General features: G+C 60.1%; 33 protein-coding genes and 2 pseudogenes (2 of these 35 cut by a window edge). 24 read left to right on the forward strand and 11 right to left on the reverse strand.

Features of this window, described 5'->3' with window-relative positions:
- The 7 genes from FFI89_RS07020 to FFI89_RS07050 all read left to right on the forward strand — a co-directional run.
- Positions 1-16404, forward strand: the 3' portion of a protein-coding gene (locus tag FFI89_RS07020) for an LEPR-XLL domain-containing protein (RefSeq protein WP_168212810.1). The gene continues 11373 nt to the left of window position 1, outside the view; 16404 of the gene's 27777 nt are visible here — the last part of the coding sequence; its start codon lies beyond the left edge, outside the window; its stop codon occupies positions 16402-16404.
- 29 nt (positions 16405-16433) lie between these two features.
- The gene (locus FFI89_RS07025; RefSeq protein WP_138834150.1) at positions 16434-17294 is read left to right on the forward strand and encodes a SapC family protein; all 861 of its coding nucleotides are present in this window, start codon (positions 16434-16436) and stop codon (positions 17292-17294) included.
- A gap of 129 nt (positions 17295-17423) precedes the next feature.
- Positions 17424-19286: an HlyD family efflux transporter periplasmic adaptor subunit gene (locus tag FFI89_RS07030; RefSeq protein WP_138834152.1), complete on the forward strand. Its 1863-nt coding sequence runs from the start codon at positions 17424-17426 to the stop codon at positions 19284-19286.
- Positions 19283-21436: a PqqD family peptide modification chaperone gene (locus FFI89_RS07035; protein WP_168212811.1), complete on the forward strand. Its 2154-nt coding sequence runs from the start codon at positions 19283-19285 to the stop codon at positions 21434-21436. Before FFI89_RS07030 ends, FFI89_RS07035 begins: the two co-directional genes overlap by 4 nt.
- A 7-nt stretch (positions 21437-21443) precedes the next feature.
- Complete coding sequence (locus tag FFI89_RS07040) at positions 21444-23444, forward strand: preprotein translocase subunit SecA (RefSeq protein ID WP_138834156.1); 2001 nt, start codon at positions 21444-21446, stop codon at positions 23442-23444.
- A gap of 230 nt (positions 23445-23674) precedes the next feature.
- Entirely contained in the window at positions 23675-24388 is a 714-nt protein-coding gene (locus FFI89_RS07045; RefSeq protein ID WP_246669484.1) for an efflux RND transporter periplasmic adaptor subunit, read from the forward strand.
- Positions 24389-25204: 816 nt separating this feature from the next.
- The gene (locus FFI89_RS07050; protein ID WP_168213210.1) at positions 25205-30829 is read left to right on the forward strand and encodes an autotransporter domain-containing protein; all 5625 of its coding nucleotides are present in this window, start codon (positions 25205-25207) and stop codon (positions 30827-30829) included.
- A gap of 70 nt (positions 30830-30899) precedes the next feature.
- On the opposite strand, the gene FFI89_RS07055 is transcribed toward FFI89_RS07050, so the two are convergent.
- The 4 genes from FFI89_RS07055 to FFI89_RS07070 all read right to left on the reverse strand — a co-directional run bounded on the left by FFI89_RS07055 (position 30900) and on the right by FFI89_RS07070 (position 33899).
- Positions 30900-31103: a hypothetical protein gene (locus tag FFI89_RS07055; protein WP_138834161.1), complete on the reverse strand. Its 204-nt coding sequence runs from the start codon at positions 31101-31103 to the stop codon at positions 30900-30902.
- Between the two features lie 783 nt (positions 31104-31886).
- On the reverse strand, positions 31887-32591 hold the full coding sequence (locus FFI89_RS35320) for a hypothetical protein (RefSeq protein WP_371722472.1): 705 nt from the start codon (positions 32589-32591) through the stop codon (positions 31887-31889).
- Positions 32588-33106 (reverse strand): ERF family protein, encoded by a 519-nt coding sequence (locus tag FFI89_RS35325; RefSeq protein ID WP_371722473.1) that lies wholly within the window; start codon positions 33104-33106, stop codon positions 32588-32590. Before FFI89_RS35325 ends, FFI89_RS35320 begins: the two co-directional genes overlap by 4 nt.
- Entirely contained in the window at positions 33093-33899 is an 807-nt protein-coding gene (locus tag FFI89_RS07070; RefSeq protein WP_138834163.1) for a YqaJ viral recombinase family protein, read from the reverse strand. Before FFI89_RS07070 ends, FFI89_RS35325 begins: the two co-directional genes overlap by 14 nt.
- Positions 33900-34108: 209 nt before the next feature.
- Between FFI89_RS07070 and FFI89_RS07075 the strand changes: the two genes are divergently transcribed.
- Positions 34109-34294: a transcriptional regulator gene (locus FFI89_RS07075; RefSeq protein WP_371722474.1), complete on the forward strand. Its 186-nt coding sequence runs from the start codon at positions 34109-34111 to the stop codon at positions 34292-34294.
- Between the two features lie 262 nt (positions 34295-34556).
- On the opposite strand, the gene FFI89_RS07080 is transcribed toward FFI89_RS07075, so the two are convergent.
- Entirely contained in the window at positions 34557-34802 is a 246-nt protein-coding gene (locus FFI89_RS07080) for a hypothetical protein (RefSeq protein ID WP_138834167.1), read from the reverse strand.
- A gap of 577 nt (positions 34803-35379) precedes the next feature.
- On the reverse strand, positions 35380-35667 hold the full coding sequence (locus FFI89_RS07085; protein ID WP_246669381.1) for a DUF5658 family protein: 288 nt from the start codon (positions 35665-35667) through the stop codon (positions 35380-35382).
- Between the two features lie 354 nt (positions 35668-36021).
- Between FFI89_RS07085 and FFI89_RS07090 the strand changes: the two genes are divergently transcribed.
- Together FFI89_RS07090 and FFI89_RS07095 are read left to right on the forward strand one after the other, a co-directional pair.
- On the forward strand, positions 36022-37254 hold the full coding sequence (locus tag FFI89_RS07090; RefSeq protein ID WP_138834168.1) for a glycosyltransferase family 87 protein: 1233 nt from the start codon (positions 36022-36024) through the stop codon (positions 37252-37254).
- Positions 37255-37599: 345 nt separating this feature from the next.
- Complete coding sequence (locus FFI89_RS07095; RefSeq protein ID WP_168212814.1) at positions 37600-38817, forward strand: glycosyltransferase family 87 protein; 1218 nt, start codon at positions 37600-37602, stop codon at positions 38815-38817.
- Here the strand turns inward: FFI89_RS07095 and FFI89_RS07100 are convergent.
- The 3 genes and pseudogenes from FFI89_RS07100 to FFI89_RS07105 all read right to left on the reverse strand — a co-directional run bounded on the left by FFI89_RS07100 (position 38772) and on the right by FFI89_RS07105 (position 41447).
- Positions 38772-40013 carry a glycosyltransferase family 87 protein gene (locus tag FFI89_RS07100; protein ID WP_138834172.1) on the reverse strand — a complete coding sequence of 414 codons (1242 nt, stop codon included), beginning with the start codon at positions 40011-40013 and terminating at the stop codon, positions 38772-38774. The genes FFI89_RS07095 and FFI89_RS07100 overlap by 46 nt on opposite strands.
- Before the next feature lie 281 nt (positions 40014-40294).
- Positions 40295-40369: pseudogene (locus FFI89_RS34815) on the reverse strand (hypothetical protein); the annotation flags it as partial.
- Between the two features lie 10 nt (positions 40370-40379).
- Entirely contained in the window at positions 40380-41447 is a 1068-nt protein-coding gene (locus tag FFI89_RS07105) for an IS3 family transposase (protein WP_246669382.1), read from the reverse strand.
- A gap of 216 nt (positions 41448-41663) precedes the next feature.
- Here FFI89_RS07105 and FFI89_RS07110 point away from each other — a divergent pair, with 216 nt between their 5' ends.
- Positions 41664-43166 carry a hypothetical protein gene (locus FFI89_RS07110; protein WP_246669383.1) on the forward strand — a complete coding sequence of 501 codons (1503 nt, stop codon included), beginning with the start codon at positions 41664-41666 and terminating at the stop codon, positions 43164-43166.
- A gap of 289 nt (positions 43167-43455) precedes the next feature.
- Here the strand turns inward: FFI89_RS07110 and FFI89_RS07115 are convergent.
- Positions 43456-44398 (reverse strand): IS630 family transposase gene (locus FFI89_RS07115; RefSeq protein WP_138829534.1). Its coding sequence is split into 2 segments (ribosomal slippage): positions 43456-44061 and positions 44063-44398, totalling 942 coding nucleotides; the frame shifts between segments, so codons are not numbered across the junction.
- A gap of 353 nt (positions 44399-44751) precedes the next feature.
- Here FFI89_RS07115 and FFI89_RS07120 point away from each other — a divergent pair.
- From FFI89_RS07120 to FFI89_RS07185, 13 genes are all read left to right on the forward strand, one after another.
- Complete coding sequence (locus FFI89_RS07120; RefSeq protein WP_138834174.1) at positions 44752-44964, forward strand: hypothetical protein; 213 nt, start codon at positions 44752-44754, stop codon at positions 44962-44964.
- Positions 44965-45249: 285 nt separating this feature from the next.
- Positions 45250-45462, forward strand: coding sequence for a Flp family type IVb pilin (locus FFI89_RS07125; RefSeq protein ID WP_138834176.1), 213 nt, complete (start codon positions 45250-45252; stop codon positions 45460-45462).
- 227 nt (positions 45463-45689) lie between these two features.
- A complete protein-coding gene (locus tag FFI89_RS07130) occupies positions 45690-46196 on the forward strand; it encodes a prepilin peptidase (RefSeq protein WP_138834178.1) in 507 nt (168 codons plus the stop codon).
- A 1-nt stretch (position 46197) separates the two neighbouring features.
- Entirely contained in the window at positions 46198-47154 is a 957-nt protein-coding gene (gene cpaB, locus FFI89_RS07135; RefSeq protein WP_138834180.1) for a Flp pilus assembly protein CpaB, read from the forward strand.
- Positions 47154-48347 carry an AAA family ATPase gene (locus FFI89_RS07140; RefSeq protein WP_138834182.1) on the forward strand — a complete coding sequence of 398 codons (1194 nt, stop codon included), beginning with the start codon at positions 47154-47156 and terminating at the stop codon, positions 48345-48347. The genes cpaB and FFI89_RS07140 overlap by 1 nt, the downstream gene beginning before the upstream one ends.
- Positions 48348-48553: 206 nt before the next feature.
- Entirely contained in the window at positions 48554-49804 is a 1251-nt protein-coding gene (locus FFI89_RS07145) for a CpaF family protein (protein WP_371722500.1), read from the forward strand.
- The gene (locus FFI89_RS07150) at positions 49801-50733 is read left to right on the forward strand and encodes a type II secretion system F family protein (RefSeq protein ID WP_138834185.1); all 933 of its coding nucleotides are present in this window, start codon (positions 49801-49803) and stop codon (positions 50731-50733) included. Before FFI89_RS07145 ends, FFI89_RS07150 begins: the two co-directional genes overlap by 4 nt.
- Positions 50730-51632: a type II secretion system F family protein gene (locus tag FFI89_RS07155; RefSeq protein WP_138834187.1), complete on the forward strand. Its 903-nt coding sequence runs from the start codon at positions 50730-50732 to the stop codon at positions 51630-51632. Before FFI89_RS07150 ends, FFI89_RS07155 begins: the two co-directional genes overlap by 4 nt.
- 16 nt (positions 51633-51648) lie before the next feature.
- Entirely contained in the window at positions 51649-52110 is a 462-nt protein-coding gene (locus FFI89_RS07160) for a hypothetical protein (RefSeq protein ID WP_138834189.1), read from the forward strand.
- A 9-nt stretch (positions 52111-52119) separates the two neighbouring features.
- Positions 52120-53463: a pilus assembly protein TadG-related protein gene (locus tag FFI89_RS07165; protein ID WP_138834191.1), complete on the forward strand. Its 1344-nt coding sequence runs from the start codon at positions 52120-52122 to the stop codon at positions 53461-53463.
- Positions 53463-53870: a TadE/TadG family type IV pilus assembly protein gene (locus FFI89_RS07170; protein WP_246669384.1), complete on the forward strand. Its 408-nt coding sequence runs from the start codon at positions 53463-53465 to the stop codon at positions 53868-53870. The genes FFI89_RS07165 and FFI89_RS07170 overlap by 1 nt, the downstream gene beginning before the upstream one ends.
- Before the next feature lie 448 nt (positions 53871-54318).
- A complete protein-coding gene (locus FFI89_RS07175) occupies positions 54319-55896 on the forward strand; it encodes a type II and III secretion system protein family protein (protein ID WP_138834195.1) in 1578 nt (525 codons plus the stop codon).
- 638 nt (positions 55897-56534) lie between these two features.
- Complete coding sequence (locus tag FFI89_RS07185) at positions 56535-57083, forward strand: tetratricopeptide repeat protein (RefSeq protein WP_138834196.1); 549 nt, start codon at positions 56535-56537, stop codon at positions 57081-57083.
- A gap of 257 nt (positions 57084-57340) precedes the next feature.
- Here the strand turns inward: FFI89_RS07185 and FFI89_RS07190 are convergent.
- Positions 57341-57671 (reverse strand): annotated as a pseudogene (locus tag FFI89_RS07190) (IS66 family transposase) (it continues 1190 nt past the right edge of the window).

Raw genomic sequence — 57671 nt, forward strand, 5'->3', positions numbered from 1 at the left:
TACATGCAGGCGGGCCTCGCGCAGGCCAAGTTTGACGTGTCGATTACGACCAATTCCGTCACGAATGCCACCGCCAGCGGCGCCAACGGCACCGGCGGGTTGGTCGGCGTCGGCGGTTCCTCCGCTACCAGCGACGCGACGAACAAGAGTGAAGCCTGGGTGGAAGCTGGCACGCGCATAATTGCCGGCGGCAACTTCAACTTGACGGCTAATCTGTTCACCGGCGCGTCGGCCGCGGCGCGGTCCACGACTGGCGGCGCCGTCGGTGTCGCCATCACGCACACCCATTCCACCGTGGACAACACCACTACCGCAAAGCTGAAAAACGGCGCGGACGTTCTGGCGGGCAACACGGCGATTGTCACAGCGACGACAGGCACGGCGCAGTCGACCAATTCCGGTTCGACCGGCATCGGCATCGGCGGCGATGGAAACGCCTACGCGACCTCGAACTCGACCGATAATACGACTGTCGACTTCGGCACCGCCGCGGCCCTGACCGCGCGCGCGATCGAGGCCGCGGCAACGGTCCCGTGGATGGACGTGGAGGCCCGGGCGCGCGGCGACGGCGGCGGTCTTGTTGCGGTGGGCACTGGTTCGTCGACCGTGAACCTCAACGCCCAGAACAACGTCAATCTGCACGCTAACGCCGCGCTCACGGGCTATGAAGGTGTCGATCTCATTGCGCGCTACTACAATCCCGACCCGGCGTCGGCGCCCGACCATCAGGCCGTTACTTCGATTTCCGATGCTTTCGGTCGTGCCACCGGCCTGTTCGGCTATGTCGACGGCTCGGCCGGCAATACCACGACGCTGGCATCGACCATTCTTGGCGAGCTTCACTCGCTGGTCACGGCCGGCCCGCGCGATCCCAACGATCCAGCGCTCCAGGACGTATCAGGCTATAATCACTTGGCGCTCTATTCGGATACGAAGAACGGCAAAGTCAACTTTGTCGACAATGGCCACGTGTCGCGCCGTTCGCTCGCCGCCGGCGGCAGCAGCGAAAGTCCCAACGTCAATACCGCCACCCTGAAGATCGACTTCAGTTCCGATGTGGTGATCTTCTCGGGCCGTTCGCCCGAGCTCGTCGTCAGCGCCGGCGGCACTATTGAGAAGGCGGTCAATATCGGCGTCAACGGCGTGTTCGAGCCTGGGTTTGGAACCAGCGCCGTGTCGGGCGGCGTGATCTCGGTGGACAATATCGTCAACGACGATCCGGGCGAGGTCTACTTCGACTCGCCGACCATCGCCGGCGGCAACGGCTTGCCGGGCGCTGGCAGCGGCACCTGGGAATTCCGCGATTCGTACCAGCAGGTGCTCATCACCAACAAATCGGGTTTCGACCTCAAGATTCACAATATCGACGTACTCAATCGCGGTCCCAGCCATCCGATCGTGAATTTGATCCCCAATGCGCCAACGCTGAGCTTCAACCTCAAGCGCACGGTTGCACCCACGCGCATCGAAATCGAGGACTTTGGCGCGGCCAACGACGTTCTGCTCGACGGATTGATCGAGAACCCGATCGGCACCACCATCATTCGGAATGCCAACGGCAACGTGCGTGCGACCAAGGCGCGCGACCTCACCAGCCTTGATCCGAACGCCTCGCTGGTGCGCACTAACATCGTCGACATCGAGTCGGCCAACGCCAGCGTCGGTGCAGCAGGTCGAATCAACATCGACCAGGTCGAGGCTGCGAATCTGCCGGGTGCGACCAGCTTCCTTACCGCGCGCGTCGCGAGCGACGGCTCAATCTTCCTCGGCCGGAATCAGTTCTTCGGCGGGGAACTGGTGCAATATCACACCAGCGGTACGGCAATCGGCGGGTTGACGGATGGTCAATATTACGTCGTCATCACCTCGCCGGGTGATCTTTCGATCAAGCTCGCGGCGCTTTCCAATCCGACACAGGCGCTTACGCTGGACCCGAGCGCCTCGGGATTGACTACCGGTCACTCGCTCACGCCTGCGCAACGCTTCACCATCAAGGCGGCGGGCGATGCGTATCTCGACGTGCTCGGACGACTGCGCAACGCCGCGATCACCGACTACCACGTCCATATTGACGCCGTGGTCACAGGCGGGACCGCCGACATCATCATGCAGCCCAGCGTCGAGGAAACCGGCGTCGCGAACAGCGGCGGCGTCGAGGTGCGTTACGCCGCGCATCCAGATCCGAACGGCGAGTTGCACAATACGTTCTTCAACCAGCCTGACGGCTCGCCCGTGCCGTTGAACATAGGTGCGTTCGCCACACTCGCCCCCAACAACACAATCAACAGCACCTTCGACGTTCGCGCGCTCGATTCGAACGGTAAGCCGTGGCTGCCCGGTATCGACTCGAAAAGCAACATCATCCTCACGGCGGCACAGCCAACCGCTGGCAGCGGCAAGATCATCAACATCAAGGCGATCACCGAGATCGAGGGCACCGGCTTCCTGGCCGGACCTGCCGACAACCATCATGTCGACATGCTGACCAACGGCTGGATCGACGAGGCCGAGAAGACCGGCGACCTGCGGGTCGGCCGCATCATGTCCACTGCGAACGACGTCACGCTGCACTCGCCGCGCAGCATCATCGACGCCCGCAATGACGGCATAGGCTTCGAAGCAGACGTCACCGGCGTTAACATCACCATGACCGCTGGCGACAATGGCATCACCGGCGACCCGTTGCAGGACAAGTCCGGCACCGGCGGAATCGGAACGCCCGACAATTTCCTCGAGATCAACGTTGACGAACTCTACGGAACGGGCGCGAGCCTTGGCGTCCTCACCGCCAACGACATCGCGGTGGCAAGCAAGTTTAATACGCAGGGCATCTTCATCACCGAAGTGGTGCGCGGCCTCGAGTCGTTGAGCTTGTTGGGCTCGGCTGGTCCAAACCACACCGACAGTTTCGGCCACGAGATCGACGATCTCGAAGTCGGCATGGTCCAGACCAAGGGTAACGTCTCCCTGGCGACTGACCCGGGCTCGATTGTTGACGCGCGCAATGGTGGCGTCGGTGGCGACACCGCCAACATCATCGGGAACACGATCAACCTGTTTGCCGAAGGCGGCAATATCGGCGACGCCAGCGGCGGCAACGATCTGGAGATTGATTCACAGGCTTATGGGTACGGCACCATCGGCGCCCGTGCGACCGGCAGCATCGATCTCGCCGAGGCGCTGCCGACCACGGCTGTGGGTGTGTTCAACAGCCGTGACGCGCAGGTGGTATTGCTGCAGTCGCTCGGCATTGCCGGCGGCGATGGTGTCGGCGGTGACATCCGCTTTACCGTGCGCGAAAGCGGCGCGGTGCCGCTGTTCGGTCCGGACGGCGTCACGGTTACGGCGTTTGGCGAAGACTTGAACCTGCTCGGCGGCGGTTCGGTGCTGTTCCTTGAAAATGCGCCGGAACCCGTGGTCCATGGCCTGATCAACGCGGCCAACGGCTCAATCCTGCTTCGCGTGGCCGATGACGTGAACACGGACCCGAATTCGCAGATCCTCGCCTACAGGAACATCGACATCTACGGCGACTTCCGCCGGGTCAACGAACTGTCCAGCGGCATTGCGGTCACCGACGTCGGCGACGCGGGCTTCGGTACCGTCATGCACCTGCATGGCGTCATCGCGCACGGGCCCACGGCAAGCGGTTTCCTCACGCGTGTCTTCGGCAACGGCGATGCCGACCAGATATTCTTCGACCAGACTTGGCTCGGCGGCCAAAGCGGCAGCCCCAGCGCCAGCGGTGCGATCCCCGGCGGTACGGCGCAGGTCATTCCAACCGGTAGTCTCGGTCCTGTCCGCCTGATGTCTGACTATTCCGGCGGCGCTACGCGGGCCTTCGGCAGCAACCTGCCGACACCGACCGCGCCAGCCGTCACTGCGGCCGTGAAATTCACGGCGGATGTCAACGGCGACACGATTTCGCGTACCGATGGCGGAGACTTTATCGCGGACGGATTTGCGATTGGCGACGTCATTGCGGTCGATTCAGGTGTTGCCGGCGATCCCAACAGCGGCACCTTTACGGTGACGGGCGTCACCGCCACCGTGCTGACCTTGAGTTCGGCGAAAGTCGTCATGACGACGACGAGCGCGACTTCTGTGAAGATCAAGAACACCACCAAGAACCCGTTTGCGCCCACGGGCGATGGCGAGGACTTCTTCGTCGTCAATCAACTGCAGTCGATGACGTACGTGCAGACCAGCGCAGCGACATCCTCGAGCGATACGCTCACCCTCGACGGCCAGTCCGGGACCGACACCTACGTCGTTAACACGACCGGTACGCAGGGAGACGTGCGCAACTACGTCATCAACGTGCTCGACACAGGCGGGCCGAACGACGGCGTCAACAACCTCTCGGTCTACGGTCAGGACAACAGCAGTCCGGACTTCAATGGCGCCGGCGCCAAGTTCGATGACATCTTCCTGTTGCGTCGTACCACAGGCATCGCCAACGAGACGGGCAACCGTCCGGGGCTGTATGCCGACGATTCGGCGTTTGTCGCCGTGCTCGACTTTGATCCGACCCTGAGCACTTCGGCGCTGGCGCAGGCGCAGGCCTCCGATCCGAACAACAGCGCGTCGCTGCGATCGCAGTCGGTGCAGCGCATCAATTACGACAGCTCGATCAACGGCCGGCTGATGGTATTCGGCCAGGGTGGTAACGATTACTTCGCGGTCGACGACAATGCGGCCATCACCACGCTGGACGGCGGCGCGGGCAACGATACATTCCAGATCGGCCAGGTCTACGGGTTGCAACGTGACGGCAGTGCGCACCAGCAGGCGCCGCTTGGCAACACGTTCGGCGGCTCGGTGGTCACGCCGTTCGATCAATTCCCGCAATTGTCCAATTCACTTACGCCACAAAGTATTTACGGCACGGTAGCCACCACGCGTGGCTGGCTGAGCGCAGGTGCGACTTCGCCACTGGTCGCCGAGGGCGGCAGCGGCGACGACACGTTCTCGGTCTACAGCAACCAGGCCGTGCTGCGGCTCGAAGGCGACGACGGAAACGATTTGTTTACAGTACGCGCGTTCGCTCTGGCCCAAACCGACCCGGTGACCGGCGATATCGTCTGGCTCGACCCGGTTCAGGAGATCGCCCAGCCCAAATTGACAAAGGGCTTCTCGACCGCGGCCGAGACCGCCATCCGCACCGGCGCCGGCAACAACCAGGTCGAGTACAACATCAACGCACCGGTGTCGGTGGATGGCGGCTCGGGCTTCGACAAGCTGGTAGTGCTCGGCACCGAATTCGCCGACCACATCGTCGTGACCGACAAGGGTGTGTTCGGCGCCGGATTGACCGTCACCTACAAGAATATCGAGGTGCTCGAGATCGATGCCCTCGAAGGCGACGATACCATTGACGTGCTGAGCACAGCGCCCGGCATGGCCGTACGTGTGATCGGCGGATTGGGCAATGACGCGATCAACGTCGCGGGCGATGTGGCCGGCGATGTGGTGTCGCGCGACATCAATGGCACCAGCAGCACGATCAACCATCGCATCACGACCGATGACCCCAGCTACAAGACGCTGGTCGCCGATGGCATCTCGCTCAGCGTCGCGCGGCCGACGCAAGGGCAGGTCATCATCGATGAGAACCTGCCTGGCGACCAAAGCCCGGGCTTCACCGACGTGACCGAGGCCCCGGTTCCGCTCGACGACATCTATGGCATTTACCTGGCGCACGCGCCCGCGGCGGGCACGTTCGTTTACGTCACCGTATCGGCCGCGATGAATCCGGAAGAGGAGCACATCCTCAATACCGGCGTGCTGAAATCGGGCGACATCCTGGACACACTGGGCCTCGGCGACAGCATCCTGCTGGCAACCGGCAATGTCGGCCCCGGCCTGCTGCCGGCCGCAGCCTATGATCGCACCGTGATCCTCAATGGCACGCCGGTCTTCGTGCCGGCACGCGCCGTTGTCGTGGTATTTGACAGCAACAACTGGGACAAGGGTATCGTCAAGGATGCTCTCCACCCGTTCGCGGGTGAGCAGTACATCCACGTTGCAGCTGTCGACGACGCGCTGGCCGAAGGCGACCGCACGGTCACGATCAGCCATACTGTGCTGAGCACCGATCCGACATTCGACCATGCTATCGTGCGCAACGTCGAGGTGACCGTGCACGACAACGACCAGCCGGCAGTCGTGGTGACCCAGCTCGATGCGACGACACCGGTCAACTTCGGCCTCTATCCGAAGTATGGCCGCGCCGTCGACGATGTCTCGAAGGTGCTCGAGGGCACGGCCGCTACCTCCGTGGACGACTACTTCGCCGTCGAACTGGCGACCCAGCCGACCGGCACTGTTCGCGTCGCAGTGAGCCCGCAGGATAATCGCGTCGAGCTGAGTTCGAGCGATCCGCGGTTCCACCGCGTTAGTGGCCCGCTGCCGGACGGTGCGGCAGGCGTCTACTTCGTGACCTTCGACGCAAGCAACTGGAACACCCCGGTCATCGTCACGGAACACGCGGTGCAGCGCGGATCGGTCGAGGATCCGCACGACACGTCGATCGTGACCGCGGTAGATGGTTCGAATACGCCGCAGGTAGACGCGGATACGCACCTCGCGATCGCGCTCACCAGCGATATCGCCTACCAGCGCGCCGCGTCGGAGCAGAGCTTCAGCAACATCACCTTCGCGCAGGCCCTGCCGGGCGGCCCGGGCGACACAATCACTCGGGCGGCCGGCAGCTGGATCGCCGATGGCTTTATCGCCGGGCAGAACATCATCATCTCCGGCACGACCACGAGCCTGAACGGCCTCAATAATAATGCCCTGTTCGTGATCAAGTCAGTCACTGCGAATGTCTTGACGCTAACCACGCGCTTCACGGTCATCGCGGCTGTTGAGCCGACCGTAAAGATGCGTATCAACGGCTCGGGGATCAGCCAGACCATCGACGCGCAGGTCTTCGACGACGGCGAGCCGGGCGTCTTCACGCTCGAGAGCGGCGGCAGCACGCTGGTCAGCGCCGGTACGGCTTCGGCCGGGCCGGGTGCCCCGGATACGTACACCATGCGCCTGACCAAGGCGCCGGAGTCTACCGTCAATATCGACGTCATCACCGACGGCCAGACCGACATCAACCAGAACAGTGGTCAGATCACGCTCCAGCAGACCGGATTCGTGCAGACGCTCACGCTGTCCAACAAGATCAACATCAAACTCGATCCAATTAGCCCGACCAACTGGACAATCACCCGCGCGCCCGGCTCCGAGCTCGGCAGCTGGATCGCCGACGGCTTCATGCCCGGACAGACCATCACGATCCAGGGCACCGGCGTGGCCGGCGTCGACGGCACCTATCTGATCGATTCCGCCAAAGGCTCGGTGACCGACCAGGTTATCAAGCTGACCAATGCGGGGGGCGCAGCTCTGCCCACCGTGCAGAACACGTTCAACTCCGACTCCGGAAAGACGATCACCGTCAACCTCATCAAGTCCAACGGCGTGTACAACAATGGTATCGTCGTATCCACGGTTGCCGACAAACCGTTCCTGATGTTCAGCGGTAACGTTACGGCAACCGGCACGACGATCACGCGTACCGACATCGGCAGCTTTGTGAACGACAATTTCGCGGCGGGCGAAATCATTCGTATCCAGAAATCAGACGGCTCTACGCTTGGTGACTTCACAATCGCTGCGGGCGGCGTCACCGGCTCGACGCTGACGCTCACGACGTCAACAGGACTCAGTGGAGTGCTGCTCAAGGGCGCCAGCATCAGCAAGATGCTCGATACGCTGCGCCGCACCGACGGCACCAGCTGGCTGGATAGCGGCTTCTTCGAGGGCCAGCTGATACAGATCACTGGTCCAGGCGGCACCTTCATCGAGAAGATCGACCTGATCACAGGCTCCGATCCGGGCAAGCTCGACGTTATGGTGCTCACCGACCATCCGGCGAGCGCAGGGCCCGTTCCTTACAGCGGTCGTCTGCCTGGTATGCCGGGCGTCGCGAGCGCGCCTTTCAGCGTGTCTGTGGTCCAGATGGCGGCCCGGGTCGAATTCGACCCGACCGGCGTCGGCCTCTATCCTTGGTACACCCAGGCGACGATCTCCGTCATTGCAGATCCGTATTTCGACATTCAGCCCGGACACGAAAACCTGCGTGCGTTCCCGAAGTCCTCGCACACGCTCAGCGGTATCAGGGGCCCGCTCGCCGTGGAGGGTGGCACCACCAGTGCCGACCGGTCGCTGGTCGCTGCCGTCATGCTGCCGGGCGAGGCCAATGGTCCGTTCTTCAACATTCCGCCGCAGCCGCCGGAGACGCAATCCATCGACGTGCTCAACGTTTACAGCGACGGCACACAGGGAAGCACCACCGGTACGCTCACGTCCACGGCCCTTACAGGCCTGAACATGAATGCGGCAGGGCTCGACTTCACCGCCGAACTCGGCGGCGCCCATCCGTTCGGCGAGAGCGGCAAGTACCCCGGCGGCATCAGCTACGGCTCCATCGTGCTGGTGCAGGATCCGGCGTTCCCGAATGATCCGAGCAAGCAGGTCTTCAGCACCGATGGCAGCCACTCGACGCTTGAGGTGGTGAATATCTTCCTCGGCCAGGGCAACGATCACCTCGACATCAACAGCACGCTGATCCCGGGTCCGGACCACAACGCCGACGGCACGCTCGGCCTGGTATCCGAACACGGCGGCCTGACCACCGTGCATGGCGGCGGCAATGCGCCAATACAGCTGATCGCCAATGATCCCGCTGGCAACGCGTTCGACACTTTCACGGGCCCCGAGGCCGGCACCTTCCAGCTGGCGCGTACCGATGGCCTGATGTGGGTCAATGACGGCTTTGCGGTTGGCCAGCAGGTGCTGCTCACCGAGGGCGGCATCGTCGGGTCTTACACGATCATCGCGATCGGGAATCCCACGAATGCGCAGGAATCGAACGCGTCCCACAAGCCTGGCAGCGTCCTGACGCTGCTCCCGGCGGCGACCGGTGCGCCGCCGTTGGTGAACGGCGCCACGAACCAGCTGGGTGCGATTTCGGTGACCGATCAGCTTGCCGTCGTCAGCGGCCAGACTCTCGGCAGCCTGACCCCGGGCAAGTTCGACGTCACGGGCGCCACGGAGCTGAACCGCATCGTCCGCAAGGACGGACTGTCTTGGGCTAACCTCGGGTTTGCGGTCGGACAACAAGTCGCTTTCGCGTTTGGCGACGTCCTCGGTGGCACCGCGCTTGTCGGCACGCGCACCGTGCTCGGCTTCGACAATACGACGGCGACAACCGGGTTCGGCAGCGTACTGATCCTGAGCGGTGCGCCGCTCGCGGCTTCGACGAATACTGCAGGTACGGTGGCGGTGAGCAGTCGCAACCTCGACTCGTCGAACACATTCGCCGTTACCAAGACGACGGTCACCCGCAGCGATGGTGGCAACTGGATCGCCGATGGCTTCGTGAAGGGCCAGGCCGTGGCGATCGGCGGCCAGCCGGGATACTGGCTGGTTTCGGCTGACCCAACGGCAACGACGCTGACCTTGCAGGGAGGCGATCTCACGAAGTTGCCAGCCGTGCAGAAACTGGCGATCGTCCGAATCGGCGGCGACACGATAAACGTCAACGGCAGCAGCGAAGTTGTGACCGGAAGCTTCACTGTGGGCGCACCCATGGCCGGCGATCCGGCTGGCACCGCAGACCGCCTGACCCGCAGCGACGGCACCTGGAACGGCAGCAATGCCGGCGACAGCGCCTTCGCCGTCGGACAGCAGGTCGCGATCAGCGGCGTGTGGAGCTTCGCGGGGATCACCTTTGCGCGCGCCGCGGCCGGCGACACCATCAGCCGCGCCAGCGGCAGCTGGGTCGACGACGGATTCGCCGCCGGTCAGTCGATCCTGATTTCCGGCGCCTCAATCGGCAACGGCAGTCTGACCAACAATGGCAGCTTCACCATCGCAAGCGTTAGCGCGTCGACGCTAACGCTGACCGCCGCCAACACGGTGGTGCCCGAAGGGCCGGAGCCGATCACGATCGGGTTGAACGGCCAGTTCCTGGTGACCGGCTTCTCGCCGGACGGCAAGACGTTGCTGCTTAAAGGCGCAGTGCTGCCGCGCCAAGGCGCCGTGTCGCTAACCGTCAACGTCGATGCGCCGCTGGTGGTCTACGGCGATACGTCGCAGGACGGCGTCTGGTACAACGGCGTCTCCACGCAGCAGTCGCTCGGCAAGTTTGCCAGCAAGCCGCAGCCGCACATGGACAGTGTGGATTTCACCCTGGCCACGCCTTCGGTCGGGCAGACCAATCCAAGCGCGACGCCGACCGGCGGCGTGCAGATAAGCGCGCCGTACACCGACTTCAACACGATTTCGGACACGCCCGACAGGTTCGGCAACCTCAAGCGAACCGACGGTGGCTCGTGGATTACCGCTGGCTTCAAGGTCAACGGCCTCGTGACGATCGGTGGTGTCGCGGTGGGCACCGTAAACAGCCTGACCGCCGACACACTGAAGCTAAATAATCTGCTGCCAGGCTACGCGGCAGCGGGCGCGAGCAGCACGGCAGAGGTGAAGGAATGGAACTCCGCTTCGATCAAGCTTGCTTCCGGCGAGTACGATCCGGGCTTCGTGCCCGAAGGCCTGATCACCATTGGCAAGAATTACTCGGTGGTCTTTGCCCGCGATAGCGGCGGCGATACGATTACGCGTTCCGATGGCGGTAGCTGGATCGCCGACAAATTCGCGGTTGGCCAGACGATCTCGATCTCCGGCACCACGTATAATGACGCCGGTGGGGGCCCGAACTACGCCATCACGGGCGTCAGCCTTGATGGAAAGACACTGACTTTGGCGGCGGTTGAGCAGTTGATCCCGACCGCGCAGGGAGCCACGGAAACGGCGCGTATCAGTGTTGACATGGGCACGATCGCCGTGATCGGAACCCAGGTGAAGATCTCGTTCTCCAGTGTAGGCGGGAACAATGTAACGCGCACCGACGGCGGCAGCTGGGCAGCGGACGGCTACCTGGTCGGCCAGACGATCGCGATCTATGGCACCGGCCCGAATGGGGTCGGAACGAACAACCAGGTCTACAAGATCCTCGCGATCAACGGTGGTGGCGCCACGATCACCGTCGACAAGGCTGTGACGACCGAAGCGTCTGAATTCGCCATTATCAACGGCGGAGCGGCCAAGCGCGATACGCTTTATCTTGCGAACCTGCAGCCGGGCTTGCTGGCACTGCTCAATGGCAGCCCGTCTCAGACGCTCAACAACACGATCGTCGAGCGCAATCGCCTTGGTCAGAACACGGACTTCTTCGTATTCCCGCTGGCGGCCCAGTACCTGTTCGACGGCAACGACGTCATCGACGCACACAGTTTGTTTGCCGGCATCCCCGACGGGCAACTGCCGACCGTGGGCATCACAGCGTACGGTGGCAAGGGCGACGATACGATCTTTGGCAGCGCGGCGAGCGATTTCCTGGCCGGCGGCTCGGGCAACGACACGATCGTCGGCGGGCGCGGTGGCGACCAGATCTACGGCGACTCCGGTATCAACGTTGACGTGATCCGCCGCCTGTTGATGGTCGCCAACACCGCCGGCACGTCGGGCGCCGTCAACGTCGACCCGATTATAGCCGGGAACGACCTGATCTATGGCGATGCACCGGGTTCGACGGCGACCAACGCTTTCGGCGACTACAACGACATCATATTCGCGGACCTCGGCGACGTGGGCCAGGCGGTGGCTGGCGCGCGCGATACCACCAAGCCGGTGGTACTGACGCCACAGCGGATCGAGACGACCCTGCTGGACCGCTCGATAATCAGTCAGTCGCGACAAAATGGCGGGAATGACACCATCTACGGTAACGGCGGCGAAGACATCCTGATTGGCGGTGCCGGCAACGACGCGATCGACGGCGGCACCGATCGAGACCTGATCTTCGGTGACAACGTTTCACTCGACCGCACCGGCCACCTTGGCAATTATGCGAACCTGCGCTTCGAAACGCTGACGGGAACGCAAATCTACAGCACGGCACCGACGAGCGCCGGGCAGGATCAGGCCAGCAACGTGGCGCAAGCCGATCCGCGCGGACACGGTGCATGGGGCGATTACCTCATCACCATGTACGATGTGCTTCCGGATTTGACCAAGTCGGTGACGGTCGCCAAATCGTTCGGCGACGACTACATCGCCGGTGGGCCGCAGGACGACATGATCTTCGGCCAAGCGGGCAACGACACCGTCCAGGGCGACGGCTCGATCGATTACGTCTCGCATCTGGTGATCGACAACGGCGCCGGAGCGATGGTCGTTAGTCCCAGCGATCCATACGGCGGACGCGTCGGCGTCAGCAACATTGGCCCGAACATCGCGGGCAATCCGTTCCGCGATGCCAATAACGCACTGTTCCTGCGTCCATCCCTTGACGGGACCGGCGACGGGCAGGACTATATCGAGGGTAACTCCGGCAACGACATCCTGCTGGGTAACCAAAATCAGGACGACCTGATCGGCGGCAGCTCCGACATGTTCAGCCTGACCGACGTTTCCGCCATAGTCGCGCGTAGCTTGCGGCCGGATGGTTCCGACCTGATCTTCGGCGGCTCCGGCGTCGCGATTGCGCGCAATGCCATCGGCGATGCGAGCATCGATGCGAACGGCAACATTACGACGACGGCGAATGGCCATGCCAACGACTCAGACGCGATCGTCGGCGACAATGGCGACATCATCCGGCTCGTCGGCATTAACGGTCAAGTAGCGCCCCCGGTGGGTAACGTGATTCTTACCGGCAACATTGGCCAGGCCGGTAATCCGGTCCAGAGCTTCAACGGCTTCTTGCGTTTCAACTACGATACCAGCACGGCAGAAGGGACCGCTTACGACGAAACGGCCAAGATCGTGGCTCGCGCCGTGCGCCTGCTGGATTACACGCCAGGCGGCCCCGACTTCGCGCCATTGCTCCAGGTAAACGACATTGGCGCGGCCGACGAGGTCCACGGCGAGTCCGGTGACGACTTTATTTATGGCGGCAAGGGCAGCGACTGGCTCTATGGTGACGGCCAGAGCGACGACATCCTCGGCGGCTACGGCAACGACTGGATTTCCGGTGGCACGGGTGACGACGGCATCATCGGTGACGATGGGCGAATCTTCACCAGCCGAAACAGCTTGAGCGCCGGCCCCACGAACCCCGGTTATCTCGTCAGTCAGGGCGAGCCGCTGAATGGTGTCGTGGCGCTGCTGCCAAGCGACGCTGATCCGAAGTACAGCAACGGCAACGCGCTGAACGAATTCATCTTCACGCCCGGCAACATGCAGATCGACACGATCAATGTCAGCGGCGCGCTGAAGAAGACCATCGATCTGACGCCGTTCAGCTCCGATCCGAACTGGAACGGGACCGCCGACGAATTCTCGGTCCCCGGCAGCAAGCCCAATTCGGCCGCAAGCGACGGCAAGACGAAGGCGCATAACGACGATATCATCTTCGGCGGTCTGGGCAGCGACTGGATCCATGGCGGCTCGGGCGATGACGCGATCTCGGGCGCCGAGGCGCTGCCGCTGTCCTTCACGCAGACGGAAAATGCAATCACTCTCGACCTGACCGGTATCGCGGAGACTGACTACGGCCACCCGTACAATCCGGGCGACGCGCTCCGCTTCAACCCGACGGATCCTGATGGCAAGTTCACGCATCCGCACATCGCCGGGCGCACAGGCGAGTTCGCGCTTTATGACGAAAACGACCCGTTGCGGCAGATCCTGCTGAACGGGGATGGGACCCTCAACAAGACCGGTACCGGCCTGCAATTCTTCCTGAACTTCAACCAGAACGAGGGCGTCTTGAGGCTGGGTGGCACGACGCCGGGCAACCAAAATCAATCAGTTCCGTACCCGGCCGTCCATGATGACGGCAACGACAACATCTTCGGCGATAACGGCAATGACTGGATCGTCGGAGGCACCGGCCGCGATCACACCTATGGCGGCTGGGGTAACGACCTGCTGAATGCGGACGACGACCAGACGACCGCCGGCGGACTCAACAACATTCCGGAGACCGCGCCGACTTACGAAGATCGCGCCTATGGCGGTGCCGGCAAGGACGTGTTGATCGCCAACACCGGCGGCGACCGGCTGATCGATTGGGTCGGCGAATACAACAGCTACCTGGTGCCGTTCTCCGAGTTCGGCATGGCGACGGTCAGCCGCACGATGCAGCCGTTCTTGCACCAGTTCCTCTACGCCGAGTCGCTGAGTGACGGCGTCGACGCGACACGCTTCTCCGACTTGAATGGCGGGGCAAATCCGCCGGCTCCGAAGAACAATGACCCGAACCCGGGCCGCAACGGCGAACCAGCCGGTGAACTCGGTCTGGTGCTGCAACAAGATGCCGCATGGCATGCCCAGACCGGTGCGCCAACCGATCCGCAGGCGGGCAACACCCCGGGCACGCAGCGCGACGTTCTGCGAAGCGCCAGCTACAGCCCCAACACCGTGACCGGCATGTTCGCCGACACCGGCAGCTGGAGCGTCATCAACAGCGCCTACCAGAACAGCACGACGAAGGTAGGCGGCGACAACATCAGCTTGTTCGACCTCAACACGTGGCTGCCTGCGAATTTCTACGAAATTCAATCCATCATGAAGGTCCAAAGCGGTGGAATCCAGCAGAACGGCTTCATCATCTTCGACTACCAGAGCTCGACAAACTTCAAATACGCTGGCATCGACATTAAGACCAATCAGTTGAAGATAGGGCAGCGGTCAGACACTGGTTGGAACGATCTTGCAATCCTGCCGGCCGGCAAGCCGACACTGAGCCTCAACTCGCAGAATACCCTGTTGCTCACGGTCAACGGCACCACCGCGACGCTCAGCGTGGCCAGCTCGAATGCCCAAAACACGAACGTGCTGAAGGTCTCGTATACCTTCAATGCGCCGCTGAACACCGGGCTGTTGGGCGTCGGCACCAACAATTCGATCGCCGCGTACACCTCGTATACGGTCCAAAGACTGCCGGTGAACTTCACCTACAGTGTCCTGGAAGACCTGTCGGATGGCGTTGCCCAGAACTTCACGCCGGCGACCGGGACGTGGACGACGACCAGCGGCACCAACGGCGCCTATACGGCAACGCCGCTGGGCACCGACGCGGCCTTGACCGTACGTCCGCTCGCTGTCGCGCCATTGTCGTACGTCGAATATTCAGCCACGGTGAATGCCGCCAAGGCAGGAACGTCCGCAGGGCTCACGTTCGCTTACACATCGACCGGCGACTTCCTCTATGCAGGGATCATCGCCGGCACGAACCAGGTAGTGTTGGGGCATCGCAGCAACGGCATCTGGTACGTCGACGCGTCAACCAGCGCCAGCATCAATGCCGGGACTAACTACACGTTGCTGGTCGCCCTGACCGAAGGGACGACGAATACCGTGAACGTGGTGCTCAATGGCAAGAGTGTGTTGAGCTACAACTACAACATCCTTGTGCACGCTGGGAGCATCGGGCTTTACGCGCGCAACGGATCCGCCACGTTCGACAACGTTCTGATCCGCGGCGACGATATTGCGTATGCCGGCGGCGGCACGCCCCAGGTGGCAGCGGCCGCGGCCCCGGCGTCGACCGACACCGCGACCCTGACCGCAGACCAGCTGGCGTCGATTGCTGCGGCGGCCAAGAGGTTGTGGATCGATGCGCTCGGCGCCGGTGATCCGCGTCTGGCGATCCTCGACCAGGTCACCATTCTGGTAAGCGATCTGCCCGATGGGATGCTGGGAGCGACAACCGGAACCACCATTGTCATCGACGGCAGCGCCGCCGGGTGGGGGTGGTTCGTCGATCCGACGCCGAACGACAACAGCGAGTTCTCGACACACTTGTCGAACGGCGTGTTTGCGGCGAACTCCTCGAGCGCAGCGTTCGGACGGATGGATTTGCTCACCACGGTGGTGCACGAAATGGGCAACGCCATGGGCTTTGCGGAGGACCAGGGCCAGGATGTGGCAGGCATGACGTTGCAGGCCGGCGAACGGCGGGTGCCCGTCGGAAGCGTTGCGACTGCTCAGAATGCGCCCGCAGCGGTGGCGCAGACGATCGATTTGTCAGTCTTGACGGGATCATGGTTCACGACCCTGCCAGGGGCTGCGGTCGCTCCGGCCTTCACGTCGGATGCCGGCGGCAAGCCAACGACAACCCATGACCTCGGATTGGGCTCATCGGACGAGGAGAATGCTGGCAATGCGAAGCTGAAGATCGACTGGAATCGCAATCGTGCCAGCTTCATGGAGAAAATTGCATCACCGAACGGGACGCGGGATTGGCAGGATGACTTCCTCAATCATCTCGGGAAGGACGGAGTTCAGCGCAATCCGAACGCGGGCCTGCGGGTGCGTCCCGGAGCGTTTAGTGCTTGAGTAATGCCGAAACAGGAGTGCGTGACAAAATGACGACCCAGTTATTGATTTACGAAACGGTTGTTCCGGTGATGTTTGCAAATCATCGCCACTCCTCGGTAGATATCGGCCGGAATTTCGCCTTCAGCAGCAAGATAAATTCAGTGCCGCTGACCGCCATTGAGTTCCGTGATGCTCAATCCGACTATCCGATCGTGTTTGCGGGCAACAAGGAAGGCGTGATGCCGGCGGTCATCCTCGGATTGCGGGAGGGCGAAAATCTATACCTCTCACGCGACGGCAAGTGGGATGCCCGCTACATCCCGGCCTTCGTCCGCCGTTATCCCTTTGTGTTCGCGAAGAGCGAAGATGGGGAAAGATTCAATCTGTGCATCGACGAGCAGTTTTCCGGCTTTAACGGCGACGGACGTGGCGAGCGGCTTTTCACCGATGATGGCAAGCCCACTACCTATGTTGAGAACATCCTGAAGTTTCTTCAGGAGTATCAGCTGCAATTCCATCGTACCGAGCGGTTCTGCAAAAAGCTGCTGGAGCTCGATCTGTTGGAGCCCATGCATGCCCAGGTAGAAATGAATTCGGGGGAGAAGTATTCGCTCGGCGGCTTTATGGCGGTCAACCGCGAGAAGCTGAAGGAGTTGTCGGGCGAAAAACTGGCCGAACTCGCCAAAACCGACGAGCTAGAGTTGATTTATCTGCATTTGCAGTCGATGCGTAATTTTGCCGCTTTAAAGGACCGGCTTGGCCTGGCCAGTATCGGAAAGACCGATTCCGTTCCAGATTCTGAGGAAATCGCGACCTCCGGGCTGGATAATCCCGAAGAGCCCAAAGGTCGAAGGCACTCACCAAAATCGTCTAATGGTTCTCGGGCGCGGAGCGCTGTTCTGGAGTAGCGAAAGAAACATGCGACCGCCGCCAGCGTCACCTGCTTCGGACGCAGTGATTCATTGCGAATCGTGCTCCTGTCAGAGCCTCCGCAGGCAATTTGCCTGTTTGCAGTCCGTAGCGATAAGATATTCGCTATGACCACCGCGCCGATTTATTCGCTCACCGAAGATGCCTCTCGTGCAGAGTCCGCTGCATGGGCAAGATTTTCATCGGCAAATGATACATCCGAATTCTGCAAGAGCTGGCTTGCTATCCTGTGTCTGCAGATCGAACGCGTGAACGGCGGGTTGCTGCTGCTTGGTCCCGACCCGGACGGTACTTACGTCCCGGCGGCGATATGGCCGCACGAAGGTCGTGATGTGCAGTATCTCAGTCCCGCAGCGGAACGGGTGCTGACGGAAAAACGCGGACTCGTGGTTGCTGCGGATGGCGGTTCAATCGCAAAGCGCGACCATCCGGCATTTGTTGGTTATCCAATCGAAGTCTCGGGCGTCCTCCATGGCGTCGTCGTCCTTGATGTTGCTGCCGGCTCGGAGGCGACGTTGCAGCGAGCGCTGCGGCTTCTGCATTGGGCCAGCGCCTGGCTGGTCGATCAGTTTCGCAAGCGCGCGATCGAGGAGCGCGACGCGCGGATTGCGCGCCTGGCGCTTGCCATGGACATTGTTGCAACCGCGATCGAGCAGCGCCGTCTGGAGCCGTCGCTGCTTGCCTGTGCCAATGAACTCGCGGGTCGTTTGAACTGCGATCGTGTCAGCATAGGCTTTGAAAAATCGGGAAGCGCCGAGCTGCATGCGATTTCGCACACCGCCACGTTTGACGCCAAAATGGACCTCGCCCGGCTGATCGGTGAGGCCATGGACGAGGTTCTTGACCTTGATGTAGCGCTGGTTCATCCCCCGCGTGACGAGAATGAAATTCCTGCGATTGCTCACGCTGAGCTCGCCCGCGAATTCAGAGATGTCGCAGTATGCTCGATCCCACTGCTCGACGACGGGCATGCGATCGGCGTTGTGACGTTCGAGCGCAGCGAAGGCGACACTTTCGACGTTGAAACGGTTGAGTTGTGCAAAACCATCGGGGGATTGCTCGGGCCGATTCTAAAACTCAAGCGCGATAGCGAACTCAGCATCTGGCATCGCGGTCGCACCGCCGTAGGCGAGGGTGCGCAGGTGCTGTTCGGGCCGCGTCATCCCGGCGCCAAGCTTGTTGCGTTGATGATTGTCGCCACCGTGCTGGTTTTCAGTGTCGCCAGCGGGCTTTACCGGGTCACGGCCAAAACTGTGATCGAGGGGGCCGTGCAGCGCGTGGCGGCGGCGCCCTTTGATGGCTTCATTCTGCAGACGTTCGTTCGGGCCGGTGATACCGTACGAAGCGGGCAATTGCTGGCTCAACTGGACGATCGTGATCTGAAGCTGGAACAGTCGAGGTTGAATGCCGAGCGGGAACAATCGCTGCGTAAGCATCGACAGGCGCTTGCGACACAGGACAGGGCGGCGATGGTCATCATTGCGGCCCAGCTCGATCAGGTCGACGCCGAGCTGACGCTGACGACGGACAAGATCGCGCGTGCCAAGCTCCTGGCTCCATTTGACGGGATCATCGTGAGCGGCGACCTCAATCAACTGCTCGGAACACCGGTTGAGCAGGGGAAGGTACTGTTCCAGGTCGCGCCGCTCGATGCTTACAGGGTCATTCTGCAGGTGGAGGAGCGCGACATTGCCTATGTTGCTGTCGGCCAGCGTGGAGAGCTGACCCTGTCCGGAATCCCGGATCAACTGATGGACTTCACGCTTACGCAGATTACGCCGGTGTCGACCACCCAGGAGGGGCGCAACTTTTTCCGGGTTGAGGCGCATCTCCTCAATGCGTCCGAGCGGGTGCGTCCGGGCATGGAAGGGCTGGGTAAGGTCGCAATCGAACAGCGCAAGCTGATCTGGATCTGGGGACATACTCTGTTCGACTGGGTACGTCTGTCGATCTGGAAATGGCTGCCATGACAGCAACCGCCCCGCTTTTGAGCAACTGGTGGTACAGGGTGGCAGCGCGAAAACCAAGGCTGCGTTCTCACGCACGCCTCCATCGTCACCGCTATCGTGGCGAGGTCTGGTATTTGCTACAGGATCCGGCCTCCACCCGTGTCCATCGCTTTTCGCCTTCAGCCCGCTTGATCATTGCGCTGATGGACGGCAAGCGCAGCATCGCCGAGCTTTGGGAAATTGCGAACAAGCACCTTGGCGAAGATGCGCCGACCCAGGACGAGGTAATCCAACTGCTTGGTCAGTTGCATTCGGCTGACCTGCTCGAGAGTGATGTGACGCCGGACGTGGCCGAGCTGTTTGCTCGCGGTGAACGTGAAGAGCGAGCGCGCTTTTTCCGAACTTACGCCAATCCGATGGCATTGCGGCTGCCACTGTGGGACCCGGACGCCGCTCTGAACAGCTGTCAGGGGTTGATCAGGCTGATCTGGAGCCGTTGGGGCGGGTTGTTGTGGCTTGCGATGGTATTGCCGGCGCTGTTCCTGGTCCCCTCGCACTGGCCGGAGCTAAGCCATAACCTCAGCGATCGCGTACTGGCAGTCGACAATCTGTTGACGTTGTATCTGGTGTTTCCGTTGATCAAGGCCCTGCATGAACTCGGGCACGCGAGCGCGACCAAGGCGGGCGGCGGTGAAGTGCATGATATGGGGGTCGTGTTCCTGGTCCTGCTGCCGGTTCCCTACGTGGAAGCATCTGCCGCCACTGTGTTCAAGTCAAAGTACCGTAGGGCGCTGGTGGGTGCGGCCGGCGTGATAGTAGAGCTCTTTGTAGCGGCGATCGCATTTTACGTCTGGCTTTTGATCGAGCCCGGGATCGTCCGGGCGCTGCTCTTCAACGTGATGTTGATCGCAGGCGTTTCCACCCTGCTGTTCAACGGCAATCCGTTATTGCGGTATGATGCTTATTACATCTTGGCGGACCTGATCGAGATTCCGAACCTTGCTGCGCGATCGACGCGTTATTGGGGCTATTTGATAGAGCGTTATCTGCTTGGGGTGCATGAGAGCGAGCCACCCGACGCGACTTTCGGCGAGAAGACCTGGTTCGTCTGTTATGGTTTTGCGTCCACCATCTATCGGATGATGGTGACGATCGCGATCGCGATATTCATCGCCGGACGGTTCTTCGTGGTTGGCGTTATTCTGGCACTTTGGGCGGTGGGCGCGATGGCGGTGTTTCCCGTGTTCAAAGCCGTGAAACATCTGGTGGGTAGCCCGCGATTGCACAGGCATCGACGGCGCGCGATTACGGTCACCGCGGCGCTTCTGGTCGCAGCCGCCGGATTTATCCTATTCGTACCGATGCCTTATCATTCGCATGCCGAAGGCGTGGTCTGGCTGCCCGAGCAGGCGGTGGTGCGCGCCGGCGCCAACGGATATTTTCGCGATTTTCTGATCGGGCCGGGCAACGCCGTCACCAAGGGCCAGGCACTGACGCAAAGCACCGATCCCGCGCTTGATGCGCAACTGCGCCAAAGCGCCGCCAAGGTTGCCGAACTTGAAGCCGAGTATGCGGCCAACTTCGTCCAGGATCGGAACAAAGCCCAGATCGTGAGCGATCGACTTGACGCTGAACGGGCGCGTCTCGTGCGTTCGCGCGAGCGGAGCGACGCCTTGACTGCCCGTGCCAACACGGACGGGGTATTCGTTGTCTCACAAATGGGCGATATGCCCGGACGCTATTTTCACAAGGGCGAACTGCTCGGTTATGTGATGGGCAACACGGCGCCGATCGTACGCGTGGTGGTCCCGCAGGACGCGGTCGATAACGTTCGGACCGTCACCAATCAAATTCGCCTTCGTCTCGTTCATCAGCCGGGAGTCGTGATGAAGGGCACCCTGCTGCGGGAAGTGCCAGGCGGCGAGGAGCAGCTACCGAGCGTCGCACTTGCGGCCGAGGGCGGCGGTGAGATCGCGACCGATCCTCGCGAAAGCAAAAACCCCAAGGCGCTTCAGCGCATGTTCCAGTTCGATGTCGCGATCGACGACCCCGGCCGGGTCGATCGGTTCGGTCAGCGCGTCTATGTGCGCTTTGAGCATCAGATGACGCCTCTTTCAGTGCAATGGTATCGCAGCATACGGCGACTGTTTTTGTCGAGCTTGAATGTCTAGGGGAATCATGATCACCGAGGCGGCCGAACTGGCGGACGGGCGTCCGTACGCCGAGCGCTCGGAACGCGAGCCCGGCCTGCATGACAGGGCGGCGGAGTTTCTGCTGGGCTGTACGGTTCGTCCGGCACGTCAGGCTCTGTTTGATTCTGCGCGCGGTTTGGCAGCTATCGTTCCACTGGTGCGGCGGCACGAATCGGCACTTGCAACTTTGTCCGACGCAGATCTCGCCGCGCGCGCGCGTGCCATGCGCGGGCGATTGCGAAAAGAGGGGTTCGCCGAGGAGGTCGTTGGCGAATGCTTTGCGTACGTGTGCGAGGTTGCCTCGCGCACGATCGGAAAGCGGCACTACGACGCCCAATTGATGGCTGGATGGGCGTTGTTGCAAGGCACACTGATCGAGATGGAAACAGGCGAAGGCAAAACGATCGCCGCGACGTTGGCGGCCAGCACGGTTGCCCTCTCGGGTTATCCCGTCCACATCATCACCGTGAATGATTATTTGGCCGCGCGCGACGCCGAGGAGATGGGACCGCTCTACCGCTTCCTGGGTCTCAGCGTTGGCACGGTCGTGCAAGGCCAGACACGCGAGGTTCGGCGGCAAGCATATGCCCAATCACTAACCTACTGCACCAACAAGGAACTGGCCTTCGACTATTTGCGCGATCGCGTAGCGTTGGCGCACCGCGGCAGCAAGTTGCATCTTTCTCTCGAAAAGCTTTCCGGCCGCATGCAGCGCGGGAGCGAATTGGTCTTGCGTGGTCTCTATTTTGGAATTGTGGACGAGGCCGACAGCATTTTCATCGATGAAGCGCGCACGCCACTGATCTTGTCTGCGACCGCCGGGGCAGGTGAAGCCCAGGAACAATGCGTCCAGGCGCTGGAAATCGCCGGGAGTCTTGACAGTGGCCGCGACTATTTGATCGAGCTGGTGGAGCGTAGAGTGTCGTTGACTGCCGCCGGGCGAGAGCGGATCGGTGAGCTTGCAATCGATTTTGGCGGCGTATGGACGTCGGTTCGCGCCCGCGAACAGCTGATCACCCAGGCCCTTGGTGCTTTGATCTTGTTTAGCCGCGACCAGCATTATGTTGTCAGCGAGGGCAAGGTCCAAATTGTCGATGAATCGACAGGCCGCGTGATGCCCGACCGCTCCTGGGAAGGCGGACTTCACCAGATGATCGAGGCAAAGGAGCGGTGCGAGCTGACCTTGCCGCGGGAGACGCTGGCCCGGCTGACCTATCAGCGGCTGTTTCGCCGTTATATCCGGTTGGCGGGAATGACCGGCACGGCGCGCGAGGTCGCACGCGAGATCAAATCGGTCTATGGGCTCGATGTCGTACGTATCCCGTTGCACCGACCGTCACGACGTCACTACGTCGGGCCCAGGATATTCCAGACCAGGATGGAAAAATGGCGGGCGGTAGCCGATTCGGTCGAACGGCTTGCCATCAACGACGGCCGTCCCGTGCTGATCGGGACGCGCTCGGTCAAGGCATCGGAAGAGATCAGTGCGCTGCTGGGGGAGCGTGGCATTGAACACGCGTTGCTGAACGCGAAGCAGGACCAGTTTGAAGCGAGCGTTGTTGCACTTGCGGGACAGTCTCACCGGGTGACGGTGGCAACGAACATGGCGGGTCGCGGCACGGACATCCGGCTCGGGCCAGGCGTTGCCGAGTTGGGCGGATTGCACGTCATCCTCACCGAGTATCACGAGTCGCGACGCATCGATCGCCAGTTTTTTGGCCGCTGTGCCCGGCAGGGTGACCCGGGTAGCTGTGAAGCGATGGTATCGCTCGACGATGAAATCTATGCGGTTTATGCTCCGGCCGAAACCGCGCTGATCGTCCCGGTGGCAAGGCGGATCTCAGGCGTGTCGGCGTTGCTGTATCGTGGACTGCGCCAGTTGGCCCAATTCCGGGCAGAACGGCGCGGCGCGTATATCAGGGTGCAGAACCTTGCCCAGGACCGGCGTTTGGAGCGTGTGCTGTCGTTTTCCGGCAGGGCCGAGTGAGGCCGGTCGACACCGAACATGTGCATATTGCGGCCGAGCCACGACGTTGGAGCGCGACCATGCTGAAACGGTTTGCAAAGGCTGATCGGTCCGGAGTGTTTGACAGGCCGCACCGTCGAGCGTTGTTGCGATTGAGCATGTTATCCTGTCTGGTCGTTGCGACATACATCGCCGCGCCGGCGTATGCGGAAGAGCAGTCCGACAAGTTTCTCTGCCTGATCCAGCCGAAGATGACGCTGAAATTGGGGACGCAGGTGCCGGGCCTGATCCGCGAAATGCTGGTCGATCGCGGCGCGATCGTCAAAAAGGGCGATGTGATTGCGAGGCTTGAGTCCGGCGTCGAAGCGGCCGCCGTCTTGCTTGCGGAGGCGCGCGCCGCCAACGAGTCTTCAGTGCGGTCAGGTCAGGCCAAGGTCGACTACCAGAAGCGCAAGGAAGAGCGCATGAAGGCCTTGCGCAAGAATGACACGGTTGCGTTTTCTGCGGCAGACGAGGCTGAAACGCTGGCCCGGGTGGCCGAGAACGAGTTGGACGAAGCGAAGGTCAACGTGCAGATGGCGCAGACGGATGTCGTGCGGGCGCGGGAAGTTCTCAATCAACGCATTGTCCGCAGCCCTATCGACGGTGTCGTGACCGCGCGGACGCTCGGCCCCGGCGAGTATGCGTTTGACCAGGGACATCTCGTCACGGTTGCACAAATCGATCCGCTTTACGTTGAGGTCTATGTCCCCCTCAATCAATTCGGGCGAATCCACATCGGCATGCAGGCCGAAGTTTATCCGGAAGATCCGGTGGGCGGCGTGCACAAGGCGGTCGTGACGGTTGTCGATCAGGTGTTTGACGCTGCAAGCGGCACCATCGGAGTGCGGCTCGAGTTGCCGAATCCGGACTACGCGATACCGGCCGGCCTGAAATGCCAGGTGCGGTTTGGCGGGATCGGTTAAGCCGGCCGCGCTACGCCCGCTCCAAGCCGCAGCGGGCGCGGTGGCTCGGGCCGGCAACTCAGCATGTCGTCGGTTGGCGGTTTTTGGACCGCTTGGCGCTTTTTGGTCTTCCCGTTAAGTCCGTTGTGTTGCCGCGCTCTCGCGCAATCAGGACAGGTCGTGCGGCAATTGACCGCAATGATGTGATAAGAAAGAGACACTACCGGCAAATCTATCGCTGCAATTCGTCAAAACTTTATCTCTCAGCGATAGGGCAAGTTAAGGTTCCGTACCGACGGTCCACGCGCTTCCCGCGCTGGATGTTTACCTCGGGAACTGATTGCTCCGCGTATGATGCGGCGACCGTCGGCCCACGATAATTCCACGTTCGATTTTGTGGGAGCTCGCGCCATTCGCCGCCGGTGGTTAGCCGGAAGCGCCTTAAGCAGTTTGATGGTCGCATCCCTTGCCGGATCTTCGGATGCGTTGGCGCAATGTGCAACAAGTGGAACCGATCCTGTCAGCCTGACGTGCGCGGTCAATACGACAACAACGAGTACTACTAACGTAACTAGCCCAAATGGTTCGACATCGGATCGCATCCAGCAATTCAACGCTGATCTGAATGGTCAGGTCAGCGCGGCTGTGACCGTTGATGGTGCCGGTCTCAATCTGGTCACCACCAAGGTCGGAGGCGGAATTACTTTCATCAACTCTGGGACGGTAAGCGACACCGCTGGTGCTCCAAGCGCTGTGCAACTCGATGGAAGTGGTGGGACGGTTACATATGCCGGTGGAGGTACCATTTCGAGCACGTCCACGGCCAACAGTGGACTCGTGATCAACAACACCACTGGCAATATTTTAGTCAACATGACCGGCGGCCAGATCGGCACCGGTGCTGCGCGGGTGAGCAGGGGGATCGTGGCGACCACGACCAGCGGCAGCATTGATCTCACCAGCTCGCCGATTTTCTCGATCAATGATGGCATCACTGCCGCGGTAACGGCCGGCACCAGTGGCGGGATCACCATCCACGCCGGTAGCATCGATACCTTCAACACCGGCATTGTCTCGAGCATCGTCGGCGGGACCGGCAATACCGCGATTACCCTCAACGGCAACATCGCAAGCGCGGGTGGCGGCGGTATCCGCGCCGCGTCCAGCAGCACCGGAAGCATGAGTGTCGGCGGCACGGGCAACATCAGCACCAGTGCGGGCGGCGGCGCCATCAGCGTGACCAACAGCGCGACCAGCACGAGCGGCGACATCACCATCAATCCGAGCGGGAACCTGACCTCCGCTCCATTCCCGGCCATCCTCGCCCAGATCACCAATGCCGCCAACAACGCCAACATCATCGTGACGCCGACGGGCACGGTGTCGGGCGGCGACACCGGTGGCACCGCAGGCGTGATCACGGCCAGGACCGCCGGCGGCGGCAACGTCACCGTGACCACCGCCAACAACGTCTCCACCGTCATCGGACCTGCGATCTCCACGACGACAACCAGCGGCACCAACACGGTGAACATCACCGGCGGAACCAACAATGCATTTGGTGCCGGCGACAACGTCAGTGCGACAGCAGGAAGTGGCAATGTCGCGGTTCACGTGGCGAATGCCAGTCTTCTTGGAGGCTCCGGCGGCGGCGGTATCGCTGTGACCACGGGCAGCGGCAACATCCTGGTCGATATGACCGCCAGTCAGATCGGTACCGGTGCTGCGCGGGCGGGCATGGGGATCGTGGCGACCACGACCAGCGGCAGCATTGATCTCACCAGCTCGCCGATTTTCTCGATCAATGATGGCATCACTGCCGCGGTAACGGCCGGCACCAGTGGCGGGATCACCATCCACGCCGGTAGCATCGATACCTTCAACACCGGCATTGTCTCGAGCATCGTCGGCGGGACCGGCAATACCGCGATTACCCTCAACGGCAACATCGCAAGCGCGGGTGGCGGCGGTATCCGCGCCGCGTCCAGCAGCACCGGAAGCATGAGTGTCGGCGGCACGGGCAACATCAGCACCAGTGCGGGCGGCGGCGCCATCAGCGTGACCAACAGCGCGACCAGCACGAGCGGCGACATCACCATCAATCCGAGCGGGAACCTGACCTCCGCTCCATTCCCGGCCATCCTCGCCCAGATCACCAATGCCGCCAACAACGCCAACATCATCGTGACGCCGACGGGCACGGTGTCGGGCGGCGACACCGGTGGCACCGCAGGCGTGATCACGGCCAGGACCGCCGGCGGCGGCAACGTCACCGTGACCACCGCCAACAACGTCTCCACCGTCATCGGACCTGCGATCTCCACGACGACAACCAGCGGCACCAACACGGTGAACATCACCGGCGGAACCAACAATGCATTTGGTGCCGGCGACAACGTCAGTGCGACAGCAGGAAGTGGCAATGTCGCGGTTCACGTGGCGAATGCCAGTCTTCTTGGAGGCTCCGGCGGCGGCGGTATCGCTGTGACCACGGGCAGCGGCAACATCCTGGTCGATATGACCGCCAGTCAGATCGGTACCGGTGCTGCGCGGGCGGGCATGGGGATCGTGGCGACCACGACCAGCGGCAGCATTGATCTCACCAGCTCGCCGATTTTCTCGATCAATGATGGCATCACTGCCGCGGTAACGGCCGGCACCAGTGGCGGGATCACCATCCACGCCGGTAGCATCGATACCTTCAACACCGGCATTGTCTCGAGCATCGTCGGCGGGACCGGCAATACCGCGATTACCCTCAACGGCAACATCGCAAGCGCGGGTGGCGGCGGTATCCGCGCCGCGTCCAGCAGCACCGGAAGCATGAGTGTCGGCGGCACGGGCAACATCAGCACCAGTGCGGGCGGCGGCGCCATCAGCGTGACCAACAGCGCGACCAGCACGAGCGGCGACATCACCATCAATCCGAGCGGGAACCTGACCTCCGCTCCATTCCCGGCCATCCTCGCCCAGATCACCAATGCCGCCAACAACGCCAACATCATCGTGACGCCGACGGGCACGGTGTCGGGCGGCGACACCGGTGGCACCGCAGGCGTGATCACGGCCAGGACCGCCGGCGGCGGCAACGTCACCGTGACCACCGCCAACAACGTCTCCACCGTCATCGGACCTGCGATCTCCACGACGACAACCAGCGGCACCAACACGGTGAACATCACCGGTGGAACCAACAATGCATTTGGTGCCGGCGACAACGTCAGTGCGACAGCAGGAAGTGGCAATGTCGCGGTTCACGTGGCGAATGCCAGTCTTCTTGGAGGCTCCGGCGGCGGCGGTATCGCTGTGACCACGGGCAGCGGCAACATCCTGGTCGATATGACCGCCAGTCAGATCGGTACCGGTGCTGCGCGGGCGGGCATGGGGATCGTGGCGACCACGACCAGCGGCAGCATTGATCTCACCAGCTCGCCGATTTTCTCGATCAGTGATGGCATCACTGCCGCGGTAACGGCCGGCACCAGTGGCGGGATCACCATCCACGCCGGTAGCATCGATACCTTCAACACCGGCATTGTCTCGAGCATCGTCGGCGGGACCGGCAATACCGCGATTACCCTCAACGGCAACATCGCAAGCGCGGGTGGCGGCGGTATCCGCGCCGCGTCCAGCAGCACCGGAAGCATGAGTGTCGGCGGCACGGGCAACATCAGCACCAGTGCGGGTGGCGGCGCCATCAGCGTGACCAACAGCGCGACCAGCACGAGCGGCGACATCACCATCAATCCGAGCGGGAACCTGACCTCCGCTCCATTCCCGGCCATCCTCGCCCAGATCACCAATGCCGCCAACAACGCCAACATCATCGTGACGCCGACGGGCACGGTGTCGGGCGGCGACACCGGTGGCACCGCAGGCGTGATCACGGCCAGGACCGCCGGCGGCGGCAACGTCACCGTGACCACCGCCAACAACGTCTCCACCGTCATCGGACCTGCGATCTCCACGACGACAACCAGCGGCACCAACACGGTGAACATCACCGGTGGAATCGTTCAAGCTGCCGTGGGTGGAGAAGCGGTCGATGCTACCTCAGCTTCAGGCAGAATCGTTGTCTCGAATGCCGGTACAATCTTGGGCGGGACCATCGGCGTAGATCTCATCGGTGGCAGCGCAAGTACTGTCAACAACAATGGCACGATAACCAGCGCGATCGGCGTTTCGGCAACCGCGGGCGCCGCGAGCGTGTTCAATGCCGGCACCATCACGGGCACCGGGGGTACTGCGGTTCAGTTCGCTGGCACCGGCAACACGTTGACGATCGCACCGACAAGCGTCATCGGCGGCAACGCGCTCGGCACAGGACAAGATCTGCTCCAGCTTGGTGGATCGGGCACCGGAAGCTTCAACGCTGCCTCGATCGGTCCGGCGGCACAGTATCGAGGTTTTGGCGCCTTCTCCAAGGTCGGTGATTCCACATGGACCCTGTCCGGAAACAATGCGCTGGTGTTGCCGTGGACCGTCCAGCAAGGCTTGTTGAACGTAGCCGGATCGCTCACCAATTCCTCCTTCACGGTGCAGGCGGGCGCGCTGTCGGTCACCGGCACAATCGGTTCGGCCATCGTCAATGGCGGCACCTTCTCGATACTGGCTGCTGGACTAGGCGGCCCCGTCACGGTCAACGGCGGGACGGCCTCGATTGTCGGCGCGATCAATTCGGCCACGGTCAACAACGGAAACTTTTCGGTGCTGGCCGGCGGACTCGGCGGACCCGTCACGGTCAACGGCGGAACTGCTTCGATTGGCGGCACGATCAACATGACCGCTGTCAACGGTGGATTGCTGTCGGTTCTTGCGGGCGGCGTCGCGGGAGCGACCACGGTCAATGGCGGCGTCCTCACCGGCAACGGCACCGTCGGCACGACGCAAATCAACAGCGGTGGCACCTTCGCTCCGGGCACGTCCGGAACGCCGGGGACGTCGTTGACGGTGGCGGGCAATCTCGCCTTCCAGTCCGGCGCAATATATTTGGTGCAGGTCAATCCTTCGACGGCCAGCCTGGCAAATGTCACGGGGACTGCCGCGCTCGCAGGAAATGTGCTCGTTGCTCTTACGCCGGGCAATTATGTCCGAAAGCAGTACGACATTTTACATGCGACGGCGCTGGGCAACACGTTTGCCGGCGCCAGTTCAAACGTGCCGGGCTTTGCCGCCAGCCTCAGCTACACGAATACCGACGTATTCTTGAACCTGAGCGCAGCGCTTGGCGGCTCCGGGCGCGCTGGTGGGTTGAGTGGCAATCAGCAGAACGTCGCCAATGCGATCAACAATTTCTTCAACGGCGGTGGCGCGCTGCCACCCGGGTTCTCCACGTTGTTCGGGCTCAGCGGCGGCAGTCTCGCCAATGCCCTTGGTCAGCTTTCCGGCGAAATCGCGACTACCTCGCAGCAGTCGACCTTCAACGCGATGAACTTGTTCATGGGTTTGATGACCGATCCGTTCATTGCTGGGCGGGGCAACCCGGTTTCGGCCGGCGGCGGCACGACGAGATATGCCGACGAGCAGGGGCTTGGGTATGCCGCCAAGCGCAATCCGAACGACGCGCTGGCCGCGATCTATCGCAAGGCGCCGGTGGCGGCGGATCCGTTTGCGCAACGCTGGAGCGTTTGGGCGGCAGGCTATGGCGGTTCGCAGACCACGAACGGCAATGCGGTGCTGGGCTCGAACAACACCACCAGCAATCTTTATGGCACGGCCGTCGGCGCGGACTACCGGCTGTCTCCGGACACGCTGGCAGGCTTTGCGCTCGCCGGCGGCGGGACCAATTTCAGCGTCGCCAACGGGCTCGGCTCGGGCCGCTCCGACCTGTTCCAAGCCGGCGCGTTCGTCCGGCACACGATGGGTGCGGCCTATCTCTCGGGTGCACTCGCCTATGGTTGGCAGGACATCACTACCAACCGCACACTGACGATTGCGGGCCTCGACCAGCTGCAGGCGAAGTTCAACGCCAACGCATGGTCGGGCCGCGTCGAGGGCGGCTACGGCTTCGTGGCGCCGGGACTGGCGATCGGGCTGACACCCTACGCCGCGGGCCAGTTCACCACCTTCGACCTGCCGGCCTATGCCGAGCAGGCGATATCAGGCGCCAATACCTTTGCTCTGGCCTACGGCGCCAAGAGCGTGACGGCAGCGCGCAGCGAACTCGGCCTGCGCACGGACAAGTCGTTTGCGATGGCAGACGGCGTGTTCACGCTGCGCGGCCGCGCGGCCTGGGCACATGATTACAATCCCGACCGCAGCATTGGCGCCACCTTCCAGACACTGCCGGGCGCATCCTTTGTGGTCAACGGCGCAAGGCAGGCGAGCGATGCCGTGCTGCTGACAGCTTCCGCCGAAAAGAAATGGCTGAACGGCTGGTCGGCAGCCGGGACGTTCGAGGGCGAATTCTCCAGCGTCACTACCAGCTATGCTGGCAAGGGCGTGGTGCGGTATTCGTGGTAAGATCACCAATCCCCGGGTAGGAACCGAAGCCGCTTCGTGGCTTGGACAATGTCCGTTGATTGGATGCCGGTTAGATCGGAGCGATCTGCGGACGGCCAAAACGCGGCCGCGCACCAACCCATAGCTCGCGCGCGATGCCTAACGGCTCGATACCCATTTTCGACCACCCATCATTTTCCTTGCCGGCGCGGTGCAGTTCGCGGTGATGTGCTCGGCAGAGCGGGACCGTAAATTCGTCGCTGACCTTTTGCCCATGGTTCAGATCGCCCATCATCTGGCGATGCTGCTCGCTAGACTAGCCTTTATGCGCGTGTTGTGTGAAGACGTCGGCGCGCAGCACCCCCCGCCCTGGGATCGTTTTGGCGCCCTCTGAGGAAACGAAAAACGGGGCGCACCAAAGCGCGGACCCACTGAGCGGCTGCGTCAGAAAGTGTCACTCCCCACAACGACCGGTTCCCGATGAAACAGGAACGAAACCATTTTTGATCTGCAATGAAGTTTTGCGGAAGTGAAAGGCAAGTAGCTTAGTGACACGGGATGCGCACCATTTTGAGATGGAGCCTTACCATGACTGGGAAACAGAACATTAACTGGCTTAACGTGGCGGGTGTTGCGTCGGTGGCCGCGATGGGACTGGCCCTCGTGATGCTTGTGGCCTCCTAATCTAGGCGACACCTGAACGGGTCATTGAATCCGCTTCGGATTTCGCAATGGACACGCGCCCACCCTCGATGCTGCAAGCTTCGGCTGCGTAAGACCACGGTAGCGCGACCAAGCCCGATGGGTGTCGCTTCGGTTCAGTATCAGCCTGTGCGTAAAGCGTAGCTCACCGCGAGACCTCAGAGCGTTACGTCGTGACGTCGTTCAGGCGCTCTGCGATGATGTCGAGAAAATCCTGCGATTCGGTTTTATTCGGTATGGGGCCGGCATCGGCGCCAAATGACAGCCACGCATTCCAAGGGTTCGAACCGTAAACCGTGACCTTCAACCCGCGCGTCGGGCAGTTTTGCTGCCCGATAGTGCTGACGTATCAACTGATTCCATAGCCGGTATTTTTTCATTTAGACGGGCTTCGCGAAGCGCGGAAAGAGTGAGCCGAAGGCATTTCTGAGCGATTGCTTGCGTCGACCGGAAAGACTAGCGGCTGCTCCGAAAGGCTTGGTAGGGGATGAGTGCCAAGCCATAGATCGCGCGCGCTCCCTAAGGGGTCGATAGCCATCTTAGACCACCAGTCCCGTTCCTTGCCGGCGCGGTGAAGTTCGCGATGATGCGCCCGGCAAAGCGGGACCGTGAATTCGTCGCTGACCTTCTGTCCAAGCCCGCGGGCTTGCGCAAATCGCAGATGGTGCGGATCGCAGGGTTCGCGGCCGCAGACGAGGCAGGGCTGCTTGGCCACGAACCGCAGGTGCTGCTTGTCCCGAAGCCGCTTGGTCTCAGGCAGGGCGAGCACGCTCTTGTCGATGCGACCCCGGGGTTCTTCATGGGCGGTCGGCATCGGGTCCGGTTCGGTAGGCGAGGGGGCGCCATCAGCAGAGACCGCCTGGAAGCTGATGAGCCGGATCTGAAAGGCCGCTCGGACCTTTTCTCCATCTGTCGGCGCCAGGCTGTTTGCCCTGGGCCAGGCCTTCAGCGTCCAAGCATCCAGTTCGTCTTCAGATCCAAGCCCACCCAGTTCGGCCAGCAGCTGATCCCGCAGGATCGCCGAGGCTTCGGGCTGGGCGGCACCGTTGGAGCCTTTGCGGGGCCGCTGGAATGTTTTCACGCCAGTTGGCGGGCTTTTTGACCATTCGAGGTGGAATTCCTGGCCGGCGGGTCATTCTGCGGGCTTGACGGGGCCGCCGTTTGCGGGACGAGGTCGGGCGCATCGAGATCGTCCGCGCCGGCGATGCCGACCAAGGTGAACAGGGCGTAGCGCCGGGCATAGGTGAGGGCAGCGCCCATCCGGTGGGGGGCTCCCGTCTCAGAGACCGGGCATACCGGCCAATCCGACGACACCCATTCTCCGGACGAATGGGCGAGCGTCGTAGTCAGGCGGATCAGCCCGGCCGCCTCATCAATCGAGGTGGTCTGGACGGTCGCAATCTCGTGTCGGCCAAGGCTTTTGCGTACCAGATCGAGCCCACAGGCGAGCGAGGCGTAGCGGAAGCTGCGGTCAGCTTCCCGCGGGAAGGGCGAGATGATCGTGGCGGTCAGCGATTTCTCGGGATTGGCGAGTTCAATCTGGGCCTTTGCCAGGGCGCCCGCGATCGCGCCGATGGTCTCGCTAGAGTGCTGCATGACCGGCCTCCGTTTGCATGAGGTCGAAACTAATCGCCCCCGATTTCGAGCGCTTGGCGCGAATGCCGTGTCCTGCCGCCTCCTTGGCATCCTCTGGCATCAGCTTCTTGAGCTCGACCTTGGCGGCTTCATGATTGAGGAAGGCTCCGCGGGTCTGGCAAAACACGCCGGCGAATTCGGCCCAGGAGTTGGATGAGGTCATGTCGACGGTCCGGACCGCTTCGATCTTTGGCCGCGGCGGCTCGACGCCAAAGAGGTGAGGGGTCTCGCCGGTTTCGACACAGCGCCAGAACTTCTTCTCGGCCGTCAGCAGGAGGTGCTGGTAGAGTGGATCGGCCGGAATGGTCATCTCGACCCATTTGCCACCGCCGGTGATGATCGACAGCACCGCCGTCCGGCATGCCGTGACCCACATGTTGTGCTGCAGCTGGGCCATGTGCTTTTCGGCGGCGCCTTCCTCCGAGAATGACCAGGGTAGCATGAACTTGGCTTCGAACACCGCGCCGGTCCCTTCGATCATGCCATCCAGTGTCGCCGCCATCCAGCGCTTGACGGGGTGAAACACCCGGCGCTGCACCTCGGTGATGACTTGGCCGGTATTCTTCTGGTACCAGTGCCGGTTGAGGTGCTCGGTCACGGTGCCAAGCTGGACAATCAGGTTTGCCGAAAGATCCTCAGGCTCGACCTCGCCGCGCTTTTCGCGCCAAAGACGGAGCAGGGCGGTTTCGTCGTCGCCCATGATAATCCGTGCGTCCGAGCCGCCGATAAAGGAGCGTCGATCTGATTGAGCCATTGCAATCTCCCTGTTTCGAGGACGTCCCTCCGTGTTAATTCCAACACGATGGCGCCTTTTGAGTCGCCTGAACGTAAATTGATAGAAATTCTATTAATACGGCGAGGGTTGGCCGTCAATAGAAATTCTATCAAACGAAGAGAGCAATTTTGGTAACGACGAGGCAAATTAAGGCGGCAAGAGCGCTACTCGCTTGGTCCCAGGCTGACTTGGCAGATCGCTCAGGGATATCTGAGCCAACAGTTGCCCGGCTGGAATCGGCGGATGGCGAACTCGGTGGCCGGGAAGAAACCGCGCAAAAATTGCGCACAGCAATCGAAGCCGCCGGCGTCGAGTTCATCGACGAGAACGGCGGTGGTCGAGGAGTGCGGTTAAGGAAGCCGAACCGTAAGTAAACTGCAGGCCACGACTGGTTGGCCAGATTGCAGAGGTGAGGGCGATGACCCTCGCCTGAGACGCAGCGCACGTAAACGGCTCAAAGCACCCACCATCAGCGCTGCTGCTTCAGGTGCTTTGAGACTGCGGCTGCGAAATCATACCGTTCCGCATCGGACGAGAACGCAGACGACGGAATGATCAGTCCATTCTCGTCCCACAACAGGTAGGCATAACGGGCGGCAATTCCAGTGTCGCGCCAAGAGCGGTTTGTAGTTTGTCTTATTCTGACTTTTTGCCGACTATCCACCACACGATGGGCCAGCCCACTACAAAAGATGACGCGGCAGTTCCGACAATTCTTCCGACGAGGGTACTTAAATCCAAATCCTGATTAAAAAAATAGGGTTGTCTATCATAAAAGATAAACACAAGAATGACGCTGAGTGCGCAGCAAAGGGCAACCAACAACCGGTAGACCTGTCCTTCTAGATAAGTCAGACGCGCGTTGAGTTTGTCGTATTCCACTGTCCCTCCCTCGAAAAATAAGCCCTGCGCTCTACGGAAGCGCCAGTTAGGTTACCAGCAAGTTCCGATGCCGAAAAGACATTCGGGAAAATCGGTGGTATTACCGTAAAACGGCCTCAGCGAGCGTCGGGGACCGCTATATCCATTACGGCCCACGGAGCAGCGAGCAGCGGGTCCATCCACTGAATTGAATGATTGCGTCGGCAACGGCAGGCCGGCGCCATGCATGGCTATTTCAAAGTTATCCAGGCGCGCTGCCGGCGGTGCTCGGTGAAGTCAACTTCTGTACATTGCGGGTGCTAATCTTCTCATCCGGCCGCGGTGTTTCAGCGGACGGAAGGCAACGTCCAATCGCCATTGCTCAGCGCTAACCGGCAAGCCGGATTGGGCGGCTATTGTGCGTACTTGTACCTCACGGTAAAACGTACTTGCACGTCACGGTAAAAGGTGTGCGAACAGTCGAAGCGTTCCGGGTGGGGGCGGCTGGCGACGTTAGGCGCGCTCTCGAAGCGCCATGCGCGGCGCTCCGCAAATTATCAATCCCTCGTTGCCGCATTTCCAGGCTGCGACGATTTGTTCAGTTGATTCCCGCGATGACGACCAGGTTGTTCAGCACGGGCGTACAGCAAAAAGCAACCACAAGAGCGATATTGTAAAGATTGTTGCTACGCCAAAGCAATAGCATCACGACAAACGTTAACCCTAGCTTGGGAATAAGCCACCATTCACCGAGCGATGTCTGAGCCAGCGACATGAAGGGGTTCAACTCGCCCAAGCCGTGATTCAGGATCACATTAGTGGTCAAGAGGTCAGCGCACCCCAATATTATAGTTGAGAGCAACAGCAGCGCCTTTACCCAACTCATCCATCAGACTCCTGGTGCCGAAAATGCCGGACTTGGCCTAAATGCCTACGCCTTTCTAGAACCACAGAACTAATTTATGATTAATTCAAAGCGCCGCAATAAGTTCCCACTGCGGATGCCGCTACAATAGCCCTGCCACCATCGATCAAGGATTGCAAAAGCTCACGATCGACAAATACTTAAAGGCCCAGAGGATTCCAAAGCTTCGCTCCCATCGTTCCCAAAGAGCAAAACCAAAGCCGGCCAGCTGGGCGATGCTCCCGTCGACGCAGCGCTATCTGAAATGCGAGTCTTCACAGGCCGCTTGTGCGCTCGCCAAAGTTGCGGAAGGATGACCTTTTCGGAGTATTGGCGATGACAACGTCGGTCCAGGCACCCGCTTCCGTATTTGGGAGGGTTTATGCCGTATTTACCGGATTGGCTGCGGCTATCTTGTTCGCCATCGTCGCACTGGACCTCAAACTATCGGTGGCTCAGTCGTTTCCAACTTTCGTCCTTTATCCGAGCGGCGACCCGGTCGGCCGAGATTTTTTTAACACCTGGATGGGCGGCCGCTCGGCGTTTTCGGGCGGTCCCGCGGCCTGGTTTGATTCCAACGACTACATGGATGCGGTGCTGAAGGTAACCAACCTTCCAACTTTTGAGAAGATGTATTGGTCATATCCTCCGCATATTCTGTTTTTTATTTGGCCGTTTGGCTTGCTCGAGTTTTTGCCGTCATACATGGTGTGGTGCGTCGTGGGGCTCACGCTCTATGTGTGGACGGCAATCGCGAGCGGCGTCGACCGAAAATACTGGTTATTTCTCGCGGTTGCGCCTGCTGTCGTTGTGAACGTATTCTTCGGCCACAATGGATTTTTGACGGCTGCGCTTTTGATTGGCGGACTGGCAAATCTCGATCGGCGACCGATCATCGCTGGAATCTTGTTCGGTATCCTAACTGTCAAGCCGCAATTAGGTCTCCTGCTTCCGGTCTTGTTGGTACTGCACGGACACTGGCGTGTCATTAGCTCAGCGGTCGCTACAACGGTGTTGCTCGTCGCGGCGACTGGAATATGGTTCGGGCCGGAAATCTGGACACAGTATTACCACAAGGTAGTACCGCAACAGCATGACTTGATCTACGCCGCTGGTGACATGGGCTGGCCGATCGTTGCCTCAGCCTTTGTCAACGCTCGACTTATCGGCCTACCGAACAATTGCGCCTGGGCAGTCCAGTGGGTGGTGTCAGCCTGCGCTTTTGGAGCGGTTGTTTGGACGTTCTGGCGCCAGCGAGATCCGGTGCTCTCACAAGCGCTGTTGGTCACCGCGACTTTCCTGTTTTCACCCTGGATAATGAACTACGACATGGTCGTGTTCGGATGGATTCTTGCGCTGTTGCGCCAGCGCGGCAACGAAACCTTTGTGGATCAGTGTCTTTCGCTGGCGCTATGGATGTTGCCCATTCTGATGGTGCTATTGGGCGGCTTCGCGCATATTCCCGGTGCGCTGCTCATCCTGCCGCTGTTCGCGGCTCGTCTCCTGTGGCGGCTGGCCCACCGTACATCCGAGCGAGAGTCACCATCGGCGGCGATGGTTACAACGTAATGGCGAGCATGCGCGTTATAACGCGATATGCCGGCCGGGACTACAGTGGCCGGGATGCTGACTTATGCCAGGGAGCGCGGCATTGTGCGAGCACTACACCGCTATGACGTGCGCGTATTATTCAAACCGTCATCTCACACGTATTCGCTTAGAGTCCGACTGCGGCCGCGGTGGGCGCCGACAGGTGCATCCACCATTGTCTCGAACGCCTTGATTCCGGTAAACAGGGGGAAGGGAAAGTATGCTTGCGGAAGTGCGCCGGTGGTGGTGGTGCGCGAGCCTGAGTTAAAGTGGCCGGTTAGCTCAGAGTTTTGTCGTAGTGATGAGGTCCCTTTGGGGGGAAAGATGTCGCCTTTGTCGATAGTGAGCTTGGGAGCATGGCTGACCGCAAAGCGCATTAAGTTGTACCCAACGATATTTTTGACGATCAGCTCTTTCCTGTCGGTGGCCTACGTTCTGACAGTTCATGGTAACCTTGACATTCGCGGTGAGCCGATTGGAACGGATTTTTCGAGCTTTTGGGCCGCCTCTGGCTTAGTTCTCTCCGGAAACGCGGGCTACGTATATGATCCGGTCAAGCATTACGCGGCCCAAGAGGCTTTCTTCGGAAAAGGCGTACAATACTACGCTTGGTTTTATCCACCTCCTGCACTTTTGATCATCGCTCCCCTCGGTCTTTTACCTTACCTAATTTCTCTATTTATTTGGCTTGCTGCAACCGGAGCGGCTTACATTGCGACCGTATGGAGGTTCATCCAACGATCCGATGCTATTGTGCCGATACTGTGCTTCCCCGCCGTTCTGATAAACATCATTCACGGCCAGAACGCTTTTCTATCGACATCGATAGTTGGAACCGGCCTGCTCATGTCGGATCGATACCCGGTAGCCGCTGGCATGGTGCTTGGCACATTATGCTTCAAACCCCAACTTGCACCGATGCTGGCTGTTGCGGTCCTAGCACGGGCAAACTGGAAGATGGCGCTCGGCGCAGCATTTTCCGTCTGCTCTTTCGCAACTGCGGCGACACAAATTTTCGGGCTCGAGATATGGCGTCAGTTTTGGTCAGACGTCCCGCTATCCCGGATATGGCTAGAAGAGGGGATAGCAGGCTTTGCTAAAATGCAAAGCGCATTCTCGGCCGTAAGGCTCATCGGGGGCGGAATTGGTCTCGCCTACTCAATTCAAGCAATCGTTACAATTTCGGCGGCCATATTACTATGGATGATTTGGCGCAGCCACGCATCGCTGCGCCTACGCGCAGGAGCGACAGGTGCCGCAATATTACTGGGCACGCCATTCATACTTGACTACGATTTTGTCCTCTTGTCCTTGCCGGTTGCGGCTTTGGCAGCCCAAGGCCTCGAGGAGGGCTTTAGGCCATGGGAGAAGTCGGCCCTCGCTTGCGCCTGGGTTTTGCCGTTGATAGCTCGACCCGCTGGCTTTGCATCCGTGCCGTTAAGCCCGGAAGTCGTCTTGTTTTTGTTACTATTGATTTGGAAGCGATCAACTACGCCTCACAAAGATGTCCCGCCGGTGGAGATTCCGGAACCGAGGCTTTGATCATATGGCTCACGCCGCCACCACGAACCAGCACGAGCAAGGATCAGGATCGAAACGATTAAGGTGGCTCCGAGTCCCGTCGGGGTCTCCGTGAGAAAAGCGACAACGAGCACAACCGCGCTGGCTAGAGCAGGAAGTTCATAGCTACGGAAGCCGCTACTCAATCCTATGCGAAATAGGAACGCGATCGGAATAGCGAGCACAACCATGTCGTAGATGTATACGTACGGTGTGGCCAATAACGTCCCTGCAGATAGGGCGGCACCCTTCAACGTATAAGGTGCGCGGCTTCGCCATATCATCACTAGAACCACCGTAGTGCCCACGACAAGGACAAACTGGAGGGCCCAGGCCAGCTGTTCGGTGCCGCCAAAATGACGCACCAGAGAGTAGAGACTCATCAATTTCCACCAACTAGACTTACCCTCAGTCAAGATCATATACGAGGAGTGCGGGAGCCAATGGAAAAACGCGAGCCAGCTCGCAGTGCCAAAGACGAATGCCGAAACGACGAACATGGCGATTGTGGTCACGGTGGCGCTAATGAACACGCGCCAATGCCTGCCCGCAATCAGCACAATGGGAAACAGCAACCCGAATTGTGGCTTGTAAGTTAATAACCCAAGACAGATGCCTGCGAGTACCGGGCGCACCGGAATTAGATAGAGCGTGCCGCCAATCAGCGCGGCGGTCAAAAACCCGGTCTGTCCGACCAGCGCATTGAAAAAAAACATCGGTACCGCCAGCGCGAGCAGTACGCCGAAGTTGTTACCAACGATTGCCCGCATGACGGCAACATAAGGCACCAAACTGGCAACAACCCAGCCGAAATACGCTGCACCATAGGGTAACAGCGCCATTAGTGATGCGACGAAGAGGAACGGCGGCGGGTAGTGCCAAGGAAAATTGCGGGCAAAATTCTGTCCAAGCGCCGCGACCTCTATTTGCCTGTGAATTTCCCAATCAAAAGCTTGGGCCGCCAAGCCATCGAGCGCGAGGCGCCCGGCGGCCCAAAAGCTGACGAAATCCACCGGAATGCCGAAGCCGTTGTGATCGTAAATCCAGAGCCGCAAAAGGTAAGCTATCAGGCAAACCGTCAGGTTCGTGGCGCACAGCACAAAAAGCAACGTCTGGAGGAACGCGGGGATCTTGGTTTGGACCGAGGCGATTTCGCGGGTGGGACGGGAGGCGGCCATTCCGTATCCTCGTTCAGAAGCACTCCCTGCGGAAGTGCGCGCTCTAGATGCAATAAGATGGGCAGAAAGAAGTGTCCAGAAATCTTAGTTTCAACCTCGCACTGCGCAGTCTGCAATTGTGTTAACGGCACGATCGGTTCTTTGGTGAGTTCGTTGAAGTCCGCGGATCGTGTTATGGGTGGCAGCTCGATCGCAATAGGCGCAAACTGAGATGGCAAAGGTCGGCGCGATCAGCGCTCTGTAGGTCGGCATGAGCTGCACCCGGTTCTGTTGACGCCCGCTTAAGCTAATCGAGCCTGCCGCTCGAACTCCATAGGGCTCAAATATCCGATCGTCGAGTGCCGGCGTTTCGGATTGTCGAAGCGCTCAGTATAATCGAAGACGTCGGCCTTGGCGTCGTCCTTCGTCCGCTACATTTTGCGCGCAGTCCGCTCGGTCTTCAATGACGAGAAGAAGCTTTCCATCGCCGCGTTGTCCCAGACATTGCCTGACCTGCTCATCGAGCAGACGACGCCGTGATCTGCCATCAACCGCTGAAACTGCTCGCTGGTGTATTGGGCTGCCACGATCGGAATGATGCAGCAGCGCGTCCGGCTTGCCCCGTCGCCAGATCGCCATCACCAGGGCGTCGGTGACGAGCTGGGCCGTCATCGCTGCGTTCATCGACCAGCCAACCACACGGCGGGAGAAGAGATCGACGACGGCGGCCACATAGAGCCAGCCCTCCGCTATCCACACGTAGGTGAAGTCAGCGATCCATTTGCGGTTGGGAGCGGACGCTTCGAAGCTGCGGTCGAGCACGTTGGGAGCGACGGCGGCGACCTGCCGCTCACCCAGATCGGGCGGCAGTCGACGCCGTCGCGGGCGCGCTTTAAGGGCTTGCTGCCGCATCAATCGTTCGATCCGGTGCAGACCACACCTTACCCCTTCGGCGAGCAGATCGTGCCAGACACGCCTGGCCCCGTAGGTTCGATCGCTCGCCAGAGAGCTGGCACGAACCTTCGCGCCAACGTCCTCATCGCTCCGGCTGCGTTGATTGCGCGGCCGTGTCAGCCACGCATAAAAACCACCCCGCGAGACACCGAGCGCTCCGCATAACCATTCCGCCGGCCAGAACCCCGGTGCTTCGCAACGAAACCGAACTTCATGTCGATTCCTTCGCGAAGTAGGCCCCGGCTTTTTTAGAATGTCCCGTTCGGCCTTCAGCCTGAGCACCTCGCGCTTGAGCTGCGCGATCTCCAACTGCTCCGGCTTCATCTGACCATGGCCGGGGAACGCATGCTGCGGATCGTCCGCAAGCTGCTTCACCCAATTGCGCAATTGCGTCGGATGAACACCAAGGTCTTTCGACGCCTGCGCATACGACACGCCCCGCTGCTTGATCAGCCGGACAGCCTCAAGCTTGAACTCCCGCGTAAACTGCCTTCTCTCCATGACGCACCTCCTGTTCCATAAAACACCTAACTCGGGGTCTTCGGAACCGGGTGCAGCTCAGCAGCGACCACGTCCAGGCGCCGTTTTGAAAACGGCGATGAGCCATCGCTCTCACTACAGCTATCGTTGACGCTGAGAATATTAATCAGCTTGAGTGCTTCACGTTGCGTCTGCGAAGCTAAAATGACAAGTATCGGCATTTCAAGGACGTAGAACATGCCATTAAGCAATAATTCGTATCAGGTAGATGCGGAAAGCAAGCAGAACGGGACCCATCCGGGCAACGATCACCTTCGGGCTTGGTTGCCGTTCATCTTGGCGACGACGGCCTATCTGATACTCATCGCCAAGATCAGCGGCTTGTTAAGGGATGCGGATACCTATTGGCATATCGTGGTCGGCCAGTGGATCATAGATCATCGTGCCGTACCTTATGTTGATCTGTTCTCTTTCACGATGCACGGCGCGCCCTGGATGACCAGTGCGTGGTTATCAGAAGTCCTCTACTTCCTTGCATTCAAACTCGCCGGCTGGCTGGGCCCTGCGCTTTTAGCCGCGCTGGCGGCTTCTACGGCGTTCTTCCTGCTTGCGCGTTTTCTACTGAGAAGACTGTCGAACGTGCCGGTCACGATCCTGGTGAGTGCCGGGATCGTCATGACGGCGCACCACATCTTGGCCCGGCCGCATGTCTTGATCTTTCCCTTGATGGTGCTGTGGGCCGACGGTCTGCTTCGGGCGATTGAAGAGCGACGAGCGCCTTCAATGGCCTACCTGCCGGTCATCACGCTGTGGGCGAATCTTCATGGCAGCTTTACGTTAGGCGTAGCGTTGATTGCGCCATTCGCCCTTGAGGCGCTTGGGAACGCGGACAAATCGTCCCGCTTGACGGTTGCGTTGCACTGGTTTCGATTTGGGGTGTTGGCGCTTGTGGCCGGCTGTGTCACGCCGTATGGCGTCGAGTCGATCCTGGTTACAATACGTATTTTGAACCTTGGGTCGATCCTTTCAACCATTGGCGAGTGGAAGCCGATAGATTTTAGCTCGCTGCACCCCTTTACAATTTGTCTCCTTGCTGGTGCTGCCTACGCGCTCTACAGCGGGTTCAAGCTGCCTCTGCTCAGAGTTGCTGCGCTCCTTGCTCTCGTTTACGAAAGTCTCGTCCACCAACGCTATGTCGACGTTTTCGCACTGGTTGCCCCTTTCTTCATTGCTGGCCCATTGGCGCAGCATCTCTCGCGACCTGAACAGCAGGACCGCCGGAAAGCGATTCCGGCAAAAACGACCGGAATTGTTGCGGCTTTCGCGGCCCTCGTTATCGTCACCGGTGTGATCGCCGCGGCGAAAGAGCATGTTCCTCCACTTGTTCCGCGTGGTGCAGTGGAAAAGCTCAAGGAATTTAAAGCAAATCGCGTCCTGAATGACTACTACTTCGGAGGATATTTGATCTTCCAGGGCATGCCGACATTCATCGATTCACGCGCCGAATTGTATGGGCCGGCATTTCTCAGCCGCTATTTGCGGGCAATCCTCCTTGAGGATCTGGCGGATCTCATCAAATTACTTGATGAGTATAAGATCGACTCAACGCTGCTATTCCCGTCGACCCAGGCTGTAGGTCTGCTGGATCGACTGCCCGAATGGGAGCGGGCCTTTGCCGATGATGTGGCCGTCGTCCACGTTCGTCGCACCCATCCAGAAAACGCGGACTCCCTGAAATAAGGATCATGCCCTACGTTCACTGTGCTGTCCGGTGGCGCGCTGCGTACGCGCGATCCCAAGCGGATGGTGGTGGACACTACTGTTCAGCCCAAAACTATTGCCTTGCCGACTGGCGAAAAGCTCGTCCGTGTGGCGACGAGAAAACAACGGCTGACGAACATGCCCGCCCGGCTGCGATCTGCGATCAGCGCAATCGGAAATAGCAGCACGTATTGCGGCTTGCACGTCAATAGCGGAGGTAGAGCCGGCAAGTACCAGGCGTATCGGGGGGCGCTAGAGTCTTTCCGATTTAGACGGAAGCATATCCAGCGTTGCGCAGATAGTTTGCGCATTCTTGCGGTGTGAAGTGTTGGAGAAGGCTGCCAATTTGGCGCCACACGCCTTCGATGGTGCGCTCTTCGGCTTTGCGGAGCAGGGTTTTGAGCTTTGCGAAGACCTGCTCGATCGGATTGAGGTCCGGGCTATAGGGCGGAAGGAAGACGAGCCGTGCGCCGGCAGCTCGGATAGCTCTTCGGATAGCGGGACCCTTGTGGGAGCCGAGATTGTCCATGACGACAATGTCGCCAGGTTGGAGCGTTGGCACCAGCAACTGCTCGACATAGGCACGGAAGCTCTCGCCGTTGATCGGCCCGTCGATGACGCAGGGCGCAGCGATGCGGTCGTGCCGGAGTGCTGCGAGGAAGGTCATCGTCCGCCAATGGCCGTGCGGGACCTGAGCCTTGAGCGGGATGCCCCGTCGCCACCAACCATGGGTACGGGTCATGTTGGTCTTGGCCCAGGTCTCATCAATGAAGACGAGACGGGTAGGTTCGATTTTCGATTGGTGCCGTCTCCACCAGGCGCGGCGGCGCGCGATATCAGGACGATCCTGCTCAGCCGCGAACACGGTTTTTTTTGAAGCTGATGCCCTGGCGCTTGAGGAACCGCCAGAGCGTGTCGCAGGACACCGCGACACCGCGTTCGCCAAGTTCTGCCAGCAGCGCGTGCAAGGTCAGATCAGGTTTCTCGGCCAGCCGAGCCAGCAGCCAGTCGCGCTCGCCTTCCAGCAGGTAAGGCCGCCTGCCGCCCATCGGCTTGGCCGCCGCACTGCCCGTCGCGCGCGCCCGCTGCGACCACTTCACGACGCTCGCAACGCTGACGTCATACAGTTCTGCCACCGCTCGGCACGTCTCACCACTCGCAACCAACCCGACAACACGCTCACGCAGATCCAGTGAGTATGCTCGCGCCATCCTTGCTGGCCTCCGTCCCAGCAGGAAAATTGAATCAGAGCCCACCTGATTTGGGAATCCCCGATTCAGAAAAAGTCGGAAACACTCTAGCCGCAGCGCGGACGTTCCTGCGGGAACTCGGTCAATATGACTGTCGGATACGCAGAATGACGTCAGAAAAAGCAGAAACTGCTCACTCATTTGGCGTGTTCGCCGGCTGGTTACACCGCATTTTCACGGTTAAGTATAAATCGTCGAAACTTAGTCTAAACATTGACTTGGCCGCCACTTTAACACAAAATTCACCCACTGGCGGCAGGTCGCCGGCCAACGGCTGTAGTTCCAATTTTATTCTGTAAAGAAGGGATTCTCCTATGTTGATGTATTACATCAAGACCACCGAAGCTCTGAAGCGCCTGCGCGCTAGCGAGGATGGCGTGGTGTCGTTTGAATACGTGATCGTTGCCGCTTGCATCGTCGCCGCGGTTGGTGCTGCGTTCGGTCTGTCGGGCTCCGGTCCCATCAAGGACGCGCTGAGCAGCGCGATCTCGAGCATCTCCAGTAAGGTTGCTACTGCGGTTGGTTAGTACGGCTGCTCGGGACCAGAAGGACGGGGCCCGTTGATTCTTGTGGCCCTGTCCTTTGTAAAGTTCGATCTATGAGTTGAATGGCGATTGGTTGGTGCCCTGGCGAAGTTCGGCGATCCGCGCCACCAACAACATGATGAATTTAGCGACGATTGTCGGATCAGGTTCCGACAAGGCAATACTAGAGTGAGGGCGACGCGAGATTTTGCCTGCATTCGTTGCGAGGCGCGTGTGCCAGCCTGAGTAGTGAACCCATTGAAAGTGAGACCTTTGAAGAGGTGCCATATGTTAAAGCATTACATTAAGGTGACCGAAGCTCTCAAACGTTTGCGCGCGAATGAGGACGGCGTGGTGTCGTTTGAGTATGTGATCGTTGCCGCTTGTATCGTCGCTGCAGTTGGTGCTGCGTTCGGTCTGTCGGGCTCCGGTGCCATCAAAGATGCGCTGAGCAGCGCGATCTCGAGCGTCGCCGCTAAGGTTGCTGCTGCCGTTTTATAACGCGGCGTCTAGCTCAGCTACGTCTTCTGTACCCAATCGATGAGGGGGTTGGGCGCCGACTGGATCTCATTCAATGTTGGTGTTCGATCCATCAAGATATTGCTGACGGATGCGGTGACCGCGCTGGCGCCACGGCCATTGCCCGTTGATGTGGCCTTCAGGGGACCGCGTTCTGGTTGGACTACCCTTAAAGGCGGTCCATTGGACGAGTTTGAGGTTCGCGCTTGATGAGTTGGATCGTCAACATAGCCTCAGTTCTGGAAATTCTGTTGTTGCTTTATGTTGCAACGATAGATGTCGCGACGCGATTGATCCGCAATGAGATCTGCCTTGCGCTCGCGATCCTCGGGATCGCAGGTCATCTGGCTAATCCGGTCGGGATGGTCGGGTCTCTGATTGCCGCGACAATCTTGTTTTTGGTGCTTTTTGTCATTTTCCAGCGCGGGTTGATGGGCGGCGGCGATGTCAAATTGCTCGTCGTCTTGGCGATTGGTCTGCCGTTGATGGGCACCATTCAGATGTTGACGATTACGGCACTCGTTGGTGGCGTTCTTGCCCTGGTGCATCTGATGATGCGGAACCTGCCTTCTCCAAGGCTTGCCCCCGCCGGGTCATCGTTGCTGCGCCGCGTCTACGTGGTCGAGCGTTGGCGCCATTTGCGGCACGCGCCGTTGCCTTATGGTGTGGCCGTAGCATGCGGTGGTATTTGGGCGATTTTCAGTAAAGGATTTTGATATGTCGTCGGCTTTACGACTTTCGATTATTGCAGTTCTTCTTCTTGCAACAGCTGCGCTGGGCCTCATTGCGCTGAATATGAACACTCCCAAGACTCCGACCGAAGAGGTTGTTCAGCAGGCGCCAGCGCCAAAAACCGTCGGGTATTATGTGGCGGCGCGGCCATTGCCGCGCGGAACCTTGGCCCGTGACGAAGACTTCTTGGTGCGTACGGTGCAGCCTGACCGCGTTCCAGCAGATGCTATTCTTGAGACGCCCGACTCCAAGGCCTCACTTTCCGGCTCACTGGTGCGCAAGTTCGTCGAGGCCGGCAGTCCGGTCACTTTGCGAGATATCGTGCGCCCTCAGGATCGAGGATTCCTCGCCAGCGTGCTGGCGCCGGACAGCCGAGCCATCAGCATCAAAGTTGACGAAGAGTCCGGCGTCTCGGGCCTCATCAGGCCGGGCGATCGTGTGGATGTCATGCTGACCCAGGTATTCGAGAAGGCAGATCCTGCCCGTCGCGCCCTGAGCGAAACCGTTCTCCGCAATGTTCGGATCATTGCGATTGACCAGGAGATCGTGCAGGGCGGACGGCCCATCGCCGCCACGATGGGTAAGCCGGCTCAGACGGTGTCGTTGGAGCTTACACCCGAACAGGTCAACAGGATCACAGTCGCAAAACAGCTCGGAAAGCTTTCGCTGTCGGTACGGGCCGCCGTCGATGAGCGGGATAACGGCGACGCTCGTGCCATGTCGAGCTGCGATGTGTCGCCGGAGCTCGCCCGCCAGAACGCTCTTGCCGGCCAGACTGCTGCAGTCGTGGTTCATTCCGGCGGCAAGGCCGAGCATTACTCGGTCAGGAAGCAAAGCGGTCCGGACGACGCAAGCGTCGCCTGCGATGGGGCGCCGGAAGCTGCCCACCAGACTACTGCAGCGGCAGCAGGCTACCCTGGCAAGTCGCCGGAGAAGCGTTGATGAACATGGCAATGGTGAATCCGCCTGAAGCTACATCTGCCGCCACCCGCGACCGCGTCATTTGCTTCGTCAATGACGAGGAAAGCGCCGCGGCTCTGCGCAAAGGCCTCGACGGCAGCAATGTGACGATCCGACGCGGCACGATCCGCCATGCCATCCGCATGCTGGAAACCGACACCGAGCTGTTCGCGTTGGTGACGGACATCAGCGGCATCGATGACCCTTTTGCCGAACTCGAACGGTTGGCCAGCGTCTGTCCGCCCGATGTTCGGGTGGCCCTGATCGGCGATAGCAGGGAGATCACCTTCTACCGCGAGCTGATGGAAACCGGCGTGACCGAATACCTTCCGCGGCCGCTTACGCGAGATATGGTGCTGGACCTGCTGCGCCCGAAGCTGATTGGCGGCGTTACGCCAGCTCAAACGGATCGTGGCGGGCATGTCATCTCGATTTGCGGCGCACAGGGTGGCGCCGGCGCGACGAGCATCGCCATCAATCTCGCGCTGCAATTGGCTGATACCACCAAGGCCAAGGTCGCGCTGCTCGACCTTCATCTGCAGAACGGCGAGACGGCGGTGATGTTGGGCGTTCGGCCAGGGCCTGGTCTGCGCATCGCCCTGGAAAACCCGATCCGTGCGGATACGTTGTTTCTGGAACGCGCCGCCATCGAGATCAACGACCGGGTTAGTCTGATCGCCGCGGACGAGGAGCTGGATGCGCAGCTCAATATTACTGAAGCGGGCGTGCGACACGTGCTCGGTTTGCTTCGCCAACGATTCAACTACATCGTTGTCGACGTACCGGTTCCATTTCCTCCCTCGATCTACCCGGTGATCAGCCTTTCTCGTCACGTATTGGTCTTGCTGGAAGCGGAGGTGACGGGACTTCGCAATGCTCATGCGCTCCGCACGGCGGTCACCAACATCGCTGGCAAGGACCGGGTCTTTACGTTGCTCAACCGGGCCAATCGTGCTGGAGGCCTTCCCAGGGCGACGATTGTCAAAGCTCTGGGCGCAGAGCCGGACATGGTGATTCCTGATCTTGGGAAGGGGATGACTCAGGCGGTTAATCTCGGAATTCCGGCGCTCAAGCACGTATCAGGACTGCGACGTCACCTAACGCCGATTGTCCGGGAGATCACGGGCGTCGGCGCCAAGCGAAAGGGACGGTTGAGGAGGTTGCTGGGGCTATGAAAAGGTTATTCGGCAGGCACGTAGACGAACCGCCAGTTCGTTTGCCTACCTTAGTGCCAAGCCCACCCGCATTGACGGAAATCGTGCCTTTGTCGGCTGTAAGCTTGTCGGCGTCGCTCTCGGGCGCGCATTCGCCGGTTGCAAGCTCACCTGCACCTGCCCCAAGCCTGGTGCCTCGGCGGGAAGACCCTCCAATTCATCATCCTGTGATGCTCACGTCGCTGCGTGAACGGGTGATGGAGCAGATTGATCCATCAGCAGCGGCAATTGTTTCGCGTGATGTGCTTCGACGGCAGATCGAGGAAATAATCCACGGGATCGCCAACCAGGACCGGCTTGAGCTGTCTGGTCGCGAGCAGATTCAGCTAGCGGACGATATCGCGGACGATATGACCGGCTATGGGCCGCTGCGTCCGCTGTTGGACGATGAAACAATCAACGACATCATGATCAACGGACCCAGCAATGTCTATGTCGAGCGAAGCGGCAAGCTGGAGCGGGTCGCGGTACGATTCCGTGACAATGACCATATCGCTTCCGTAGCGCAGAAGATTGCGGCGCAGGTCGGACGGCGCGTTGACGAATCCAGTCCGATGGTCGACTGTCGCCTGCCGGATGGTAGCCGCGTCAACATCATCCTCCCACCACTCGCGATTCACAGCCCCTGCATTTCCATTCGAAAATTTCCAAGTCGCCGCCTGAGTATGGCTGGACTGATCAACAACGGTTCAATGACGCCCGCGATCGGGAAATTGCTGGAGATTGCCTCCCGCGCGCGACTCAACGTTCTCGTTTCCGGTGGTACCGGATCCGGCAAAACGACGCTGCTGAACGCCATGAGCCAGTTCATCGATGACAGTGAACGCGTTGTCACCATCGAGGACGCGGCGGAATTGCAGCTTCAACAGCCGCATGTGATTAGCCTGGAGACTAGGCCCCCCAGCCTGGAAGGCACGGGGCAAGTGACCCAACGCGATCTGCTTTGGAACGCGCTTCGTATGCGTCCTGACCGCATCGTCGTCGGCGAAGTCCGCGGCGCCGAAGCATTCGATATGCTGCAAGCGATGAACACCGGCCATGACGGGTCGATCTCCACGGTGCACGCTAATAGCACCCGGGACGCCCTGACTCGTATCGAGAACATGGTGCAGATGGGGCAGGTAAATCTGCCATCGCGCGCGATTCGGGCGCAGATCGTCGCTGCACTGGATATTATCGTTCAAATCGAACGCATGCGGGACGGGCAGCGTCGGATCATTCAGGTCAGCGAAGTAACCGGCATGGAAGGCGAGGTGATCACCACCAACGATATTGCGGCGTTCGAGTATCAGGAGGAGGATGTTCACGGGCGGATATTGGGGACTTACAAGTCAACTCAGGCGCTCCCGAAGTTCAAAAGCCGACTTGCCTATTACGGGCTTCATCAAGCCTGGACCGAAGCGATGAGGCACATATGATTCCGAATTACGTGATCCTCGCTATTTTGGGCTTGCTCCTATGCGCGGCAGCCGTGACGCTGTGGTTGGATGCGCGCGAAAGGCGAATGAATCGCCAACTCGCGATAGCTTTGCAAACCGCGCCCACGGCCGGCTGGACTTCGATTCGCCGGACTGAGACCGGGGCGCGCTCGATGTTGCTGCACCGTTTGGTGAACTACAATCCGGACATCGTTTATTCCTGGCACCCGATCTTTGTGCTACCGGCCGCCGCGATAGCGGCGGCGGCTATATTTTATGCCAATATCCCGTTCGGATTTTCCAGCTTGCAGGTGTCCATTGCCGCCGCGATTGTCGCGCTGTTGGTGGTGCGCGGTCTGTTTGGGTGGCAGCGACGTCGCTTCTCCAATCAACTATTTCGGCAACTGCCGGATACGATTCAACTGGTGACAAGTACAGTGCGCTCAGGTCTGCCTGTAAACGAAGCGCTTCGTACCATCGCTCGCGAGATGCCGGAACCGACGGCGGGTCAGTTTACTATCGTCTGCAGCGAAATTGCCTTGGGCAAAGCTCCGGAGGAAGCCGTAGAAGCTATCTATCGGCGTACGCAAGTCGCGGAGTACGCGATGTTCGCGGTGACACTTGCCATCCAGTTGAGATCCGGTGGCAGCCTGGCCGAAACACTGCAAACCCTGGGAGACACCGTGAGTCAGCGCGTCGCGCTGGCCGCCCGGGCGAAGGCTCTCGCAGGAGAGGTAATCTTCTCCTCACGCGCGCTTTCGGTCTCACCTGTTATCATTGGTGGAGTGCTGTACTTGATCAATCCGAAGTCGGTCGATCTGCTGTTTTATGATCCGACCGGCAACATGCTCCTGGCGTATGCCGTTGGCTCGGTCATTCTCGGGCACTTTGTGATCCGTTGGATGATTCAAAGGGAGACGTCGCTATGACTGCCGGCCTGGCTTTGGCAGCCCTCGTCATCATTGCCGCGACCGCGACATCCGTAATGCTTATCCGCGAGATACACATTCGCGCGCTAAACGCGCGGGTGTCGAATGCGGTGCTCGGGATTTCCGACCGGTCCACGCGTTCGCAGGATATGACCAGTTGGTTTTCGTCGATTGGCATGCGATACCGGCGTTTCTACGCCGAGGAAAATCTGAACGAGTTGCGGGGCATTCTTCAGGCGGCTGGATTGAATCACCATCGAGTCTTGCCGATCTGGATAGGCGTCAAGACTGTCAGCATGTTCCTGTTTCCGATCGTTGCCTTCCTCTTTGCGCAGCTTTCGGGGTGGTCACCGTCCAGTGTGCTGATCTTCACCCTTCTTGGCGTGGTTGTAGGGATCATGGGGCCGCGACTGATATTGCTCGTCATGAAGCGGGGTTTCGATGCCGCCATTCGGTCAGGCACGCCGGATATCATCGATTTGCTCGTTGTGTGTGCTGAAGCGGGAATGGGACTGGAAAGTGCCTTGCAGCGTGTCGCCGAAGAGATGAACCAGACCAATCCGGCTATCTCGCGTGTTTTGTACGTGCTGCTCGACGACCTCAGGATATTACCGACCCGCGCCGAGGCGTTCGATAAGCTGGCGTCCACTTCGGAAGGGTTTCGCCGCTTTGGCGTTATGGTCAGCCAGAGCCTGCAATACGGAACGCCATTGGGCCAGGCCCTGCGCACGATCGCGGCCGACCTACGGCGCGAGCGGATCACCAGTCTCGAGGAACGGGCTCATAAGCTCGGTGCAAAGCTCATTGTGCCGATGGTGCTGTTCCTTCTGCCGGCCATGTTTGTCATTCTCGGCGGCAGTTCATTCTTGAATCTCCTTCGTTCATTCAAGGGGATCTAGTCACAAACGGAGAGTCATGAGCACAGTTCGGACAGGCAGGCACAAGAGCGGCAGGCGCTCTTTCATTGACGATCAACGTGGTGCTGCCGCGTTCGAAATGGCTATCGTCTACGGTTTCTTGATGTTCAGCCTACTCCTGCCGCTGGCCGATCTGGCGATTGCCGGCTTCAGGTTCATTTCGGCGCATCAGGCGCTTCGTGATATGGGGCAGCGGACCCAATATTCCCCACCGGCCGATGTGACTAACGCCTCCGTCATCGCCACCTGGAAAAGCGCGCTGCCCACGGCGATCAGCGGATATACAATTACTCCTCAGGTATACTGTGGTTCTCCCGGGACGGTGGCTCCCTGCAGTTCGGGGGCTGCATCGATCATGAAATACTACATCTTCACGACCAGCTTTACCTTGACGCCTATGGTACTTGGCTCGCTGTTGTGCAGTACCTGTACCATTAGCTACACCCAGCGATTTCAATAGGAGGACACCGTGCGCAAATTGGCTCGCTGCAGTCGCGGTTCTGTCGCCTTCGCGACGGTGATTGCGCTGGTGCCGTTGATTGGATTTGTCGCTCTCGGGGCCGAGGCTGGGTCGTGGTACGTGACCAAGCAAAATGCGCAGAATGCCGCTGATGCGGCTGCCTACTCGGGCGGCTTGTCGCTGGCCTGTTCGCTGTCAACAGGCAGCGACTGCGATAATTCGCAAGACTATGTTTACCGCGGCAAACAACTGGCCGCCCAGAATGCGTTCTGCAATTCCACCGGCGATCCGGCATATCCAGGCTCGACTTGCGGCACGCCGCAGGCAAATACGACACGAACCGTGTCGGTCGATCGAGGAACCTACTCTGCTGGCGTCTGGACCAGTTCGGCAAGCGGCCAGTATGTTATTGCGACCGTGGCCCAGCAGCAGCCGGGATACCTTGCGCAGATGTTTGGCATGTCCACCGTCAACATCCGCGCGTCAGCGATTGTCCAGATACAGGATCCAAAGCCGGTGTGTGCGTTTGGATTGGGGCCGGGAAGTGATGCACTTAACCTCGGCGGCAGCAGCATCATAAGCGGCACCGGGTGCGCGATGATGTCGAACACCAACGTCAAGTACAACGGCACTCCGAGTTTTAGCGGTTCCGGCTGGGCTGTGAATGCGGTAGATGGCTGCAAGGCGCCGTCGGGGCATTGCGCCCTGACCGACGCGGGGTACAACTACAATATGCCTACCGCGAAGAATCCGCTATCTGTGCTGGATACGAAATCGTTCAATTCAAGGTCGAACCCCGTAACAAGCCCATGCGGCGGAAGAGTTAACAATAATCAGACCTGTTCGCTGACCCCAAACAGCGCAGGAGGGGTGTACGGTAGTCTAACGGTGAATTCCGGAGGCACGTTAAATCTTGCGGCCGGAACATACTTTTTCTATGATGCAACGATAAATTTTGGCGGCACCGTAACCGGCACGAGCGTAACGCTCGTATTGCTTGGAACCACCTCAAGCCTCACCATCAGTGGCGGCACAGTCAACCTTTCCGCGCCCACGACCAATTCGTTTGATTCTGATCTGAACGGTGTCCTGATTGACGATCAGGCCAAGAACACGGCGACGCCAAACAAGGTTGCAGTCACCATCGGCGGCAGTAATACGTCGACCTTGGGCGGCGCGATGTATTTCCCCAATGCCGATGTGACATATGGCGGAACAGCTCAAAGTTCGAACACAGCGTGTACAGAAGTGATCGCCGCCTCACTCACGATCAGCGGCAATACCTACCTGAGTTCGTCGGGTTGTACTTCCAACACCTTGGGTAAGACCAAAATCATTGCGATGGTGCGTTGATGAGGAGGCTCGACCAGCGCGGCGCGGCGGCCTTCGAGTTCTGCCTCGTCGCCGTGTTCTTTTTCACATTCGTGTTCGCGATCTTCGATCTCGGACGCTATGCAATCACCATGCAATTGTTGCGCGCGCTCGCCAGCGAAGGTGCCAGGGCGACGATGATTCAATGTTACACGCCTCAGGTAACTCAGAATGCGTCGCCATCCAGCTGCACCGATGTTAACACCTACTATAGCAATACCTATCTGACGTCATTGACGAATATCATGGGGCTCACGCCCACGCTGAGCGCAAGCACCGACGGTTCTGTACTCACCATCACGGCGTCTCTGCCCGGCTTCTCCATGATGACTCCGATTTGGAGCGCATTGAGTACGACGCCGAATGCAAGCACGTCGATTCCCTATTAGCGCGCATAAATTGGTCAGGGCTTTGGGGCTGGAGTTTTCGTGGGAGCTCAGCTTGGCCAACCCTCGCAGGGCAGGCCCCATTAGGCGGCCGGAACCAAATTTAACGAAAAATCATGAAATTACTGCCCAAATAGGCCGCCGGATGGAGACGCCGGCGACTGATCGGGCCGTCAGAAATTGCAGCCCGAAAAGTGGTGCTCGTTGGCAACATTGGGCGATTTTCTCTCGAATTTGCTTGGGATATTAGGGCTCTGTCCTTGCAACGGGAGCGCGTGCCGGACGATGATCCTGATGCAGCCGGCGGGAGGCCGGGGAATAGAAACTTATACCGGCGATTTTTTGTAAGGCAGATTGTGACCTCCGCGGTGTCGTGGGCTCGGGAGGATTGTGAACCCGCTGAGGTGCATATTGCGGGTGGCCGCGGATCGCGGTGAAGGGGACTAATAAAATGAGTGGCGGCCGCATTTCGACTGAGGGAGGAGGGAGGCTTCTCGCCCGGAGCGCGCTGGTTCTTGGCGCTGCGCTTGCCTTGTTCGGCTCGGCGGGCGCCGCCGATGCGGCAGACAGGCGATCATCCAGCGGCGTCTTCGTCAGCGAAATGAACGACGTCCAGCGCGTCAAGGTGATCATCAACAAGTCACGCACCTTCAGGGTCGATACGGCTTTTTCGACGATTGTCGCGGGTTCGCCCGACATTGCCGACGTGAAGTCGCTGAGCGATCACCTGATCTACATCCAGGGCAAGCAGACCGGCACCACCAACGTCATCCTGTTCGATAGTTCGATGAAGCAGATCGGCATCCTCGATGTCGAGGTCGCGATCGATACCGGCAACCTGCAGCAGAACATCCAGTCCTCGACCGGCACCCGCGGCATCCGTGTCACGGCCGCGGAGGGCCAGGTGGTACTGAGCGGAATGGCCGCGGATGCGGTCGCCGCCGAGCGAGCCATGGCGATTGCCACCGGCGTTGTCCCGAAGGGTGGCACCGTCGTTAACGCCATGAACGTGGCGGGGCCGCAGCAGGTCATGCTGGAAGTGCGCTTCCTTGAGGTCTCGAGGTCGGCTGGCCGCGAATTGGGCGTGAACCTCTATGCCGGCAATGGCAACCTCACGCAGGTTGGAAATAGTGGAGCTGGCGCACCGAACGTACCACTAGCAGCAAGGACCCCCCAGGGTGTTCCCCTTCTAGGCACCGCCAATGGGCTAATCGGTACTGCGACAGGTCCGTTTGGCAACCTTTTAACGAATGTGCTGAAACTGAATAATGGCACATCGGTCGATCTCCTGGTGCAGGCCCTGGAGACGAAAGGGCTCGTGCGCCGCTTGGCCGAGCCGAACCTGATGGCGTTGTCGGGCGATTCGGCTCGCTTCCTGGCCGGCGGTGAATTTCCGGTTCCGGTAGCCTCCACCACAGGTGTGAACGGCTTTCCCACCGTTAGCATCGAATTCAAGAAGTTCGGCGTCGAGTTGGGCTTCGTGCCCACCGTTTTGTCGCGCGGCGTGATCAACCTCCGGGTTGAGCCGTCGGTCAGCGAACTCGATTTCACCAATGCCGTAACCATCTCAGGAACGACGATCCCTGCATTGACTAGCCGCAACGCTCGGACCACGGTTGAGTTACGCGACGGCCAGAGCTTCGCGATCGCTGGCCTGCTCCAGACCCGCAACACGCAGGATGTCCAGCAATTGCCCTGGATCGGGTCGGTGCCAGTCCTCGGTGCGTTGTTCCGAAGCGCATCTTATCAACAGAAAGAGACCGATCTGGTGATCATCGTGACGCCGCGTCTGGTTGCGCCCGCGGTCCCAGGGCAGACCTTGGCGTCGCCGTTGGACTCCCGCATGCCCGCAAACGATGTCGACTTCTTCCTCAACGGCCAGATGGAAGTGAAAAAGCGCTACAATGACTATGTCAATTCCGGCGGTGACCTCAAAGGGCCGTACGGGCACATCATTGCGCCCGATGTGCGCCTGTCCGCGCCGCCGGCTGTCGTGACCGAGCAGCCTGTTGTCAAGACCCTCAACTGAAGGACGCCCGATATGACATGCACGGTGTTACTCGCGGTCTTTACACTGGGATCTTGCAACGGCTTGGCCGGCAATGACGAAATGGATCGTTATTTCCAGCGTTCTGATACGATCACCCTAAGTGCCGGCAACGCGCAGCAGGCCAACGCCGTGACACAAACGATCCATCCTTGGCCGAAGTACGTCGGCGATCGCAGGATCGTTGCTCAGGCGGCGAAGACCAATGACGCTATCAGGCGTTATCGTAGAGGTAGCCAACCGTTCGATCCGTTACCGGCGTTCGGAGTAAGCGCGCCAGGGCAGGGGCACCTTCCAATGGGAACTGCGGGCGCAACGGCAGCAGCAGTGGAGGCAGGTGGTATCGTCGTCCAGGGCACCGGTGCGGCCAGCTTAGGCGCCGCGCCCCCACGGTAATGAGTTTGATAGTTGTTTTGCTACCGGTAGTAGCAAGGCTACGCGCGGCGTTTAGTCATTCACGTTGGACGTTCGTGTCGGACGGGCAGGGGAGTTTATCCGGCGTCTTTTTCAAATTGGGAGATGTGGCCTACGGGTAACACGTCTCTAACCCCGCTCATGGTAGTGCGGGAACGGTATTTCGAGCGGTGCAGGGTGCAGTAAGTGGGGCGGGGATAAAAATCATGTGGCGCCTTCTTCTATGGCTGGGTTGCGCCTTACTGGCCACAGCCTTGGCGGCTTGCGAAACGGTGCAAGAACCAACCGTGCGTGACGCTGCCGTAGTTGCGCCCGTTGCTCCAGCCGGTCCTGACCCTGTGCAGGAGCCGACCGACGTCAAATATTATCCTTCCGATGAACCTGTGCGGATGGGGTTGGAGCACTTCAACCGCGGCAACTTCGGGCTGTCGCAGCGGTATTTCAAGGATGCGGTCGAAAAGGCCCCGAAGGACGTGACCGCCTGGATCGGGCTCGCAGCGAGCTATGATCGGCTGCGGCGCTTTGACCTCGCTGACCAAGCCTACGCTCAGGCGATCCGCCTCGGCGGCGAAAGCGTACAAATCCTGAATGACCAGGGATATTCGTACATGCTGCGCGGCAATCTGAACGCGGCGCGACGGAAGTTCGAGAAGGCTTATTCGCTCGATCCAACCAACCCGGTGATCGTCAACAACCTTCAGCTCCTGAACGGCAGCCGCAGGTTCATTGAGCGGCCGCCGGAAAATCAGCCATAGCCCGAGCTCTGAACTTTTCTGGCTCCTCAATCTCCGGGTGTTCGGCATCTTTCAGCGCAGCTACGCAGCGCTGAGTTATTTTGACCCGATTGACGGCTTTCTATTCTTCAGGGTTGCGCTTCCCATCTTCGCGCTAGCCTGCTTCAGGCTCGCCACCAAATCGAGGCTGCCTTTCACGTGCAACGCATTTGAGGGTACCTTACGCGCTTTTCATGGCGTGAAAGCAGGCCTCTGTGCAAACGATGTAAGCGATGTTTTCAGGCCACGGCTCTGAGGTCTTGCGTTTTGTAGGTCCACGGCAGGAGGGCATCGATGTCGCGGTTGGGATGACCGTTGACGATCCTGGTAAGGACGTCGGTCAGATAGCCAAGCGGATCGATGTCGTGGAGTTTGCAGGTTTCGATCAGCGAAGCGATAGTGGCCCAGTGCTCGGCGTCGCCGTCGGAGCCGGCGAACAATGCATTTTTTCCGGTTCCGCGTGATCGGGCGGATGGACCGTTCGACGGTGTTGTTGTCGAACTCGATGCGGCCGTCGTCGAGGAACCTGGCGAGGCCCTCCCAGCGCGACAGGGCATAGCGGATGGCCTC

It is taken from the genome of Bradyrhizobium sp. KBS0727, from assembly GCF_005937885.2.
Lineage (GTDB): Bacteria > Pseudomonadota > Alphaproteobacteria > Rhizobiales > Xanthobacteraceae > Bradyrhizobium.

Excerpts from the sequence above, each read along its gene's own strand:
- FFI89_RS07025 (WP_138834150.1), top strand. The coding sequence starts at position 16,434 with ATGACGACCCAGTTATTGATTTACGAAACGGTTGTTCCGGTGATGTTT.
- FFI89_RS07030 (WP_138834152.1), top strand. The coding sequence starts at position 17,424 with ATGACCACCGCGCCGATTTATTCGCTCACCGAAGATGCCTCTCGTGCA.
- FFI89_RS07035 (WP_168212811.1), top strand. The coding sequence starts at position 19,283 with ATGACAGCAACCGCCCCGCTTTTGAGCAACTGGTGGTACAGGGTGGCA.
- FFI89_RS07040 (WP_138834156.1), top strand. The coding sequence starts at position 21,444 with ATGATCACCGAGGCGGCCGAACTGGCGGACGGGCGTCCGTACGCCGAG.
- FFI89_RS07045 (WP_246669484.1), top strand. The coding sequence starts at position 23,675 with ATGACGCTGAAATTGGGGACGCAGGTGCCGGGCCTGATCCGCGAAATG.
- FFI89_RS07055 (WP_138834161.1), bottom strand. The coding sequence starts at position 31,103 with ATGATGGGCGATCTGAACCATGGGCAAAAGGTCAGCGACGAATTTACG.
- FFI89_RS35325 (WP_371722473.1), bottom strand. The coding sequence starts at position 33,106 with ATGCAGCACTCTAGCGAGACCATCGGCGCGATCGCGGGCGCCCTGGCA.
- FFI89_RS07070 (WP_138834163.1), bottom strand. The coding sequence starts at position 33,899 with ATGGCTCAATCAGATCGACGCTCCTTTATCGGCGGCTCGGACGCACGG.
- FFI89_RS07085 (WP_246669381.1), bottom strand. The coding sequence starts at position 35,667 with ATGAGTTGGGTAAAGGCGCTGCTGTTGCTCTCAACTATAATATTGGGG.
- FFI89_RS07090 (WP_138834168.1), top strand. The coding sequence starts at position 36,022 with ATGACAACGTCGGTCCAGGCACCCGCTTCCGTATTTGGGAGGGTTTAT.
- FFI89_RS07095 (WP_168212814.1), top strand. The coding sequence starts at position 37,600 with ATGTCGCCTTTGTCGATAGTGAGCTTGGGAGCATGGCTGACCGCAAAG.
- FFI89_RS07100 (WP_138834172.1), bottom strand. The coding sequence starts at position 40,013 with ATGGCCGCCTCCCGTCCCACCCGCGAAATCGCCTCGGTCCAAACCAAG.
- FFI89_RS07105 (WP_246669382.1), bottom strand. The coding sequence starts at position 41,447 with ATGGAGAGAAGGCAGTTTACGCGGGAGTTCAAGCTTGAGGCTGTCCGG.
- FFI89_RS07110 (WP_246669383.1), top strand. The coding sequence starts at position 41,664 with ATGCCATTAAGCAATAATTCGTATCAGGTAGATGCGGAAAGCAAGCAG.
- FFI89_RS07120 (WP_138834174.1), top strand. The coding sequence starts at position 44,752 with ATGTTGATGTATTACATCAAGACCACCGAAGCTCTGAAGCGCCTGCGC.
- FFI89_RS07125 (WP_138834176.1), top strand. The coding sequence starts at position 45,250 with ATGTTAAAGCATTACATTAAGGTGACCGAAGCTCTCAAACGTTTGCGC.
- FFI89_RS07130 (WP_138834178.1), top strand. The coding sequence starts at position 45,690 with ATGAGTTGGATCGTCAACATAGCCTCAGTTCTGGAAATTCTGTTGTTG.
- cpaB (WP_138834180.1), top strand. The coding sequence starts at position 46,198 with ATGTCGTCGGCTTTACGACTTTCGATTATTGCAGTTCTTCTTCTTGCA.
- FFI89_RS07140 (WP_138834182.1), top strand. The coding sequence starts at position 47,154 with ATGAACATGGCAATGGTGAATCCGCCTGAAGCTACATCTGCCGCCACC.
- FFI89_RS07150 (WP_138834185.1), top strand. The coding sequence starts at position 49,801 with ATGATTCCGAATTACGTGATCCTCGCTATTTTGGGCTTGCTCCTATGC.
- FFI89_RS07155 (WP_138834187.1), top strand. The coding sequence starts at position 50,730 with ATGACTGCCGGCCTGGCTTTGGCAGCCCTCGTCATCATTGCCGCGACC.
- FFI89_RS07160 (WP_138834189.1), top strand. The coding sequence starts at position 51,649 with ATGAGCACAGTTCGGACAGGCAGGCACAAGAGCGGCAGGCGCTCTTTC.
- FFI89_RS07170 (WP_246669384.1), top strand. The coding sequence starts at position 53,463 with ATGAGGAGGCTCGACCAGCGCGGCGCGGCGGCCTTCGAGTTCTGCCTC.
- FFI89_RS07175 (WP_138834195.1), top strand. The coding sequence starts at position 54,319 with ATGAGTGGCGGCCGCATTTCGACTGAGGGAGGAGGGAGGCTTCTCGCC.
- FFI89_RS07185 (WP_138834196.1), top strand. The coding sequence starts at position 56,535 with ATGTGGCGCCTTCTTCTATGGCTGGGTTGCGCCTTACTGGCCACAGCC.